This window comes from Agrobacterium genomosp. 13 str. CFBP 6927, from assembly GCA_900012615.1.
Lineage (GTDB): Bacteria > Pseudomonadota > Alphaproteobacteria > Rhizobiales > Rhizobiaceae > Agrobacterium.
The window spans coordinates 2,193,452-2,248,138 of the sequence record LT009756.1 but is presented as its reverse complement, the minus strand read 5'-3'; the positions used below and the strand labels follow the sequence as shown (position 1 = coordinate 2,248,138).

The following is a 54,687-nucleotide window of genomic DNA, read 5'->3' as shown; positions in this document are numbered from 1 at the left end:
GAGGCCGAGCCTGGCGATCTCGGCATTCAGCCGGTCGCGTGCCTTTTTCGGCAGTTTGCCATTCTTGAGGGCGTCCAGATTGGCCGGCGCGGCATCACCGACAACGACGAGCGCGACCATGCCCATGCCGAGATGCGGCGTGCATTTGATGACGTAGGCGCCTTCCTTCTCCACCGTCACCTTCACGGCCTCGTTCATTTTACCCTTGAAGTCAGCAGCACCCTCGGGGATCATTTCCTTGATAGCTGCCGCATCATGGCCCTTGTCGACGGGGACGAAGGTAATGGTGTCGCCGACGGCCGCCTTGATGCTTGCCGGTTCAAACACCATCGCCTGGCCGTCGCTGCCCTTGTTGAGCATCTTCACCTCGATGTCCGCCGAGAGGGCGGGAAAGGCAAAAAGGCCGGCTGCGATGACGAGGCCGGTTATAATGGCAGTTTTGTTGTGCATATCTTTTGCTCCTGGGAGAAGGCACATCCACGCGAATGTGTCTTTGCGGTCTTAGCGCGGGAGCGGGCGGGTCATCCTTGCGAAAAATCAAATGCGGCAACCGGACGCAGGGTCAGAGTGTTTTCGCTTTTCTTCGAATCGAGAAAACACTCTAACTCTTTGTTAGTCGCACTTCCGGGCGGAAGACCGGGGGCACTTTGCGTGGAAATACTCTATTCGCCCTTGACCGTTTCCACCCAGTGGCGGCGGCAGAAGGAGACATATTTTTCGTTGCCGCCGACATCGATCTGCGCGCCTTCCCTGACCACATTGCCTTCATTGTCGAAGCGGGCGACCATCGTCGCCTTGCGGCCGCAATGGCAGATGGTGCGGATTTCGCGAAGCTCGTCGGCAATGGCGAGCAGTTCCCTGGAGGCCGGGAAGAGCTTGCCCTGAAAATCCGTGCGCAGGCCATAGGCCATGACGGGGATGTTCAGCCGATCGGCAATGCCGGCAAGCTGCCAGACGTGGTGTTCGGACAGAAAATTGGCTTCATCGACAAAAACGCAGGCGACCGGCGCTTCGGCGTGCAGGGCCGATACTTCGGAAAAAATATCGGTGTTTTCATCGAAGGTGCGGGCGTCGGAAGACAGGCCGATGCGTGAGGCGACGCGGCCGACGCCCGCCCGGTCGTCAAAGGCGGCCGTGAAAATCAGGGTGCGCATACCGCGCTCCTGATAATTATAGGATGCCTGCAGCAGCATGGTCGATTTGCCGGCGTTCATCGCCGCATAATTGAAATAGAGTTTTGCCATTATCCACTCCCGGAGCGCCTTGCAGGGCTGCTCCAACCTCTTCAATCGGCACATCGCGTTCCGCAGAATCGATGCCAGTCTATAAGCCGATGCTGTATTGAGCGTCTTTTGACGGCGAAGAAGCGGGTTGAAAAGTGCCGAGGCAGGAAAAACACAGATTTCCGCAACCTGCCATTTCCCGCATCATCGGGCTGAAACCGCCTAATTTGCGCGTTTTGTCGCAAACGGTGCGCCAAAGCACGCAAATGCACGCGAGTTGATTGTGTCCGGCAGATATTGATAATGGCAAGGGAACGAAAAAACAGGGAGCAAGCGAATGTTTGCAAATAGAAGTCGCTGTCTGGCTTTGGCCGCAGCAATCTCCGTCATGACGTTCAGCGCGGCCGGTGCCGCGGAGCCGGCAAGTTGCGGCACGGTGCGTTTCTCCGATGTGGGCTGGACCGACATCACCGCCACGACGGCGACCGCCACGGTACTCCTGAAAAGCCTTGGTTATGAAACCGACGTCAAGCTTCTTTCGGTACCCGTGACCTACACTTCGCTGAAGAACAAGGACATCGATGTCTTCCTGGGCAACTGGATGCCGACCATGGAAGGCGACATCGCGCCTTACCGTGCCGACAAGTCGGTTGAAACGCTGCGTGAAAACCTGACGGGTGCGAAATATACGCTTGCGACCAATGCCAAGGGTGCCGAACTCGGCATCAAGGATTTCAAGGACATCGCCGCCCATAGCGCTGATCTCGGCGGCAAGATCTATGGCATCGAGCCGGGCAATGACGGCAATCGCCTGATCCTTGACATGGTGTCCAAGGACAGTTTCGGTCTGAAGTCATTCGAGGTGGTCGAGTCGTCCGAACAGGGGATGCTCTCCCAGGTGGCCCGCGCCGAAAAATCCGGTGAGCCCATCGTCTTCCTCGGCTGGGAACCGCATCCCATGAATGCGAATTTCAAGCTGACCTATCTGACCGGCGGTGACGACGTCTTCGGCCCCAATCTCGGCGGTGCGACGATCCATACCAATGTCCGCAAGGGTTACGTCGAGGAATGCCCGAATGTCGGTGCTTTCCTCAAGAACCTGCAATTTTCCCTGCCCATGGAAAACGAGATCATGGGCAAGATCCTGAATGACGGCCTTGAAGGCGAGGCGGCTGCAACCGCCTGGCTGAAGGCCAATCCGGCGGCGATCGAGCCCTGGCTCGCCAACGTCAAGACCAAGGACGGCAGCGCTGACGCCCTGCCTGCTGCCAAGAAGGCTCTCGGCCTCTAAGCTGCAAGACGATGCATGACTGTATCCGGCCTGCGCGGCGGGCCGGATCAGCGGGAAATAACGATGCCCATGCATGACCTTGCCTGTGAATTTTCAGACATTGAAGGTCATGCGCCAGCACCGCGTCCGGCAGTTCCGCTGCCGGCCGTCATTTCTGCATTGGAGCAATTCCGGTGAAACGGGATGACGATGCTCCGTTTCTTTGTTGTCTGCGCAATTCCGGACGCAAAACCGCTCTGCACTTTTGCCGGAATTGTTTTAGTTCACGAAAGGTCTTTTCTTACCGTGGAATGGCTCAGCGCTCCTGAAAACCGCCTGCCCGTCGGCCGATATGCCAAGGAGGCCATTGACTGGCTGACCGGCAATCTCGCTTTTTTCTTCGATTGGCTTTCCTTCATTTTCCAAAGCGTCATCAATGCCCTGCTTTTCGTTTTGCAGGCGCCGCATCCGCTTGTCATCGTCGCGATCCTGACGGCTCTCTCGGCCTGGACGCGCCGCTCCGTCGGCATGCCGGTCTTCACGGCGCTCGGCCTTCTGCTCATCATCAATCTCGGATACTGGAAGGCGACGACGGAAACGCTGGCGCTGGTCATTGCCGCGAGCGCCGTGTGCATGATCATCGGCATACCGCTCGGCATTTTGGCGGCGCGGCGCAAGTGGATTTATGCCGGCATGCGCCCGGTACTGGACCTGATGCAGACGATCCCAACCTTCGTTTATCTCATTCCGGCGCTGGTGCTGTTCGGTCTTGGCATGGTTCCGGGTCTCATTGCCACCGTCATCTTCGCCATTCCGGCACCCGTGCGGCTCACCCGTCTCGGCATCGTCTCGACGCCGCCGGCGCTGGTGGAGGCGGCCGTCGCCTTCGGTGCCACGCCATCGCAGGTGCTGCGCAAGGTGGAGCTTCCCTTCGCCGCGCCACAGATCATGGCCGGCCTTACCCAGACGATCATGCTTTCGCTGTCGATGGTGGTGATTTCCGCCCTCGTCGGCGCCAATGGTCTCGGCGTACCCGTGGTGCGCGCCCTGAATACCGTCAACATCGCCATGGGCTTCGAAGCGGGACTGTGCATCGTCATACTGGCGATCGTTCTGGACCGGCTTTTCCGTCTTCCCGGCGCGGAGGATGATCTATGAGCGACGCCATCATCTTCGGAAATGTCGATATCGTCTTCGGCGACCGGCCCGACGCGGCGCTGCCGCTGATCGACAAGGGCAGCACGCGTGACGAGATCAATACCGAAACCGGACTGGTTCTCGGTGTCGCCAATGCTTCGCTCTCGGTCAGCGAGGGCGAGATACTCGTGCTGATGGGGCTTTCCGGCTCGGGCAAGTCGACCCTGCTCAGGGCCGTCAACGGGCTTGCGCCGGTGGTGCGCGGCAATGTCGGCGTGAAGACCAAGTCAGGCTATGTCGATCCCTATCGCTCGACGGCGAAAGCGCTACGCGACCTGCGCATGCACACGGTCTCCATGGTCTTCCAGCAATTCGGCCTTCTGCCCTGGCGCAATGTGGCCGACAATGTCGGTTTCGGGCTCGAGCTTTCCGGCGTGCCGGAAGCCGAGCGCAAGCGCATGGTGGCCGAGCAGCTGGAACTGGTGAACCTGTCCGCTTGGGCCGACCGCAAGGTGGGAGAGCTCTCCGGCGGCATGCAGCAACGTGTGGGGCTGGCGAGAGCCTTTGCCACCGGCGCGCCCATTCTTTTGATGGACGAGCCGTTCTCCGCGCTCGACCCGCTCATCAGAAGCCGCCTGCAGGACGAGCTTCTGGAGTTTCAAAGCCGGCTGAAGAAGACCATTCTCTTCGTCAGCCACGATCTGGACGAGGCATTCCGCATCGGCAACCGCATCGCCATGATGGAAGGCGGGCGCATCATCCAGTGCGGCACACCGCAGCAGATCGTCAGGCAGCCCGCCACGCAATATGTCGCGGATTTCGTGCAGAACATGAACCCGATCTCGATGCTGACCGCGGCTGACGTGATGAAGCCGGGTGTGGATGAGCGAAACGGCCGGCTGAATGTGGCTGCCACTGCCCGCCCATCATCGCCGCTGATCGACATTCTCGATGCACTTGCGAAACATTCCGGCGCAATCGGCATCGTCGACAACGGTGCTATCGTCGGCACGATTTCAGCCGATGAAGTTGTGGCCGGACTGACCCGTCACCGCAAAAAATAATATTGCATCCAGCCTGAAACACAAAAAGGGGCCTTCCATAACGGAAGGCCCCTTTTTGTGTTTCAGGTGTTTCTTGCTGCGCAAGCTATACCTTCCCACAGTAGCAAAGAATATTTTTATCGGCATAAGTTATGCATTAAAATAATTGCTAATAAAAATCATATTGCAAACTTAGAGAAAATTGCGCAAAGTTAATCTAGATTCTGTTGCTCGCTGCTAAATTTAAGGTGGTAAAAGATTGTGGCCTTAAAATCCGGCATTGGGAATCAGATTTCGACGCTCAACTTTTGATCGTTTGTTGCTTATAAATACTGCCGCTAATACATATCTTTATTGCTGAATTGACAAAAAACAGGCAAAAAGCTGATAATTTGGTCACAGTGTCTTAAGTAAATAACCAGTGAAGAATAGTCTTTGAAAGGGACACGATATAAGCAAGATTTAGGTATATACAACGTATCAACCGAATTATAAAAACATCTTTTGGAACACCTATAATAGCCACCATGACCGTCTTTTTGACTGTCATCAGGAGACTTGAGCGTATGGATAACCAATCTCTGTCGGAACATAGCATCGCCGCTGCAGACTTGCTCTCAGCGATGGCGAATCCCAAGCGCCTGATGATCTTATGTACGCTGGTGGATACGGAAGTGCCGGTCGGTGTTCTCGCCTCACAGGTTGGTCTCAGCCAGTCCGCTCTCTCGCAGCATCTTTCGAAATTGCGTGCGCAGCGGCTGGTAAAGACACGACGGGACGCGCAGACCATTTATTATTCCAGCAATTCCGAATCCGTCAAAAAGATCCTCGCTTCACTCGAGGAAATTTATTGCCAGGCGCAGAAGAGCAGCAAGACTGCCGCCTGATCCCACGGCCATCATTAAAGGCCCGGCGGCCCTAATCCGTTGAAACCGGCGCACGACGCCGGTTTTTCGTTTTCTGGCCCATCGTCCATTTTGATTGGTAAAAACGACCGGGTGAACAGATCACGCCAAGGACGGTCTTCAGGGTTGTGACGCCGCCAATATCTGCTGCTTGAGCCGGCTTGCCGCGGCTGCATAACCGCCGTCTGCGCCGTCCACGAAATGCATGTGGTCCTTCGACAGCGGGGAAGGCACGATACAGGTCATCAAGGCGGCGTCCTGCTCGTGCAGGCCGAAATAACAGGTTCCGGAGATACGTCCCGATTCCAGCCGCGCGCGGATTTTTTCGAGCCTGATGGCGTCTATATCCACCGTCATCTTCAGGCCGTCGTCGAATTTCCTGAAATCGGTGTTGCTGGCAACCGAGCGCCTGTAACGATCCGCATTAAATCGTCCGAGCGACAGTCCCGTCAAACCGAGGAGATTGACGAGAAAGCTTTCGCCGAGGATGCGGAGCGAACGGCGTATCTTGCCCCAGCTATCGTGATATGCCGCCCCGGCCCGGGCTTCGAGGCCGAGCCCCTCCCGCACGAAGCCGAGTTTCGGCCCATCCTCCGGCACAGGGTGGCCATGTCTTGGATCCTGTTCGGCCAGATCGACAAGATCGATGACGAGCTGGCGGAATGCCGGCATATCCCGTGAGGGGCCGGGCACGGCGATGACAGACACCACCTTGCCATGGGTTGCTGGAATGGGGTTCCAGCGGCATGAGAGCCCGGTCAGGTCTGGCCGCCCGCCTGTCGTTGCTGCGGGGAGAGCATATTGCCCCTCCTTCATCCGCGCTTCCGCCCAGCTGTTGCCGCCGCCCGAAAACATCGCATAGGACACATCCTCGCTCGCCTGGAAGCGGGCGACCCTGATATCGAAGCCGTTGTCGCGGATATCCTCTATGGGAACCAGCGCCACCCGCATTGCGAGGCTGAGGTCGTCCTTGACCCAGCGCTGCACGTTGGAAAGCGCGATGCCCGCAATAGATAGCCCGTCTGGCGGCACTGCGACGGCGGCGCCATCGCCGCCGAAAACGAAGGGCAGGTCGTGGCGCCCGAGGCTGTTGGAGATGCTGGAAATGACGGCGGCGCCCGCCATGTTGACGGCCTTGTATCTGCCGGTGCCGATTGCCGAGGTCGAATCGATGATGTCGGCAATGGCCAGCCCCCATCCCGGCGGCAGGGCGCGATAAAGCGCCGGGTCGGCCACGTCCTCAAAATGCTGGAAGACGGGCAGGCCCGTCAGAAATTCGTCGTCTGCTGCGATCATGGCGTATTATCCCTGAGCCGCGGCCAAACGCAAAGGATTTACGCTGTCCCTCATTCGTTTCGATGACGCGATCTTGGCCAGCTTCGCGATTGATTTACCGCGAATAGACCTTATCCAGCAAAGGTGACTTGCATAAATCATCAAACCTTCCGTATGAGTTGAGTTGAAGGCTCGGAATTCAAACATGGAACGGGTTTTCGCCGGGAGGCGTCCGATAAGTTTCACTCGGTCGACGCCCAAGGCGCTCATCGGGTCCGCGACCCCCTATCCAAGGAGACACCAGGATGAAACTGAAGACATTGACCAGCGTGACGCTCGCAGCGTCCTTCGCATTCGCACCACTTGCCCATGCCGAAATCGTCATCGGCCTGATTGCGCCCCTGACCGGTCCTGTCGCCGCCTATGGCGACCAGGTCAAGAACGGCGCTCAGACGGCAGTCAATGAAATCAACAAGAAGGGCGGCATTCTCGGAGAACAGGTTGTTCTGAAGCTCGCCGATGACGGCGGTGAGCCGAAGCAGGGCGTTTCCGCTGCCAACCAGCTCGTTGCCGAAGGCATCCACTTCGTGGTCGGTCCGGTCACATCCGGCGTCGCCATTCCTGCATCGGATGTCTTTGCTGAAAACGGCGTCCTGATGATCACGCCGACGGCGACCGCGCCGGGCCTGACGAACCGTGGCCTTGCCAATGTTTTCCGTACCTGCGGCCGTGACGACCAGCAGGCAGAGGTTGCAGCGAAATACGTGCTTGGCAACCTCAAGGACAAGAAGATCGCCATCATTCACGACAAGGGCGCTTACGGCAAGGGTCTGGCGGATGCCTTCAAGACGACGCTGAATGCCGGCGGCGTTACCGAAGTTCTCTACGATGCCCTGACGCCCGGCGAAAAGGACCTCGGCGCGCTGACGGCCCGCCTGAAGTCTGAAAATGTCGACATCGTCTATTTCGGCGGTTACCACCCGGAAGCCGGTCTTCTTGTGCGCCAGCTGAACGATATCGGCGCCAAGGCTGCCGTTATCGGCGGTGACGGCCTCTCGAACAGCGAGTTCTGGAACATCGGCTCGAAGGCCGGCGAAGGCACGATCTTCACCAATGCTTCCGACGCGCTGAAGAATGACGATTCCAAGGCCGCCGCCGAGGCGCTGAAGGCCGCCAATATTCCCGCGGAAGCCTTCACGCTTAACGCCTATGCCGCCGTCGAAGTGCTCAAAGCAGGCATCGAGAAGGCTGGCAGCGCCAAGGATTCCGAAGCGGTCGCCACTGCTCTGAAAAGCGGCGATGCTTTCGCAACCGCAATCGGCAAGGTCACCTATGGCGAAAACGGCGACCTGACGTCGCAGGCCTTCTCGCTCTACAAGTGGCAGGACGGCAAGATCGTCGCCGCCGAATAAGGCGATAAGTACCGGCCGCACCCGCTGCGGCCGGTACCGTTTCCAAACGTCTGGAAAAGGGAATGCAGAATGGGCAACGATCTTAATGCCCCGGATGTGAGCGCCGCAGGCGCGGAGGACCTTCCGGACATCGGCTTCCGCCAGATATTCCCGATCATCAGAATTTTCGATGAAGCCAAGGCGCGGGAATTCTACGTCGATTTTCTCGGCTTCCAGATCGACTGGGAACATCGTTTCGGCGAAAACTTTCCGCTCTATATGCAGGTTTCCCGGGCCGGAATGGCGCTTCACCTCAGCGGTCATCACGGCGATGCGACGCCGGGCTCCAACGTCTTCGTCACCATGCGGGGCGTCCAAGCCTTTCAGCAGGAACTGGCGGGCAAGGATTATCGCTTCCTGAAGCCGGGGGTTGAGGCATTGCCCTGGGGCGAGATGATGGAAGTCATCGACCCGTTCGGCAACCGAATCCGTTTTTGCGAACAGAAAAGCGAGGCGTGACAGCCTTGGCGCGGCCTTGAGGGTCTTGACCTCGGCTGCGGTTTGAACGATAGAAAACGCAAATAGCGAACCGCGCGCACGGAAAACCCGTGCGCGCGGTTCGTGCGTTTTGGCAGTCGGTTCTGCAATTCGTTCGCATCCGCACGGGGGCAAAAAATGAACAGTGAAGGCAATGCACTGGTAAGGAAGCTCGCATTCTGGGGCATTCCGCTTTCTTTCGGCGTGCTGGGTCTCAAGCTCGTGGCCTGGTGGGTCACGGGGTCGGTTGCGCTGCTGTCCGACGGTCTGGAATCGACCGTTAATGTGGTCGCGGCCTTCATTGCCTATTTCGTCATTCGTTATGCGCAGAAGCCTGCCGATGACGATCACCAGTTCGGCCACCACAAGGCGGAGTATATCTCCGCCGTGGTGGAAGGCGTGCTGATTGTCGTTGCCGCACTGCTGATCGTGCAGGAGGCCTGGGGCGGTCTGTTCAACCCGCGGCTGCCGGAAGCGCCGGTTCTGGGTCTTGCCATCAACGCGTTTGCAGCTGTCATCAATGCGGTATGGGCAACGACCCTGATCCGCGTCGGCAGAAAATATGCCTCGCCGGCGCTTGCCGCTGATGGCCACCACATCATGTCCGACGTCGTGACCTCGGCGGGTGTTCTCGTCGGCCTCATTCTGGCTCTCGTGACGGGTTACGCCATTCTCGATCCGCTGCTCGCCATTCTGGTGGCTATCAATATCCTGTTTCAGGGATCGAAGGTCATTCTGCATTCGCTTGGCGGGCTGATGGACCGGGCCGTGGAGCCGGAAGAGGACGAGGCGATCAAGAAGGCCATCGCCGAACATTCCGGCGGCGTCATTGGCGTACATGACCTCAGGACGCGCCGCGCCGGCGCGGCCGCCTTCATCGATTTTCACGTCGTTGTCCCCGCAACGATGACGGTGCGGGCGGCGCATGATATTTGCGACCGCCTTGAAGATGCCATAAGGGACGTCATACCGGGCGCAAGCCTTGCCATTCACGTCGAGCCGGAAGGCGAAAAGGCGCATGGCGTCAAAGTGATTGTTTGAATAGTCAGGAGTTTTCCATGTCCGTGACGGATGTTTCCGGCCTGTCGCAGCTGGGCACGAAGGTCGATACGCCAGAGAGCCCGGAAAAGGCCATTCTCGAAAAAGTGCCGAACGGCAATGCCGGCACCGATTACGTGGTGCGTTTCACCGCGCCCGAATTCACCTCGCTTTGCCCGATGACCGGCCAGCCGGATTTCGCCCATATCGTCATCGACTATATTCCGGGTGACTTTCTGGTGGAATCCAAGTCGCTGAAGCTGTTCCTGCAATCCTTCCGCAATCACGGCGCTTTCCACGAGGATTGCTCCGTCTATATCGCCAAGCGGCTTGTGGACCTGTTGCAGCCGAAATGGCTGAGGATCGGCGCTTATTGGTATCCGCGCGGCGGCATTCCGATCGATGTTTTCTGGCAGACCGGAGCGGTGCCCGAAGGCGTGTGGCTGCCGGATCAGGGTGTTGCGCCCTATCGCGGTCGCGGCTGATCCGGCTGTTTAAAGTCACGAAGATTCAGGCGAACGAACCGTCGTCGCCTGAATCGGAATCCGCATCGTCAGCGCTGTCATCGTAGTCGGCCTGCTGGATATCGTCATCGTCGTTATTCTGCGGGTTGTTGCTGTCGCCGTAGTAATTGTTGATGACGGTTTCCTCGACGGGGGCGTTGCCGGCGGCAGTCCCGCCGCCGAAGGGCGACCCCAGGCCGAGTGACGACATGTGGCTGCCGAAAATTCCGCTCAGCGAATTGGCAAGCAGCATGCCGCCAGCGACGCCGGCGGCGGTGCCGAGCGCCCCCTGCAAAAAGCCGCCACCTGAACGGCCGACTGCGCCGGGCTGCTGGCTCCAGGGGCCGCCGGGTTGCTGTTGACCGGCTGGCGATCCCCAGGGACCGGCTGTCTGGCCGGCGGTATCGTTACGCCAGGATGTCTGTGGGGCAGGGGCGGGCGTCGGGGCAGGCGGCTGTGGCTGGCCGGTGCCGAAGATGGAACTCAGAAAACCACCCTGAGCGGCCGCCTGCGGGGCGGCATTGCCGCTTTCCAGCGCGTGGATGCGGTCTTCGAGCTGTTTGATATGGGCTGCCGCCGCTTCGAGACCCTTTTCCTGAACGATCACCGCCTGGGCGAGATAATAGGGGGCTGCGGGCTGATCGCGCACGGCGTCTGCGATCAATGTTTCCGCCTCGCGGTCACGCGGGGTGGCGGATGCGGTTCTGGTCCTGTCGAACAGGGCCTTGAGAAGCTGGCTTTCTTCCGGTGACATATGATGCCTCCTTACCGTGAAGCGAAAATCCACGATAAGGAGGTAGGCCTCAATTCCGGCTTTTCAAAGCGGTCCGAATTTTAAATTTCGGTAATGATCGTCAGCCGCCGAAGGCGAGCGACAGGCCCGCTATCGCCGTCAGCGCGCCGACGGTGCGGCTTGCGACTGTGCCGAAACGCGCAATGCCGAGGCCGAGTGCAATACCGGCCGCATGCAGGATGGCTGTCGCGATCATGAAGCCGATGCCGAATTGCCATGCGCCTGCGCTGCCGAGTTCACCGCCATGGGCGTGGCCGTGGAAAAGGGCGAAAGCGCCGACCACCGCAGCGGCGGCGGCCGTCGGAAGCCTTGCCGCCATGGCAACCAGCAGGCCGAGGCCGATGACGGAAGCGAGAATGGCAGGTTCGACGAAGGGAAGCCCGATGCCGTAGACCGCCATCACGAACCCGGCGGCCATGGTGCCGACAAAGGCGGAAGGCACGATCCACAATGCCTTGCGGTCGTTCTGCGCCACGGCGATCTGCGAGGCCCAGATGCCGACGGCCACCATCGCCAGAATGTGGTCCGCACCGAAGAAGGGATGGGAAACACCGGCCATGAAGGAACCGTGTTCTTCCGGGTTCAGATGGGCGAAAGCGGGCAGGGTGGTAATGCCCAGTGCGACGGCAGTGAGGCTTAGTCTTTTCAGCATGGTTCCCTCTTTTGATTGTCGCCGCCGGCATGGGAATCTTGGGGTTTCCCGCAACAGCGGCACTGCAATGAGGGGCCGACGATATCGCGAATGGCGAGAGGCTGTCCATGCGTCATCTGCCGGGGGTAATGTTTATTGTTCAGGCGCAAACCTTGCCTTTTTCTCTCATTGCCTTACGTAACAAGTCGCACTATGTCCGAAGGGCATGCACGAATTACGCTGGAGAGAGCCGTTGATGAACGAAGACGAAGACGACAAGAGCAAGGAACTGCCGATCGGCAAGGAAACGGAAGCGAATCTTTTCAAGTCGCGTTCGATCTTCATCTATGGTGGCATCACGCAGGAACTGGCGCAGAAGGTCTGCACGCAGCTCGTGGCCCTTGCCGCCGCCAGCGACGACGACATTCGCGTTTACGTCAATTCGCCGGGCGGCCATGTCGAATCGGGTGATTCCATCCATGACATGATCAAGTTCATCAAGCCGAAGGTCTATATCATCGGCACGGGCTGGGTCGCCTCCGCCGGCGCGCTGATATATGTATCGGTGCCGAAGGAACGCCGCCTTTGCCTGCCGAACACCCGCTTCCTGCTGCACCAACCCTCCGGCGGTACGCGCGGCATGGCATCCGACATCGAAATCCAGGCTCGCGAAATCATCAAGATGAACCAGCGCCTGATCAAGATCTTCTCCAAGGCTACCGGCCAGAGCGAAGAAAAGATCGCCAAGGATATCGACCGCGACTACTGGCTGAGCGCGGAAGAAGCCAAGGATTACGGCCTCGTCGGCAAGATCGTCGAAAGCCAGTCGGAACTTTAAGTTTCTGACTTTCCGTTGAAAAAGCCCGTGCCGGTGAGAACCGGCGCGGGCTTTTTCCATTCAGGCTAGAGCATTTCCAGTAAAAGCGGGATCGCCTTTACGTCAGGACAATGCGTAAAAACAAAGAGACAGAGTGTTTTCGCGTTTCGGAGAAAAGCGGAAATGCTCTGGTGTCATTTCATGGTGTCACAGGCCTTCATCATGTCGGCCTTTTTCATCTTGTCCATTTCCATGCCGGCCTTGTGCATGCAGTCCTTCTTGCTGGCCATGGACATGCCGTCCTTTTTCATCGTCTCCGTCTTCATGGTGTCGCTGTGCATGGTATCCTTCTTCATCGCATCGGTTTTCATGCTGTCGGCTTGGGCAATGCCTGCGAAAGACAGTGCTGACAGCATCGAGGCGGTGGCGATGGCGGCAAAAATGCGGGTCATGAAGGGTCTCCTCTGGACGTCGTTTTATGTCCGCCGGCATTGTGCCGGGGGCTCACTCTTGTCCATTCGGTCGGGAGTGGCCCATCGTTACAGCTTCACGCGCTTGTGACGAGATATTCGGGCGAGATTTTTTTCAGACCATTATGTAACAATATCCTGCGGACTGCGAATAACCTGATAGTGACGATGACAGGCAGCCTTTCGGAAGAAACATTAAAAATGCTGATGCTGCGTTCCCTTGACGGGGACGAAGGCGCCTATAGGCATTTGCTTCATGCCCTGCGCAGGCTGCTGATCGCCTATTACGGACGCCGCATGGCGTCCTCCTCCAGAGGTGATCTGGAGGATCTTGTGCAGGAGACGCTGTTATCGCTCCACGCCAAGCGGGAGACCTATGACCGTGCGCGACCCTTTACGGCGTGGTTTTTTTCGATAGCGCGCTACAAGCTCATCGACCACTATCGGGGCAGGGGCGCGCGCAGGCTGGCGGAAGTCGAGCTGGATGAGACGCTGGAGGCGGAATCGTCCGTCGACGCGGTCACGGCGCGCATGGATGTCGAGCGGTTGCTCGATGATTTGCCGGAGCGGCAACGCGACCTCATTCGACGGGTAAAACTCGAAGGTCAGTCAATCGCCGAAGCGGCAGAAAAATCCGGCCAGACCGAGCTTGCAGCGAGGGTCGGCATTCACAGGACATTGAAAATCCTGGCGGCAAAGTTGCGGGGAGACACGTGAGAAAGACGGATGACATCATTGACCGACTGGCAGGCGATCTGAAGCCTGTCCCCGCTTTTGCGCTGGAGCGCAGGCTGGCGCTTGCCGTCCTGGCGGGGATTGTTGTTTCGCTGCTGCTGCTGCTCTTCATTCTCGGGCTGCGCGGCGATATGGGCGATGCGATGACCGAAGTGGGTTTCTGGATCAAGTCCGCCTATAATGCCTTGCTGGCCGTGGCTGCTTTTTTTGCTGTCAGACGCCTTGCCCGGCCCGATGGCGAGAGCGGCCGTCTTTTCGTGTGGCTCGCGGTGATTTTCGTTGCAATGGCGGCGATAGCGCTCGTTCAACTGGGGTTCGCCTTGCCGGGCAATTACGGTGCCCTGATCATGGGATCTTCGGCGCTGCATTGCCCGTTTCTGATCGTTGCTTTTGCGCTTCCCATCTTTCTGGCGAATTTTTCGGTTCTCAAGCGTTCCGCCCCCGCCGATCCGACACTTGCGGGTTTTGCCGCAGGCATCGCGGCAGGTGCGGCGGGAGCCTGGGTCTATTCGTGGTTCTGCACCGAAAACGGCATGGCATTCGTGCTGATCTGGTATTCGCTCGGCATTCTCTTGACCGGCTTTATCGGCGCTTTTGCCGGCGCACGTCTTCTGCGCTGGTAAAGGGCGCATCCATTGCCTGCAGCGCCTCTATTAGCCGATGCCGGCCCGGACGTCGTCCGGCCGGCATTTTGCTTTGGTCGATGTTACTCACTGACCCAGATTGGCGGGAATTGCGAAAGCCGCGAATTGGGTGAACTGTTTGCCCGCATTAAAATTGTCGTCCGAGGCGATGACGAATATCTGCTTGCCATCCACGACCGGCCCAAAGGCGAAGCTTTCGATATTGTCGATATCGAGGCCGAAATCGCCTTCGTTGATTTCGAACCACGGCGTTTTCGATACGGGACGCAGATTTGCCACGTCGATCCTGTCTTTGCCGAGGATATTCTCCGCTTTGGAAAGGTCCACGATGAAAAAGCGGATATGATTGCCGACGCCGGACGCGAAATTACGTTCCACGGCGACGAAACGGCCATCCGGCATGGCCGCCAGCGCTGAGAGACCGTTATCGTTATATTTCGGTTCGGCGGAAGTCGGGGTCTTGGAGATCGCTTCCGTGACGTAGACATGTTCCGCGACAGGTTTCAGCGTTGCAGTATCGATCACGAGGAAGCGCGCGGGGCTGCCGGCCTGCGGGGTGGCCTTCTGACCGTCCTGTGTCAGCGCATTTTCCGTGGCGGCGATGAGCTTTCCGGATGCCAGTGTCAGCCCCTCGAAGCCGAGATTGTTCTGCACGCCCCTGGTCTTCGCGTCATCGACGAGATAGGCGTTGGGCAGTTCCAGCCGCTTCACATTGCTGCCATCGAGGTCCGAGACATAAAGCGCTGGCTGGTTCTTCAGGTCGCGCTCCGAGGACCAGTAGAGCTTGCCGCCCTTGCGGTCGAGCGCGATGCCTTCGGCATCGATGCCCTTCGCGGCGAAAGCGGCGCCGGTCTCGTCCTTCAATTCCCGCGTGGCGGCGATGTTCAGCGTGACGACGCCTTCCGTGACTGCCAGTTCCAGTTCGTAATACCGGGCCGGGCCTTTTTCGACACGGTCATCGGAGATGGCGAGATAACGTCCGGTTTGGCTGTCGAAGCTCAGATCGGAAATGCCACCGAAGGTGACGCCATTGATGGAGAGGCCCGAAGGCACGACGATCTGGCCGAGAAAGGCCGGTGCTGGCGGGGTTTGCGCTGCGGCTGGAAGGGCAGCGAAACAGAAAGCGGCGATGGTGACGATGCGAAGCATGGAGACGACCCCTTTTGTGGCGGATGCCCTGTAATGACAACTGCCGAGAGGATTAGCGCCCTGCCGCTAAACTTTGATGACGTTTTCCATGCCGCCGTACCTGAAGTCCGGTGCTTCATCTTGCCAAGCCGCTTCTTTTTTGATTCTGAATAGATCAGTGCTTCATCCAAAGCGTGTCGCCATCCCCGGATGCACGCAAGCATGCTTCAAGTTTTGTTTTCCGCCTGTCGCCAGTGCAGCCGCTGTGCGTCTTCCGCGACGGGCAGCAGGCCGCAGAGTGCTTTTATGCTGAGAGATTTTTCCGTCCAGAGCCTGTTCATGGGGTGCCTGACCGCCTTTGTCGGCTTCGCCAGTTCCTTTGCCGTCGTGTTGCAGGGCCTGAAGGCTGTCGGCGCGACGGATTTCGAGGCGGCATCCGGGCTGATGGCCCTTTCGGTGGCGATGGGGGTTTGCGCCATCGCTCTTTCCGTCGCCACCCGGCTTCCCATCAGCATCGCATGGTCGACGCCGGGCGCCGCGCTGCTTGCGACCACCGGCGTCATTGAGGGCGGCTTTCCGGCGGCCGTCGGCGGGTTCATCATCTGCGCCATTTTGATCATCGTCGCCGGCCTGTTCAGGCCGCTTGGGAAGGCGGTCGCCTCCATTCCAGCGCCGCTTGCCAATGCCATGCTCTCCGGCGTCATCATCGGCCTGTGTTTTGCACCGATCAAGGCGATCGGCTTCAACCCGGCGCTCGGATTGCCCATCATCCTCGCCTGGATCGTGGTGGGAGCCTTCAAACGACTGTTCGCCGTGCCCGCTGCCCTTGCCGCCTTCGTGCTGGTGATGATTTTCGGCGTCGAAATTCCGGCGGGTGCACTTGATAGCGTGGCGCAATCGCTGACGCCGCCGATGGAGTGGGTAACGCCCGTCTTCAGTCTCCACGCGGTTGTTTCCATCGCGCTACCACTCTTCATCGTCACCATGGCCTCGCAGAATATTCCCGGTATCGCGGTGTTGAAGGTCAATCACTACGATCCGCAGCCCGGACCGCTTTTCGCCTCGACCGGCTTCTTCTCGCTGCTTTCCGCACCGTTTGGCGGCCATGCGGTCAATCTCGCGGCGATTACGGCGGCCATGTGTGCTGGCGAGGATGCTCATCCTGATCCAAAGCGGCGTTACTGGGCGGCGATCATCGGCGGTGTCGGCTATATTATTTTCGGCCTGCTGGCGGGCGTGGTCACCGCCTTCGTGGCGCTGGCGCCGCCCATCCTCATTCAGGCGGTGGCGGGGCTGGCACTGGTTGGCGCCTTTTCCGGCTCCGCAGTTGCAGCGTTCAAGGAGCCGGAAACCCGCGAGGCGGCGGCCATCACCTTTCTCATCACGGCATCCGGCCTTTCCTTCGGTGGTATTTCCGGGTCCTTCTGGGGCCTGATCGGCGGCGGGCTGATGATGGCGTTGCAGCGGGTGGTGAAGCGTGGTTAGATAGGGAGCTTATTGTTTTAAAGAAATATTATTTATGGATTTCGAATTCGATCCTGCCAAAAGTGAAAGTAACAAAGACAAACACGGAATAGATTTCGTCGAGGCAAGAGCGCTTTGGCTGGACGAGAAAAGACTCGTCGTTCCTCTCGAAACCACCTCCGAAGAGCGGTATATTATGATCGCTCAGTTGCGCGGAAAGTGCTGGAGCGCCGTCTATACCTATAGAAATGACCGGTTGCGGATCATTTCCGTCAGGCGTTCCAGAGACAAGGAGAAGCAGCGTTATGAAGACGATCAGCGCTGAAGATTTCGACAAAAAATTCGATGATGGCGAAGATCTGGATGACTATGTCGACTGGTCCAAGGCAACTCGTCCCGGGCTGGAGTTGGTGCATGTCGATGTTGATCTTCCTGAAGAAGTTTTGCGGAGAGTGGATGCGGAAGCGGCGCGCCTTGGCAGGACACGTCAATCCCTGATGGCTGAATGGATCGCCGAAAGGCTGGAGAGCGGCAGGCCGGGAAAATAACCGGCGCACGGCACAAGATCACTTGTCAGACCGCCAGCCGCTGTTTATACACATCGCCATGAGCAACAGCATCGCAACCATTTCCGGCATGAGCGCGCAGATTTCTGCGATGGCCTCGCTGTGCGGTGCACTCTCGCTTCTTAGCCTCGACCTTACACGCGGTTGCCGGGTCCAGTGAGGAGCGCCCGGCGGCCGAAAGCCCGCTGGCGCTAACGCTCCTCATCTCGAAATCTCATTTTATACTGGATTTAGGCTCTCAAGGGCCGCGCATCCGCCGATGGCTTGAAGAAGCCCGCGGACTGCGCAAGGAGGAAGCGAAATGGACGGCAAGATCACCAATATTTCCAAGGGCATGGCTGACGCGAGCGTGAAGTATCGCCCTTATCCGACCATCAATATCCCCGACCGCACTTGGCCGGGCAAGACCATCGACAAGGCGCCGATCTGGTGTTCGGTGGACCTGCGCGACGGCAACCAGTCGCTGGTCAACCCAATGGGCCACGACCGCAAGGCCCGGATGTTCAAGCTGCTGCTCGAAATGGGTTTCAAGGAAATCGAGATCGGGTTCCCTTCCGCCTCGCAGACGGATTTCGATTTCGCCCGCTGGTGCGTGGAAGAAGGCAATGTGCCTGATGATGTTTCCCTGCAGGTGCTGGTGCAATGCCGCCCGGAGCTGATCACCCGCACGTTTGAAGCGCTGGAAGGCGCCAACAAGCCGATCATCCACTTCTACAATTCCACTTCCGAATTGCAGCGCCGCGTGGTGTTCGGCAAGGATGTGCACGGGATCAAGCAGATTGCCGTCGATGCCGCCAAGATGATCACCGATATGGCGGCGAAGGCCGGCGGCGGCTACCGCTTCGAATATTCGCCCGAGAGCTTTACCGGCACAGAGCTGGAAGTGGCGCTGGAAATCTGCAACGCCGTGGTCGAGGTGGTGAAGCCGACGGCCGACAACAAGCTGATCCTGAATCTGCCGTCGACGGTGGAAATGGCGACGCCAAACATCTATGCCGACCAGATCGAATGGATGTGCCGCAACATCGACAATCGTGAAAACGTCATCATCTCGCTGCATCCGCATAATGACCGCGGCACAGGCATCGCCGCGACCGAGCTGGGCCTGATGGCCGGTGCTGACCGCGTGGAAGGCACGTTGTTCGGCAATGGTGAACGCACGGGTAACGTCGATGTCGTGACGCTGGCGCTGAACATGTATACGCAGGGTGTGGACCCTGAGCTGGATTGCCGCGATATCGAGCGCATCAAGGACGTCTACGAATATTCCAACGAGATGACGATCCCCGAGCGCCATCCTTATGTCGGCGAACTGGTCTATACCGCCTTTTCCGGCTCGCATCAGGATGCGATCAACAAGGGCATGAAGGCGATCAAGGTCGCCAATCATCCCGTCTGGGAAGTGCCCTATCTGCCGATCGATCCGAAGGATGTCGGTCGCTCCTATGAGGCGATCATCCGCATCAACTCGCAATCCGGCAAGGGCGGCATCGCCTATATTCTCCAGCAGGATTACGGCATCAACCTGCCGCGCAACCTGCAGGTGGAATTCCGCGAGGATATCCAGCGCATCACCGATGAAGAGGGTGTGGAACTGCCGGCCAAGCGCATCTATGAGCGCTTTATCGAGCGTTACGTGACGCAGCCGAATGCGCGCATCAAATTCGTCGATCACCACACCTATCCGGCTGGCGATTTCAAGGGCGTGCGCATCGTGGCTGCCGAAATTACCGATAATGGCGAGGTGAAGCGTATCGAGGGCAAGGGAACCGGCCCGATCGACGGGTTCATCAATGCGCTGTCGGTTTATCTCGGGATTGACCTGTCGGTGAATGATTACTCCGAGCATTCGCTGCAGCATGGCTCGAATGCTTCGGCCATCGCCTATGTCGAGATGGAGCATCCGGGCGGCAAGCTGTTCGGGGCAGGCGTCAATACGAATATCGTGGCGGCGTCGCTGGAGGCGATTGTTTCGGCGGCCAATCGGGTGCTGGAAGAGCGGGCGAGGTAAGCTTGCCTTGAGGGTGGGGCTTTACCCCCCTCTGCCCTGCCGGGCATCTCCCCCTCAAGGGGGGAGATCGACTCGTGGTTGGGTCTCGCCCATCTCAACATTTGCAAATGAAGTGGCGGTAGCGCCTCCTGCCGATCTCCCCCTTGAGGGGGAGATGCCCGGCAGGGCAGAGGGGGGTAAAGCCCCACCCACCGACACAACCGCTCCGGACGCTATTCCTTCGGCAGCGAAAACCCCAGTGGCCGCCCGTTTTCATAAAACACCCGCACATCCTCCAGCGCCACACCCGTCCCCGTCTCATTGAGGCTGTGGCGCTCACAGGCGACATTCCAGGTGCCGGGGCCACCGGAAATATGGAAGAGATTATAGGCCGCGCGCGGTTTTTCACCGCCCGGTCCCTGGCTGGCGGAGGAAATGCCGACGACCGGGATGTGGTCTTCCCCATGGTGGGTGTTCAGCCAGTAGACCGTATTCAAATGGGTATGACCGTGCAGCACCAGTTCCGCGCCACCGACGCCGAGAGCGGCGGCAAAGCGACGAACGCCGAACATGCGTTTATGGGCGGCAGTGGCACCCCGGATCGGCGGATGATGGATCATCACAACGCGGAAAAGGCCCTGTTCATCGGCTTTTTTCAAAAGCTCGGCGGTGGCGCGGGCCTGCCGGTTGCCGAAGTAGCCGGTTGCCGAAAAGGGCGGCGTCGCAATCGAGGTGGAGCAGCCGATGAGTGCGACGGGACCGCGCACGCGCATATAGGGAAAAATCTTGCGGTCGTCGTCCCATTCCAGCGGGTCGCCATCGCCGCGCACGTAAGGATACCAGGCCTGCATGGCCTTGTCGTGCGCGCCGGAAACATAGGCGTCATGATTGCCGGGAACGACGGAGGTTTTTTCGGGATCGCCCACCTCCTCCAGCCAGTCAGCAGCGGCGCGGATTTCAATGCCGGTCGCAAGATTGACGAGATCGCCGGTAATAGCCAGATGATCCGGTGACTTTGTCTCCAGATCGTCGAGCAGTTTTTCCAGCGTATCGGTGAAGAGATGCTTGCGGCGGTTGCGGTGCCAGTTGACAAAACCGGTGATACGCTTGGATGCAAGTTCCCGGAAAGTGAGTTTTGGCAGTGGCCCCAAATGGACGTCTGAAATATGCGCAAGTTTGAACATGGCGGCAGAGATAACCTATGATATGCCGCGCGTCCAATAAAAGCCGGCAGGCGGGGAGAAACCAGGGTGAATGACGAAACAACCGGGCGGCAGGCCCGTCCGTTCCATATGCGCGTCCTCATTCGCCTGTTGCATTTCGTTTTTCTGTTCACGCGCGGCGCAACTCTTGGTGTGCGTGCGGCCTGTTTCGATGAAAAAGGCAGGATTTTTCTGGTGCGGCACACCTATCTGCCGGGCTGGTATCTGCCGGGCGGAGGGGTGGAACGTGGCGAAACCCTGCTGATGGCGCTTCACAAGGAAATCCGCGAAGAAGGCAATCTCGAAGCTGCCTCCAAACCGGAGCTGATCCATGTCTATCTCAATCTGGAAGGCAGCAATCGCGATCATGTGGCGCTGTACCGGCTTGACGTCACTCAGACCAAACCGAAAAAGCCGGATCATGAAATTGCCGAAAGCGGCTTTTTCGATCTGTCGGAGCTGCCGGAAGGGGTGACGGCCGCAACCCGCCGCCGCCTTGCCGAGCTTGCCGGCGAAGCGGCGCTCGCCGATCACTGGTAACGGCGGCTGCTCTCCGTCAGGAGAACGCCTCGCGGCCATGGGCCATGGTCAGATCCAGTTCCGGGCCGACGGGCACGATGCCGGTCGGGTTGATGGTGCGGTGGCTGCGGTAATAATGCTCCTTGATGTGGCGCATATCCACCGTGTCAGGCACGCCGGGCGTCTGGTAAAGATCGCGCAGGTAATCCGTCAGGTGCGGATAGTCGTGGATGCGGCGGATATTGCATTTGAAATGGCCGACATAGACGGGGTCGAACCGCACCATCGTCGTGAACAGGCGCCAATCCGCTTCCGTCTGTTCTGAACCGAACAGGAAACGCCGGTCCTTCAGGCGATCCTCCAGCATATCGAGCGCTTCGAACACCTTCACGGCATTCTGTTGATAAGCATCTTGCGTGGTGGCGAAACCGGCCTTGTAGACGCCGTTATTGACGGTGTCGTAGATCACGTCGTTCAGCGCATCGATCTCGGCGCGCAGCGCTTCGGGATAATAATCGGCCTGCGAGCCGGTGAGATCGTTGAAGGCGGAATTGAACATGCGGATGATTTCCGCCGATTCATTGGAGACGATGGTAGCGCGTTTTTTATCCCACAGGACTGGCACGGTGACACGCCCCGAATATTTGGGGTCCGCCCTGGTGTAGACCTGCCAGAGCGTCGAGGAGCCGAAGAGGTGATCCTCGGTCGCGCCCGGCGTACGCTCGCCTTCAGGCCTGAATTCCCAGCCGTTTTCCAGCATCAGCGGGTCGACGACGGAAACGGAAATCAGGTCCTCCAGCTTTTTCAGCTTGCGGAAGATCAGGGTGCGGTGTGCCCATGGGCAGGCGAAGGAGACATAGAGGTGGTAGCGGTCCTTCTCGGCTTCGAACCCGCCTTCTCCGGAAGGGCCGGGCGCGCCATCCGCTGTGATCCAGTTGCGGAATTGCGAGGCGCTGCGCTTGAAGTGCCCCTTGGTTTCCTTGGTGTCATACCAGACGTCTTTCCATACGCCTTCCACCAGCATGCCCATGATGATCTCCTTGATTGTTTCCTTTTGAGCGATCCTAACCGTTCTGCACTCTCCCGCGAACCCGCAAGGCGTTGAACAATGCGTTTCCGGTCCTGTGGAAACTGAATGGGATAGGGCAGAGATTTGTTCTGGACGGGTGAGAATTTTCCTGATAACTGCAATTTTCACAATTCTGAGGAAATTGCTGACTATGATCGAACCACGGATGCTCCGACGACGCTGACGCTCCTGAACGCCCTTACCGGCGCAGCCGTCATCTATTGTCGCATCCGCATTCTGGAAGTTTCGGTCTCTTCATGTCCAAGCACGATCTTGTCTACCTCACCGAGGACGCGTCGCACGACGCCATCATCGACGTCATCAACGAAGAAGCATTCGGTCCCGGCCGGCACACCCGTGCGGCAGCCCGCATCCGCGAGCAGGGGCCGCATGACCGGTCGCTGTCCTTCGTCTGCGCTGACGATGGCGAGACGATCGCTTCTGTGCGCATGACGCCGGTTCTGGCGGGCGGGGTGAAGGGCCATATGCTCGGGCCGCTTGCGGTTCGGCCCTCGCACAAGAACAAGGGCATCGGCCGGGAACTTGTCCGGATCGCCATTGCCGCCGCCCGGCGGAAGGGCTCGGAAGCGGTGATCCTGATCGGCGATCCGCCCTATTACATGCCGCTCGGTTTCGAGAAGGTCGCTTATGCGGCGCTCGATTTTCCCGGCCCGGTCGACCCGAACCGGGTGCTGGTCGTGCCGATTGGCGATGACGTGCACCAGCGGCTGAAGGGCAAGATCGGCTGGCGCAAATGCGAGGCCGTGATGCCGGCCGCTACGGTGGAAGATGAGGGTTTTGAGGAGCCGCTCAGGGTTTACGGCTGAGGGGTTATCCGAAGGGGCTTTGTGTTTTTTAGCGCGACATAAACCCCGTCATTCCGGCCTTGAGCTGGAATCCAGTCAGCCCAAGTCTTTGGACTGAAAGGACTCTTCCCACGGCGCAGACGCGCCGTGACTGGATGCCGGATCAAGTCCGGCATGACGGAAGGGGCGTTGCGCGCTATGGCAAACATCGAGACTGCCGTGCACGTCTTTTTATGTGGTAAAATCTTCTTCCGATGGTCTGTCTCGAAACAACGCCTCTCCTTCCACAGAATTCAATTCCGTTTCCTCCCCCTATACGATAGCAAGTAAAAGTCGATTTCTGCAAAGGGGCGGGGCATGACGGCTATCACCATGAATGATGCGCTGGAGCGCGCGGGCGCAGGCGCCTATCAGCGGCGGCTGATGGGCATATTCGGCCTCGTCTGGGCCGCGGATGCCATGCAGGTTCTGGCCGTCGGCTTCACCGCCGCGTCTATCGCCGCAACCTTCGGCCTGACGGTGCCGCAGGCGTTGCAGACCGGCACGGCGTTCTTTTTCGGCATGCTGCTGGGTGCTGCCGGCTTCGGGCGGCTGGCGGATCGTTACGGGCGCCGTCGTGTGCTGATCGTCACCGTGGCCTGCGATGCGCTGTTCGGCGTGCTTTCGGTGTTCGCGCCCGATTTCACCATCCTGCTTATTCTGCGCTTTCTCACCGGTGCTGCCGTGGGCGGCACGCTGCCGGTGGATTATGCGATGATGGCCGAGTTCCTGCCTGCCAAAAATCGCGGCCGCTGGCTGGTCTTTCTCGAGGGCTTCTGGGCTGTCGGGACGCTGATCGTGGCGCTGGCGGCCTGGGGCGCCAGCCTCGCCGGCGTCGCCGATGCCTGGCGTTATATTTTTGCCGTGACGGCATTTCCGGCGGTTCTCGGCCTTGGCCTGCGCTTTCTGGTGCCGGAATCGCCGCTTTACCTGCTGCGCAGCGGGCGGTTGGAGGAAGCCAAGGCCGTCGTCAACCGCATGCTGGTGACGAATGGGCGTGCGCCGCTCGATGCCGGGACCGGGCTTTTCCAGCCTGACGTGGGCAAGGGGCAGGGGATATTTTCGCCGGCGCTCCGGCAGCGCAGCATCATGATCCTCGCCATCTGGTTCCTTGTTTCCGTTTCTTATTACGGCGTCTTTACGTGGATGCCGGCGAAACTGGCCGGAGACGGGTTTGGTTTCGTGCGCGGTTATGGTTTTCTGGTGCTGGTGGCGCTGGCGCAGATCCCCGGTTATGCGCTTGCCGCCTATGGCGTCGAAAAATGGGGCCGCAAGCCGACGCTGATCGGTTTCTGCCTGCTCTCCGCGCTCGGTTGCCTGCTCTTCACGCTGGCCTCGGCGGGCGCGATGATCGCCGCCTCGCTTCTCATCATGAGCTTTGCGCTGCTCGGTACCTGGGGAGCGCTTTATGCCTATACGCCGGAACTCTACCCGACGGAATCGCGGGCGACCGGCATGGGGGCCGCAGGCGCCATGGCAAGGCTCGGCGGCCTGCTGGCGCCGTCTCTGCTCGGTTATGCCATAGCGCAGGGTTTTGGCGTCGCAATCGGCATTTTCGCCGGCCTGCTGGTGCTTGCCGCCATTGCCGCGACGATGATCAATGCGGAAACGCGGCAGGTGGCGTTGAGCTGACGCGTCGTTCCCGCGCAAAGGCCTGACCCGTTGAGGATCAGGCCAGGCTGTTTCGCAGCTTACAGCGCCGTGTAGTTGACCGGCAACCAATCGTAATTGGTGCTGTCGGTGCGCACATGGCCGATGCCGGGGAAGGCGATATGGGCGCCGGCCACCAGATATCTGCCTTCTACCGCCTGCCGGAATGCCAGATCGCGCGCCACGACGGCGGCCTTCTGGTCGACGTCGAATTCGATGGCCACGTCAGGCTCATCGAACTGGAGGATATCGCCATGGGTGATATCGCCCCAGAAAACGATTTTCTGGCCGTCGCTTTCGAGAACGACAGCGCTGTGGCCGGGCGTGTGGCCGGCGTAAAGGATAGAACCGAGACCGGGAACCGGCGCAGTATTATCGCCGAATGTCTCGAACTTGCCGGCATCAATATAGGGCTGGATGCTTTCCTTCGCTTCGGCATAACCCTTCTTCAGCGCTTCGGGGGCCGCCTTGGCCTTTGCCGCATCGAGCCAGAAAGCGGCTTCGCGCGCGTTGACGTGCAGGGTCGAATTGGCAAAGACGCGTTTGCCATTGGCTGACAGTCCGCCGGAATGGTCGGTATGGATATGGGTGAGGACAACGTCATCTATATCCGCGGTTTTATAACCGGAGGCCTCGATATTGGCGACGAGCCTGCCGAGGGACGGGCCGAGATAAGCGCCGGTGCCGGCGTCGATCAGCACCAGCCTGTCGCCGGTGTTGACGAGAAAGGCGTTGACCGAGGTAGGCGTCTCTTCCGGCAGGAAGGCGTCCTGCAAGACCTTTGAGGCGTGTTCCGGCGTCGTGTTGGTGTAGATTTTGGCGAGCGGCAGCGCGATGACGCCGTCCGAAAGGGCGGTGACTTCCACCTTGCCGACCATCAGCCGATAAAAGCCGGGTGCCTGCGTGGCGGCAAGCGGCGCCTTGGCGAATGCGACGGCGGGTGCAACAAAAGGGGCGGCGAAGATGGCGCTGGCGGCGCCTTTGAGAAGTGAGCGACGGGACGGCATTGGGAGCTCCTGGGTTGAGGGAATGTCTTGAAACTTTCCGCACTCCAGCTAAGTGTAGGCAGGCCAGCAATCAAATCGATGTGACTTATGCAAACTATCGATCATTTCAATCTCCGTTCCTTCGATCTCAATCTTCTCATCGCTTTCGATGCGATGATGGAGGAGATGAACGTTACGCGCGCCGCGCGTCGGCTGAAAATCCAGCAGCCGGCCATGAGCCATAATCTCTCCACCCTGCGCACCCTGTTTCAGGATGAGCTTTTCATCCGCGTGGGGCAGGAGATGAAGCCAACGGCGCGGGCGCTTAATCTGGCCGGCCCGGTGCGGCAGGCGCTGAGGCAGGCGCAGGCGGCGGTGCTGACGGCGGATGTGTTCGATCCGGCCACCGAGCGCCGCACGTTCCGACTGGGCATGTCAAGCGAGGTGGAGCTGTTGCTTTTGCCGGATCTGACGGCGCGGCTGCGGGAGATCGCGCCCGGCATCCGCATTCTCGCCCGCAGCGGGCAGGAGCAGGAAATCACCGCGATGCTCGATACGGGCGTGATCGACATGGCTGTCGGATGCGCCTATTCGAAGGAACAACGCCACCATTGCGAGTCGCTTTATTCCTCCAGCGTGCTCTGCTGTTTCAATCCGGCCTTGCTCGATCTGCCCAATCCCGTCGGGCTGGACGCCTATATGGAGGCCAAACATGCGGTCATATCGCAAACGGACAGCCTGCATGGCTGCATCAAGGATGCGCTGGAACTGAGCGGTTTGGAAATAGACGTCGTCGCCGCCGCGCCGGATTTCCTCTCGGTGCTGGCGACGGCGCGATCCTCTGCTGTGCTGGCGACCGTATCTTCACGCATCGCGCTGCGTTATGCGCCAATGCTGGGACTGGAAATAAGCCCGGTGCCGGTGACGCTGAGTTTCCCGCCCGTCGCCATGGTCTGGACATTGCAGACAGATGCGGATGCCGGAGCCGTGTGGCTTCGCCAGCAAATCCGCGAGGCTATGGGCCGAACCGTTGATTGCGGGATATCGGGTATCGCGGCCTAGGTGGGAATTCCAAGGTTGCGAACCCATAATGCGGGATTGCCGCGTTGGGTCAAAAGCTGCCTCAGATGAGCGGTCTGGCAACAATGTGCGTGTCTTGAACGGCAACATATTGTATCGTTCCCGCAGCCTTTAACGCCTTTCCTGGGAGGAAAACATGCCTGACAAGCCAAGCATCGTACTGGTACATGGTTTTTGGGGCGGCGCAGCCCATTGGGCCAAGGTCATCAATGAGTTAAGCAAGAATGGCTATGGGGCCAAGAATATCCACGCGGTCGAGAACCCCCTCACGTCTCTCGCGGACGATGTGGCGCGCACCAGCAAGATGGTTGCTCAGATTGAAGGTCCCGTCGTTCTGGTCGGGCACTCATATGGCGGCAAGGTGATTACGCAAGCGGGCGACATGCCCAATGTGAAGGCGCTCGTTTACATCGCCGCCTTCGCACCGGACGCCGGTGAGAGCGCGGGCGGGATTTCGCAGGCCAAGCCGCCGGCGGCCTTTGCGAATATCGCGCCGGACAGCGACGGCTTCTTGTGGATCAAGCCCGAGAAGTTTCGGGAGAGCTTCTGTCAGGATTTGTCGGAAGAGGAAGCGCTAGTCATGGCCGTGACCCAAAAGGCTCCGGTCGGGAGCACTTTTGGCGATAATGTTACGGCGCCCGCCTGGCGGAAGAAGCCGAGCTATTATCAGGTCTCGACCAACGACCGGATGATTAACCCGGAAAACGAACAGATGATGGCCGATCGAATGAAGCCGATGAAGAAGATCGAACTTGAAGCCAGCCATGCATCGTTGGCTTCGCACCCGGTTGAAGTCACTGCGCTCATCCTTGAGGCGGCGCAAGGGTAACCAGCCGCCCGAATTTGCGCGTTTACCGTACGGTGGCCATGGTCCAATGCGCCTCGATGGGGCCGTAGCAGCGCGATTATGAATCGACCGCCTGGAAACGTTTCTCCAGCCATGTGATCGTCTGGCCCGTGGAAAGCGGCGCAAGCGAGCCAATCTTCGTGAAACCGAAGCGTTCGTAGGTTCTCAGGGCATCCGGGTTCATCGTGTCGATATAGGCGCCCATGCAGCCGCGCTTTCTGGCTTCCGCCTCCGCCATGGCAAGCAGCTTCGGGCCTGTGCCCTGACCGCGCATGGCCTCCGGCACGAAAAGAAGCTGGACGTAAAGCCAGCCGCGAGCGGTGTGGCCCACCAGACCGCCGGTGACGGTATTGTCGTCATCACGGATGGTAATGTTGAGTTCGCGTTTGTCGCTTTCGCCGAAACGGGCGAGATTATAGGCCACCAGCGGATCGCGAATGGCCTTTTCGGCCTCTGCATCCGCGACGTCGCTCAAAATGAAATTCATGTTCATCTTCCCGGGCTGCCGGGCGGCGGCCGTTTCCTCGTTTCCAATCCGAGACGTGAAGCGCCTTAAGCTCTTCGCTGGAAACGCCCTTATCTGCCCTCACGCCACCAGAGCGCGGAGAAGGCGAGCAGCAGGGCGGCAAGCCCGGCAAAACCGGCAAAGAGCGGCAGGGTGTTGACGCCTTTCAGCACCGTCTCGTCGGTCACGCGTATCAGCATGCGATCCTCGTCGGCAACCCTGATATCTCCGCGCACGGGCAATATATCTGGCAGCGCGATACGGCCGGAATTATCGGCGACACGGTGCACGCTGCCTTTGGTGGCGTCGGCCAGCGGTTTCAGCGTTTCGGTGGTCGAGATCATCGCCTTGAATTCCGGCGCATCCACCGCGCCGACATGGACGAGGGTAGTGAAATCGCCGTTCCTGATTTCAAACAGGCCGGTTTCGTCCATGCGGCGCTCGATCCTGTAAAGACCAGGCTCGGTGCTGGTGAAGGCCATGTTTTCCGTTTTGCCGGAAGGAAAACGCACGCTCGCCTGACCGGGATCGTCGCCGATGGTCTGGCGGGTAATCTGCAGGGTGCGGCCATTGGCGCGGGCCGTCAGCGCTTCTTCTTCAAGCTCGGGTTCCTTCATCAGCCAGTGGGCGATGCGACGGTAAAGCGCCACATGCGGGCCGCCGCCTTCAAAACCGCGCGCCCACAGCCAGCCCTGATCGGACAGCAGCATGGCGACACGGCCTTCGCCCTGCCGGTTGAGCACCAGAAGCGGGTCTTGCCCATCGCCGAGCATCACGGTCTGGCCCTGCGGCGGGTCAACGCTGATGGTGCGGAACCAGCGGCCCCATTGCGGCGGCTCGTTGCCCGAACCTTCCAGCCCACGGGTGACGGGGTGTTTCTTGCCCGCTTCCGAAAGGCGCGGATAAAAGGCGGCCTGATGCACCTGACCGGTCGGCTGCGCCGGCAACACGGAGGCGAGCGGCGTCATGGCGATCGAATCCTGACCGGCATGTTCCGGGCCTGCGGCAATCAAGAGCGCGCCGCCCTTTTCGACATATTGGGCGATGTAATCGTAATAGAGAATCGGCAGCACGCCGCGATGCTGGTAGCGGTCGAAGATGATGAGGTCGAAGTCCTCGATCTTTTCGACGAACAATTCACGGGTGGGGAAGGCGATCAGCGAGAGTTCGTTGATCGGCGTGCCATCCTGTTTTTCCGGCGGGCGCAGAATGGTGAAATGCACCAGATCGACCGAGGCGTCGGATTTCAGGAGATTGCGCCAGGCACGTTCGCCGGCATGCGGCTCGCCGGAGACCAGCAGCACGCGCAGGTTCTGGCGGATACCTTCGATCAGGTGAACGGCGCGGTTATTGGCAGGGGTCACTTCGCCCGGAAGTTCGGCGACGGAAAATTCCATGACATTGTTGCCGCCGCGCGGAACCTTGAAACTGAACGGCGTCGGCTGGCCGGGTGTGGCCTGCAGCGTGGCGATTTCTTCGCCGTTCATCTTCACGGTCACTTCCGCCGAACCGCCGCCGGCGGGGCGGCCGTCATCGAAGACACGCAGTGTCAGCTGCTGTTCCTCATTGACGATGCCGAAGCGGGGGGCGCGGACGATCTCGATGCGGCGGTCGAATTCATCGGCCTTGCCGGTGATCAGCCCATGCACGGGCGCGCGGAAGCCGAGCGCCTGTTCGGCATTGGGCAGGGCATTCGGGATATCGTGGATCTGGCCGTCGCTGAGGAAAATCGCGCCGCCGACGCGGGATGGCGAGACATCGGAAACGGCGGAGGAAAGGGCCGAGAAAAGCTGGGTCGAGGGTGAATCACTCTCGCCATTATCGCGCACTTCCACGATGCGCGGTTCGATGCGCGGGAAGCGCGACAGCCGGTCTTTCAGCGTCTCCAGCGCCGCATCGGTCATCTGCGGCCGGTCCTGCACGTCCTGGCTCTGCGAACGGTCGACGATGACGGGCACGATGGTGGAGAGCGGCTCGCGTTCCTCCTGCGTCAGAAGCGGATTGGCTATCGCCGCAAGCAAAGCGGCAAGCGCCAGCCCGCGCAGCCATGCGCCGCGCACGCCACGCCACAGGCCGATGAAGGAGAGCGCAAGAGCGGCGACGGCCAGAACGGCGATCACGATCCACGGCAGGAAGGGGGAGAAGGTCAATGTCATGTCACTGCCCCAACCGTTCGAGAAGTGCGGGAACGTGGACCTGATCGGCCTTGTAGTTGCCGGTCAGCATATACATCATGATGTTGACGCCGGAGCGGAAGGCATGCTCGCGCTGCATCTCATCCGGCGGCACTGTTGGCAGAACCGGCGCGCCCTGCGGATCGACGGCCCAGGCGCCGGCGAAATCATTGCCCGTTATCATGATCGGCGTCACGCCATCGCCGGAGGAGGAGAGGCCGGAGGTAGTCTTCGCCGCCCCCTGCCGCGATTCCACCCAGAGCGGCGAGCCGTTGTAACGGCCGGGGAAATTGGTGAGCAGGTAGAAGGAGCGCGTCAGAACGTGATCTTCCGGCACGGGCTCCAGCGGTGGGATATCGATATTGGCGAGGATCGCCTGCAGGCGTTCGCCGTTAGGGCTGGTTGCGCCGGTATCGAGCGACGAGAACTGGTCGCGTGTGTCGAACAGCACGGTGCCGCCGGCGCGCATGTAGGCGTCGATGCGTGAGATGGCGGCGCTTGAGGGCATGGGTGCCGTTGCGGAAACCGGCCAGTAGATGATGGGATAGAAGGATAGCTCATCCTTGGAGATGTCGAGGCCGACCGGCTGGCCGGGCTCCAGCGTCGTGCGCCAGGTCAGGAATTCGCTTAAACCCTGCAAACCCTGCTCGGAAATGCGGTCGACGTCGTCCTCGCCGGTGCGAACATAGGCGAGATGGGTGGTGTCCAGCCGTTCGAAGATTTGCTCGTCTCCGGGTTTGGGGTCGTCGGCGCGGGCGTCGGTTGGCGACATGGCGGCAAAGGCACCAAACGCCAGAAGCACGGCGGCGGCCGTGGCGCTGCGGGCTTTCGGCAGGCGTGCGAAGGCGCCGTTCATGAAGAGCACGATCAGGCTGTCGGCAATCAACATCAGGAAGGCGGCGATGAACAGAGCAGGGCGCAGCGATTTCGCGGTTTCGCCGATCAGGGCTTCACTGGTGGTGCTGACGCCGGCGACGGATGCGTCGAGCGGGCGCAGCGTCGCACCTGCGGGCAGGAGGTTGAGAGCCACGAAACCATCCTCTGTGCCATAGAGGCCGGGGGGATTGTCGAAACCGGTGCGCGGCGGCTGGCCGGCGCGCATTTCCAGCGGCCGGGCAGTGCCGATTTCTGCTGAAAGCGCGCCTTCCGCCGTCAGTAGCCGGAAGGGCGGAAGGGCGGCAGCCGGGGCATTGGCGTTGGCGGAAGCGCCGCCCGCCTTCGACAATTGCACGATACGGCGCAGCATATCGACGAAATGGCCCGAGATCGGCAGGTCGGACCAGCTTGCCTCAGCGCTGACATGGAAGAGCACGATGCGGCCCGCCTCGACAGTGCGGGTGGTAACGAGCGGCGTACCATCGGCAAGGCTTGCCCAGGTGCGTTCGGCCAGATCCGGTGTCGGTTCGGCCAGAACCTGACGCTTGACGAGAACGCCATCGGCCTTCGGCATGCCCGCGAAAGCGCCGAAATTCGGGAAATCGGCAAGCGGCTGCGGCTCGGCCCAGGAGAGCGCGCCGCCAAGCGCGCGTTCGCCCTGTCTGAGTGTTACAGGCACCAGCGGGTCATCTGCGGGTGCTGCGGCAAGGCGCGGTCCGGCAAAACGGATCAGCGTGCCGCCACCGGCGAGCCAACGCTGCATCGGCTCATAGGTTTCCTGCGGCAGACGGCCGATATCGGCCATGACGATGACCGAAGGATTGGATTGCAGGATTTCCGGGATCGCCTGCGCCAGATCGGCCTGCCGCTGCGGAATGAGATCGGCGAAAGGCTGAAGCGCGCGGCTGATGTAATAAAGCGGCTGCAGCAGCGGCTGGAAATCATTGCCGGTTTCGCCGGCGAGCAGGGCCACGCGGCGGCGGCGGAAACCGTCATCCAGAAGATGCACCGCACCCGCCGTCGACACGCCTTCGAGGGAGAGGCGGGCGAAATCATTGCGCAGTTCGAAAGGTGCTTCCACCGTTGCCGTGGTTTCGGCCGCGCCGGGCGCGAAGTTCGCGATGCCGTTGGCGAGGATGCGGCCCTGGCTGTCCTGCGCATTGACGGTCAGCCGGGTGGCTTCGGCGGTATCGAGGCGCGACAGTGTGACGCTCATGGCATCGGCATTGTTGGTGGCGCCGGTAATGGCGGCGATCGCCTTGCCGTCGCCCTTCACGATGCGGAATTCGGCGGGGGAGAGGCTGGCAAGCGTTCTCATCGCGCTTTCATCCTGCGCGGTTTGAACGCCATCGGCAATATAGGCGATCGTGCCGGGGGCCGTGCCATTCAGCGCCTCGGTGATGGCTTCCGCCGTGCGGATACGATCTGGAACGAGCGGCTTCGGCTTTGCTGCGGCGAGCTTTTCCAATGCAACGGCTGTCGTTCCCGGTACGGCGTCATGTTCCGCATCGGCGGTGAAGCTGATGGAGACGGGGCGGTCGGCGCGCTCCGCATCGCCGATCAGGGCCTGAGCGGTGGCCACGCGTCTTTCCCAGTCGGGCGCAGCGGCCCAGCTATTGTCGACCACCAGCACCAGCGGGCCGCTGCCGGCAATGCTGTTGTTGCGCGGGTTCACCACCGGATCGGCCAGCGCGAAAATCACGGCGGCGGCAAGCGCCATGCGCAGCAGGGTCAGCCACCATGGGCTTTTCGAGGGCGTTTCCTCGCGTTTCAACACAGTCGCCAATATTTTCAGCGGCGGAAACACTTCCGCCTTGGGGCGCGGCGGGGTGAGCCGCAGCAGCCACCAGATGGCGGGCAGCGCCAAGAGGCCGAAGAGGATATAGGGGCTGGTGAAGACGAAAGGCAATGCGCTCATCTGTGCCCACCGCCCTGTGCCGGCGCGCCGGAAAGATACATGTGCATGGCGACGAGCGCCTCGGAAGCGAGATGGTCTGTGCGGTGGAACACGAAGTTCCAGCCTAGACGGCGCAGCGACGAGGACAGCGCCTCACGCCTTGCGAGATAGGCGCGGGTGTAATCCTCGCGAATGGTTTCGGCACGGCCGGACACCAGTTTTTCTCCCGTTTCCGGGTCGGTGAACTCGGTGCGGCCGGAATAGGGGAAGGTCTCTTCCGCCGGATCGGCAATTTCCACCACATGGCCGCGCAGGCCGCGCCGCGCCAGAGGCGAAATCCGCTCCATCACGGCTTTGGCATCATCGAGAAAATCGCCGATGAGGACGATGTCGCTCGCGCCGCGGATCATGCCCGTTTCCGGCATGCCCGTGGTCAGCGGCGCGTGCATGATGGCGGCGGCCAGCCGTTCGGCGGCGTTTCTGGCCGAAACCGGCTCCATGATGCCGGGGCAGCCGATGCGCTCGCCCGAGCGCGCAAGGATTTCCGCCAGCGCCAGCATCAGCACCAGCGCCCGGCTTTCCTTGGAGACCGAGCCGAGGGTGGATTTGAACATCATCGACGGCGACATGTCCGCCCAGAGCCAGATGGTGTGGGCGGCTTCCCATTCCCGGTCGCGTACATAGGTATGGTCGTCGCGGGCCGAGCGCCGCCAGTCGATGCGCGACAGGCTTTCGCCTTCTGCATAGGGGCGGAACTGCCAGAAATTTTCACCGATGCCGCGCTTGCGGCGGCCGTGCCAGCCGGCGGTGACGGTGTTGGCGATGCGCTTTGCCTCGACCATGCAGTCCGGCACCAGTGCGGCACGCTGGCGCGCGCGCGCCAGAACTTCGCTACCCGGCGTCTTGTCTACGATCTGGCCGATGGATGCCACAGGCACTCCTTTCGCGAAAGGTTAGGCACGCGTCTTTTAATTCTTCGCCTGCTCCACGAGGGCCGCAATCACATCGCGCACCGACATGCCTTCGGCGCGGGCCGCAAAGGTCAGCGCCATGCGGTGTTCCAGCACCGGTTCGGCCAGCGCATGGACATCGTCCAGCGACGGGGCGAGCCGGCCTTCGTAAAGCGCACGGGCGCGGGCCGTCAGCATCAGCGACTGGCCGGCGCGCGGGCCCGGACCCCAGACAACGTGTTTGTCGGTCAATTTGTTGCCATGGCCGGGGCGGGCGGAGCGGACGAGCGAGAGGATCGCATCCACCACCTTGTCGCTGACCGGCATCTGGCGGATGAGGGCCTGGATTTCCATCAGGCGCCCGGCATCGATCACGCCGCGCGCTTCGCCCGAGGCGGTGCCTGTCGTGTCGAGCAGGATCTGGCGTTCGGCGGCAAGCTCGGGATAACCGACATCGACCTGAAGCAGGAAGCGGTCGAGCTGGGCTTCGGGCAGCGGATAGGTGCCTTCCTGCTCCAGCGGGTTCTGGGTGGCGAGAACGTGGAACGGCTTCGGCAGCTCATAGGTCTGGCCGGCCATGGTGATGTGATATTCCTGCATGGCCTGCAGAAGGGCGGACTGCGTGCGCGGGCTGGCGCGGTTGATTTCGTCGGCCATCAGCAGCTGGCCGAAAATCGGACCCTTGATGAAGCGGAAGGAACGGCGGCCGTTCTCGTCCTGATCCATCACTTCGGAACCGAGGATGTCCGAGGGCATCAGGTCCGGCGTGAACTGGATGCGATTGGCATCGAGGCCGAGCACGGTGCCGAGCGTGGTGACGAGCTTGGTCTTGGCGAGGCCGGGAACGCCGACGAGCAGCGCATGGCCGCCGGAGAGGATGGCGAGAAGCGTGTTCTGCACCACTTTTTCCTGGCCGAAAATGACCTTGGAGACTTCCGTGCGGATGGCCGCGATATCGGAAAGCGCCTTTTCAGCCGCGGCGACGATGGCCTTTTCATCGAGGGTTTCGCCGGTATTCATCACGCCCATGTCGCTCTCCTCATACCTTCGCCGCTGTCACAGTCACATCCCGGTTTCGCTGGCCGCTGGCCGGGACGGATTTTGCGCTGCATATAGCTTATTGCTCTCTTGGCCGCTGACAAGCGCCATTCGAATGACTATGTCGTGACTTAGTATTTCCTTATCGGCAAAGCGAGACTCGAATATGGCAGCGGAGACGATAAATTCGGCTGATGATGCGGCGGGGCTTGCGGCGATGATTTCCCGCGCCGCCGAACAGAGCGGCGACGCCAAACGCGGGCCGGCCCCGGTTGAACGCTGGAATCCGCCCTTTTGCGGCGATCTCGACATGGAAATCCGCGCCGATGGCACCTGGTTCTACCTCGGCACCCCCATCGGCAGGGCGCCGCTGGTGCGGCTGTTTTCCACGGTTCTGCGCAAGGATGAGGACGGTAAAACCTATCTCGTAACTCCTGTGGAAAAAGTCGGCATCCGCGTCGCGGACGCGCCTTTCGTCGCCGTGGAAATGAAGCTGACGGCGGGTGAGGATGATGGCGAGCCGCTGCTGACCTTTCGCACCAATGTCGGCGATGTGGTGGAGGCGGGGCCGGAGCATCCGTTGCGGTTTGAGGTTTTCGGTGAGAACCGGGAATTGAAGCCCTATCTTCTGGTGCGCGGCAGGCTGGAAGCGCTCGTGTCGCGGGCGGTGATGTATGATCTCGTCGCACTTGGCGAGGTGATCGAAGTGGAGGGCGTCGACATGTTTGCGGTGCGCTCGGGCGGGGTGACTTTTGCGGTGATGCCCGCCAAGGAACTGGAACGGCTTTCGCAATGACGACAACGGCATTCAAGACTTTTACCGCCGCCGATTTCCGCTGCCGCGTGCTGCAGGAAGGCGAGGGCGTGGCGGAACGGGAGCATGGCGACCATGTGCTTAATCCGGGCGTGGTGCTGTCTGGAAACGGCATCAGGCTGAAGGACGCCGCCGTGCTGGTGCCGGTCATTGACGATGGCAACGATGCGCGGGTGATCTTCACCCAGCGCACGGCCACCCTGCGCAAACATTCCGGCCAGATTTCATTTCCGGGCGGCGGCATCGATGCCGAGGACCGGACGCCTGAAGAGGCGGCGCTGCGCGAGACGGAAGAGGAAATCGGCCTTTCGCGATCTTTCGTGGAAACGGTCGGGCGCCTGCCGGATTATATTTCCGGGACGGGTTTCCGCATCAAGCCGGTGCTGTCCATCGTTCGGCCCGGCTTTGACCTGACGCTCAATCCGACGGAAGTGGATGAGGTTTTCGAGGTGCCGCTGTCCTTTCTGATGGACCCGGCCAATCACGGGCGCGGCAGCCGCATCTTTCAGGGGAAGGAGCGGTTTTTCTACGAAATGCCCTATGGCGAACGTTACATTTGGGGCATTACGGCGGGCATCGTCAGGACGATTTACGAGAGGTTTTATTCATGAGCAGCCTTGCCGGGCGGGACTGGTTTCAAAAACCGGCGCTCAAGCGCATCTTTACGCTTCTGAATGCCGATGGCGGCGAGGTGCGGATCGTTGGCGGCGCGGTGCGCAATGCGCTGATGGACCTGCCGGTCGTCGATGTCGACATGGCGACGACGCTCACCCCTGACGTGGTTGTTGCGCGGGCCAAGGCTGCGGGCATCAAGGCGGTGCCGACCGGCATCGAACACGGCACGGTAACGCTGGTGATCGATGGCGAAGGTTTCGAGGTGACGACGTTGCGCCGCGATGTCGAAACCAATGGCCGCCACGCACAGGTGGCTTTCGGAACCGACTGGCAGACCGACGCCGAGCGGCGCGACCTCACCATCAATGCTCTTTATGCCGATGAAAAGGGCGAGATCATCGACCTTATCGATGGTCTTGCCGATATAGAGACCGGCACGGTGCGCTTCATCGGCGATGCGGCGATGCGGATTTCGGAAGATTACCTGCGGATTCTCCGGTTTTTCCGCTTTTTCGCCCATTACGGTTCCGGCCGCCCGGATGCGGACGGCTTGCGGGCAAGCGCGCGGGCCAAGGACAAGCTGGGCACCCTTTCGGCCGAGCGGGTGTGGAGCGAACTGAAAAAGCTGCTTTCCGCCCGCGATCCTTCCCGGGCCCTTTTGTGGATGCGGCAATCGGGCGTTCTGGCGGAAATTCTTCCCGAAACGGAAAAATGGGGCATCGACGCCATTCACGGGCTGGTGGCGACGGAGCAGGCTCTGGGCTGGGCGGTAGACCCGATGCTGCGGCTTGCCGCCATCGTACCGCCGGACAGGGACAGGCTGGCTGCCCTTGCCGCGCGCCTCCGGCTGTCGAAAGCCGAAGCGGCTTATCTTGCCCATTGGGCTTCGGCTCCGGCAGCTGACCCGGAGCTGAAGGAGACGGCGCTAGACCGGCTGCTCTATCGTCAGGGCGTCGAGGGCGTGAAGACGCGGCTGAAACTGGCGCTTGCCTCGGCCCGTGCCGATCTTTCCGCTGGCGACACAGCAATGCAGAAAGTTGCGCGGCTTTCGACTTTGCTGACGAGGGCGGAAAAATTCCACAAACCCGGCTTTCCGCTGAGCGGTGCGGATGTGATGGCCGCAGGTGTTGAGGCCGGCCCGAAGGTGGGCGAAGTGCTGAAAAGCCTCGAGGAAAAGTGGATCGACGTCAATTTCTCACTCGACCGGGCAGCGTTGACCGCCCGGCTGAAGGATATGCTGGAAAATTGAGGTCAGCGACGGCGGCGTTGCGGCTCAGGCCGCATTTGCCTCGTCGCGAATGCGGGATTTGATGTTTTCGATCATGTTCTCGCGTATGACGGTTTCGCCGTGCGCCGATCGCATATGTTCCACGGTGCGACGCACAACTTCGGCGTCGTCATCTGCGCGCGTGTGCCAGGCACAGCCGGGCAGGAGCGTTCCACATTCAAACAGTCTCATGGTCTTGCCTCCCTGTTTTAGAGCGCCATGCGTCCGTTCGGACGCATAAAGGACACTCTAACATTTTGAGTCTGCACATTCTCCCTGTCGAAAACCGGAATCGATTTTCGACAGGGAGAATGTGCGAGAGTGAGGGACAGCAATTCAATTGCCTGCTGTCCCTCCGACAAGAAACGAATGTTCACCGCTTATGTTCCAGAGCGGCGTCCTTCGACCTTATTCAGGCCCCTATTCGGGCATCGCCCAGCACTGGAAAACAGAGGATGTGCCGGCTGCCGGAATTTTTGTACGAGGCATTTCGTCATTGTCCGCCCGCTTCACCGTTTTTCCGGCCAGCGTGCGTTTTACCTGTTCGACATAAAAGGAATGCGGCAGTTCGCGATCACCCGTGGCACGCATTTCCGCTGCCAGGCGATCGATCAAATCAGGGGTATCAATGGAATGCTGGGCTTCCTCGGGGGAAGCAGAGATAGGCATGCTGTTCGAAGTAATCATGACGATAGCTCCTCCAGTACGTCTGCGAGGAGGAGACTATCATTGCCTTGATTTTTCCATAAGTCCTAATTTGCGCTATTTGCGACCAAATGGCTGATGAGCGTCAAATTTACGTGAGGTTTTTTAAGGCCAGCGCACCACCGGCGGCAGTGAGGAAAGAATCGATTCGACATTGCCGCCGGTCTTGAGGCCGAAGATCGTGCCGCGATCATAAAGCAGGTTGAATTCCACATAGCGGCCGCGGCGGATGAGCTGCTCGTCACGGTCCTCTTCCGTCCAGTTCTGGTTAAAATTGGCGCGGACGATTTTCGGATAGACCAGATTAAAGGCGCGGCCGACATCCTGCACGAAGGCGAAATTGGCGTCCCAGCCGCCTTTCTCTTCTTCGGGATGCAGCCAGTCAAAGAAGATGCCGCCGGTGCCGCGCGGCTCGTTGCGGTGTTTCAGGAAGAAATAGTCGTCGCACCATGTCTTGTAGCGCGGATAATCGGCGACCGGATGGCGGTTGCAGGTGATCTGGAAGGCGCGGTGGAAAAGCTGGGTGTCCGGGTCCTGTTCGTCACGTCTGCGCCCCAGCACCGGCGTCAAATCCGCGCCGCCGCCGAACCAGTGGCTGGTGGTGACGACCATGCGGGTGTTCATGTGCACCGCCGGCACATTGGGATTGACGGGATGGGCGATCAGCGAGAGGCCGGAGGCCCAGAAACGCGGGTCTTCTTCCGCTCCCGGTATCTGCTTGCGGAATTCCGGCGAGAATTCGCCATAGACGGTGGAGGTGTGGACGCCAACCTTCTCGAAGACGCGGCCTTCCATCATCGACATCTTGCCGCCGCCGCCCTCGCCATTGTCGCGCAGCCAGTCTTTCTGGACGAAATGGCCGGGCTCCTGGTCGGAAAGAGGGCCGGTCAGGTCGTTTTCGAGGGTCTCGAAGGAGGCGACGATGGTATCGCGCAGATGCTGGAACCAGGCTTGGGCAAGGGCCTTCTTGTCCTCGATGTCGTCGGGCAAGCCCTTCGGCAAGATTGGCCGTTCCATGCGTATTCTCCTTAGGTGAAGTCGATTCCCTGTCGCGTCTAGCAGGTGCAGGCCCCGCGCACAAATTCGACTCGCCAAGTTCACATGCGGGCACTATCTTTATCGATGTAGGTGCCAGAGGTGAATATCATGACGAAATTTACCGGACCGCCGCCCCTGGACGGGCTGAAGCGCAGGATCGCCAATCACCGCAAGGCGCGTGAAGGCTCAGGCGACGACAAGACGCGCAATGGCATGTTCGTGCGGCAGACCTTCTGTCTCGGGCGCGAGGAAGCCCGCGCCAAGGCGCGCGAATGGTTCGACAGCTTTCCGAAAGCGGCCTACTGGACGGAAGTGGAAAGCTGGCGGCAACTGGAAGGCGACCGCATCGAATTCACCATGCGGCGGCTTCCTTCGGCCGATTGAAGTTTAGAGCGTTTTCGCCCTTCCGGACGGAACCGGGAACCGCTTTTCCTTGAAAATGCTTTCAGGCGCGGGGCTCAGCATAACGCAGGCGGCTTTCGATCAGCACGCCGCTTTCATCCAGAATGGGATGCGCCACCGTGACGATGTGGGCGTTGATGCGCTTCAGATCCCGCAGCATGTCGAGATGCAGCGAACTGGTCTGCATGCTTTCCGCAAGCCCGTCGCGCAGGCGCTCGAGATGGCGGTTGGAGGATTGTTTTTCGAGCCGGCGTATATCCACCTTGCTTTCCATCAGCCGGCGGGCAAGATCGAAATCGCCGGTCACCAGAATGCTCTGGGCGGCACGCAGGTTCTCGATGGTCATGTCGAACAGGGTCTTCAGCTCCTCATAACCGTCGTCGGAAAATTTGAAGCTGTTCAGCACCTTCTTGCGAATCTGCTCGCAAATGCCTTTTTCGATGATGTCGCCGATATGTTCGAGGTTGATGGCATAATCGATGATGGCGATTGAACGGCGCGCTTCCTCGTCGGTTAGCCCCTTGCGCCCCAGCTGCGACAGATAGACCTTCACCTCCTGCTGACGGCGATCGACCTTGTTTTCAAGCAGGGAAACTTCCTGAAGCGGTGCCAGATCATTGTGCTTGAAGGCGTTTTCGGCGCGGATCAGCATGCGCTCGATGCTGTCGCCGACGCTCAAGACCTCGCGGGTGGCGTTGGCGAGCGCCACGACCGGCATGTCCAGCGCCTGCTGGTCGAGGAAATTCGGGCCGTCTTCGGCTTTCGGATCGCCCGGCACAAGCTTTGTCATCAGATCGGATATCAGGCCGGAGAAGGGCCAGGCCAGCGCCGCGAGGATGACATTGAAGATCAGGTGGGCGTCGACCGGCAGTTTGGCCGGCGAAATCGGCAATTGCTGCAGAAGCGTCGCGCCATAGGAGGCGAGCGGCAGGGCGATGAGGCAGCCGATGGTGCGCACGAGGAGGTTGCCGATGGTGATGCGCCGCGCCGAGGCGGGGCCCGACAGGGTGGCGATGACGGGCGGAATGGCACCGCCGAGATTGGCGCCCAGGATGAGAACGATGATGAGGCCGGCCGACAGCGTGCCGGTGGCCGCCAGCGACAGGATCAGCACGACAACGGCGAGGCTGGAGGAGGAGACGAAGGCCAGTACGGCGGAGAAGATCAGCGCCACGGGCCATGCGCCATCCAGCAGGCCGATGAAGACGCCGAGAGCGGGCGAGGCGCGCATCGGCTCGGTCGCACCGCTCAGCAGATGCAGGGAAAGAAGCATCAGGCCGATGCCGATCAAGGCGGTTCCGCCGCCCTGTCTGGCATTGGAACTGCCCTTTTTAAAAATAATGCCCGCAAGGATCAGAAGAGGCGACAGCCATTCCACGCCGGCGGCCACGATCCAGGCGGTGACGGCGGTGCCGACATTGGCGCCAAGCAGCACCACCTGCGCCATACGCGGTTTGATGAGGTCACGCTCGGCGAAGGAGGTGACGGTCAGTGCCGTCGCCGTCGAGCTTTGCAATGCGACGGTGGCGAAGAAGCCGGAAAAGAACGAACGCGGGCCGTTCTGGGTGCCGGTCGCCAGCACGCTTCGAAGTTTCATGCCGAAGGCACGGGTGACCCCGTCCTTCACCTGGGCAAGGCCGAAGAGCAGCAGCGCGACTGCGCCGAGAAGGTTGACGATGACAATGGTGGATTGCATGCTACGTCTCCTCACACCCGCCGGCGGACGGTTCCGGCGAGGGTGATTTTTGTTGTCCGGCTAATGAGTATAGGAGCCTGAACGCCTTCGGTACAGGCCGGGTTGCGACAGTTTTGAAGCAAAAACGGTCAATTTTTGTATTTGCCCGAAAAAATGGCGTTAAAAAGGGCGCTCAGGCCCATGCGGTCTGACGCAAAGCCTCGCCGGTGATCATCGCCGCCGACATGGCCACGTTGATTGAACGCTGTCCCGCAACCATCGGTATGATGATTCGCTCCTGCGCCTTCTCATGCACATGGTCGGGTACACCCGCACTTTCACGGCCGAAAAGCAGGATATCGTCCTCGCGATAGGCAATTTGCGTATAGGGCAGGGCGGCCTTGGTCGAGGCGAGAACAAGGCGGCGGCCCGTGGTTGCGCGCCATTCCTCAAAACGGTCCCAGCTGACATGGCGTGTCAGCGCCGCCGCCGCGATATAATCCATGCCCGCCCGTTTCAGGTTGCGGTCGGAAATATCGAAGCCGGCCGGCTCGATGATGTCGACGCCAAGGCCAAGACAGGCGGCCAGCCGCAGGATAGTGCCGGTATTGCCGGGAATATCGGGCTGGTAAAGGGCGATCCTGATGCTTGGCCTGATATTGGGCCCGATTTCAGGCTTGATGTCGGACATGGTCTTCCCGTCGCAGTTGGAATGCTGGAGCGATTAGCACGGGCGGATGGCCTGTGACAGATGCAGCATGAAAAGTCGGTCTCGAAGAGCGCCGTATTCATTCGCATGACACACAGGCAGGCTACCCATTAACCAATGGGTCGTGAGGCTGTCCGAACGCCGGCATGAGTTGTGACGGCGCGCTTTCAGGCCGGATATTCCGTACCGCAAAAACAGGAAGATATCATGTCCGAACGGGTGAATTTCGTCCATTTGACCGATCTGCATGTGGGCAATCCGCAGGTGCAGGATGATGATCTTTATTCCGATACGTCGACGAGGCTCGCCGACACGCTGGCGCAGATCAAGGCGCTGGAGCCGGCGCCCGAATTCATCGTTGTCAGCGGCGATCTGACCAACAGGGGCGATGCCGGCAGCTACGAGGAATTGAAGCGTCTGCTGGACGCTGCGGAACTCGATGTGCCTTTGCTCTTCGCGCTTGGCAATCATGACCGCCGTGATGGTTTTTATCCTGTCATGCTCGGCCGTAACGAGGAGCTGGACGCGCCCTACGACCATGCCGCAGTGATTGCCGGTCTCCATGTCATCGTGATGGATACCAGCGTTCCGGGCAAGGTCGGCGGCGCTTTCGAGCCGGGCCAGATCGAATGGCTGGAAGAGGAGCTCGAAAACCATCCTGACCTGCCGAAGCTTCTGGTGATGCACCATGCACCGGCGCTCGATTTCGACCGGCTCGATGCGGAGTGGGAATCCCTGTCCTTTGACGATACCGAGGCCCTCGACGAGGTGCTGTTCGAGCATGATGTCATCGGTATTCTTGCGGGCCATATCCACTACGACCGTATCTCGCACTGGCAGGGTATTCCCGTCGTCGTCGGCATCGGCCAACATTTCGCCACCGATCCCCTGTGGCTGCATGCGGGCGTGCGCATGTTGTCGGGTGCATCCTTCGCCATCGGCACGGTGCGGGATACGGGCCTGACCGTCACTTTCGCGCCTCAGCCCAGCGACCGCCGGGAACTCAAACGTCATACGCAGGCGGATATGGCCGAGCTGGTTGCGGAATATGAAGGTGAGCAGTCACAGGATGCTGCCGAGTAAGGCGATACATTCAAGGCCGGTGATGGGTGGAAACCCCTGCGGGTAAATCCACCCATTTGGCGATGTTCGCCACAATCGGGAGTTTTCTAGCGCATCCTGGTCTTTCCGACTGGTCAACGATTAATTTTTGCGCTACAAGGCCACATCTTCAACACCAGCTCAGGGAGGTTATCATGGATATTTACGTTCGCTTTCGCCTCCCGGCCCCAGTAGTGCCGCTGCTGGCCTAGGTGTTACTCCGCGGTTCGCCCGCGTTTCCCATTTCTCGATTCGTCATGTGGCTGTCACGGCCATATCCAAAGACTTTTCCGTTCCGTCGTGAGCCATATTTGTGTCCGCTCACCATGTCACGATGGAGCGATTGATTGCCGGAGCTTGGCCTATGTTTGGCTGGTTTGAAAAACGCCTCGATCCTTTTCCCTCTTCGACGCCGTCCGTGCCGCCGAAGACGCTTTTGCCGTTCCTGTGGCACTATGTGAAACCGGCATGGCCCTGGCTGCTGCTGCTTGGCCTGATGTCCATGGGCATCGCCGTTGCGGAAGCCATGCTCTATAAATTCCTCGGCAATATCGTCGACTGGCTGTCCACGGCCAATCGCGAGACGTTTTTTGCCGATGAGGGCTGGCATCTGATTGTCATGGCCGGACTGGTGCTCTTCGTGCTGCCGCTGATGGGCGCGATCCACACCATGACGATGCACCAGACGCTTGCCGGTAATTTCGGCATGATCGCGCGCTGGAAGATGCACCGTTTCCTGCTGCGCCATTCCATGAACTTTTTCGCCAACGAGTTTGCCGGCCGCGTTTCCACGAAGGTTATGCAGACGGCGCTGGCGATCCGCGAAGTGGCGCTGAAGGTCATCGACGTCTTCGTCTATGCGATCAGCTTCGTCGTCTCGATGCTGTTCATGGTCGCGGCTGCGGACTGGCGGCTGGTTATTCCGCTGCTGGTCTGGCTCGGTATCTATATGGGCATCCTTGCCTATTTCGTTCCGAAGCTCGGCCGGCTGGCGCAGGAGCAGGCGGATGCGCGTTCTATGATGACGGGCCGCATCGTCGACAGCTACACCAATATCTCGACGATCAAGCTGTTTTCCCATGCGGGCCGCGAGGAAAGATATGCGCGTGAGGGTATGAATGTGTTTCTCGGAACCGTTCACCGCCAGATGCGCAAGATTTCCGGCTTCAACATCCTGATCGACCTTAACAATGCCGTGGTGCTGTTTTCCACGGCGACGCTCGGTCTTTATTTCTGGATGCAGGGTTCGGTGACCGCCGGTTCTGTCGCCATCGCCATCAGCCTTGCCATGCGCGTCAACGGCATGTCGCAGTGGATCATGTGGGAAGTCACCTCGCTGTTCGAAAATATCGGCACGGTTTATGACGGCATGTCGATGATGACGAAGCCGCACGATATCGTCGATGTCGCCAAGGCACCGCAGCTTGCGGCACCGCAGGGCGCCATCCGTTATGACAACGTCCGTTTCCACTATGGCAAGAACAAGGGCGTGATTGACGGGCTGACGCTTGATATCAAGCCGGGCGAGAAGGCCGGTCTGGTCGGGCGTTCGGGCGCGGGCAAGACGACGCTGATGAACCTGCTGCTGCGTTTCTACGATCTGGAAGCGGGCAGGATCACCATCGACGGGCAGGACATCTCCAAGGTGTCGCAGGATAGCCTGCGCGAGTTGATCGGCGTCGTGACGCAGGATACCTCGCTGCTGCACCGTTCGATCCGCGACAACATCGCCTATGGCCATCCCGAGGCCACGGACGAGCAGGTGATTGCGGCGGCGAAGCGGGCGAATGCCTGGGACTTCATCGAAACGCTTGTCGACATGCATGGTCGCCAGGGCCTCGATGCGCAGGTCGGCGAACGCGGCGTGAAGCTTTCCGGCGGCCAGCGTCAGCGCATCGCGATTGCCCGTGTGTTCCTCAAGAATGCGCCGATTCTGGTGCTGGACGAAGCGACCTCGGCGCTCGACAGTGAAGTCGAGGCGGCGATCCAGGAAAACCTGTTCTCGCTGATGGAAGGCAAGACCGTGATCGCGATCGCCCACCGCCTTTCGACGCTGACCGAGATGGACCGGCTCATCATCCTCGACAAGGGCCAGATCGTCGAGGCCGGCAGCCATGCGGAACTGGTGGCAATGGGCGGCATTTATGCCGATCTGTGGCGGCGCCAGTCCGGTGGCTTCATTGCTGATCACGAGGCCGATGTGGCTGCGGAGTAAGGATAATGTGAGGGCGGGGGTATTCCCCGCCCTTTTCGTTGAGGGCTTAAAGCCTCTCTCCCGTCATGCCGGCCTTGAGCCGGCATCCAGCCATGGCGCGTCTGCGCCGTGAGAAGAATCTTTTGCGATCAAAGACTTGATCACGCTGGACCCCGGATCCAGTCCGGGGTGACGGTGTGAGGATGCTGCCGATGCGTAAAATATCGATAGGTTGATTTAAGGACGGGGAACATTTCCCGCCCTTTCTCATTCCCCCAACGTTACCGAAATATAATCTCTTCCCCAAGGCTCGGCGGCTGTTCCCCCAACGGGAATCCGCCTATATCCGGATCATGGTCATTACGCGCATCTTCGAGTTCTTCGAGAACTGGATCAAGCCCTTCGCCCGAAAGGACGACCTGCGGCCGCCCGAAAACACATTCGCCTTCATCTGGTTCTATATTTCTCAAGCCAAGGCGCCGTTTTTCGCGATGCTGGTGCTGGGCGGGCTGACGGCGGCCATTGAGGCGGCGCTGTTCTGGTTCGTCGGGCGGCTGGTGGATATTCTCTCGACCGTGAAGCCCGATGAAGGCTGGGCAGGCCTGCTTGCCGCCCATGGCGGCGAACTTGTCGGCATGCTGGTGTTGATCGGCGTTGTGCGCTTCATCGTCACGATGATCACCGCGCTGGTGGACCAGCAGATCATTACACCCGGTTTTTACAATCTGGTGCGCTGGCAATCCTACATGCATGTGGCGCGGCAATCGCTGACCTTCTTCCAGAACGATTTTTCCGGCCGCATCGTCACCAAGGTCTGGTCGGGCGGGCAGGCGGCGGGCGATCTCGTCACCTCGCTGATGGAAAGCGTCTGGTTCGTCGGGATTTATTCCGTCTCGATGCTGTTTCTGATCGGCGGGCTGGACTGGCGGCTTGCGGTCGTCGTGCTTGTCTGGGTGCTAATCTTTTCGGCGCTGGCGCGTTATTTCGTGCCGCGCATTCGCTACCATTCGAAAGAGACGGCCGAAGCCGCCTCCATGCTCTCCGGCCGCATGGTGGACGCCTACAGCAATATCCAGACACTCAGGCTGTTCGGGCGCGACGACGCCAATGACCGCTACATGCGGCAGGGCTTCGATATTTTCCAGAACGCCACCATGACGTTTACGCGGTTCATCACCGGCGTGCGCGCCTCCATGGCGCTGCTGTCGGGCGTGATGATCACGTCAATGGCCGCCCTCTGCATCGACCTATGGCTGTCCGGCAGGATCAGTTCCGGTGCGGTCGCCTTTACGCTGGCTCTGGTGCTGCGCCTCAATTTCCTGCTCGGGCGGTTGATGACGCAGTTCAACGGCATCATGCGCAATTTCGGCACGGTACAGAATGCCGCGGAACTGATTTCGCAGCCGATCGGTCTCGTCGACGCGCCCGATGCAACGGTGCTGGAAGTGAAGAAGCCGAGCATTCGCTTTGAGAATGTCAGCTTCCATTACGGGCGGGCGAATGGCGTCATCGATCATCTCAATCTCGATATCAAAGCGGGGGAAAAGGTCGGCATCGTCGGTCGCTCCGGTGCTGGCAAATCCACGCTCGTCAACCTGATCCTGCGGTTTTACGATGTCGAGAAAGGCCGCATCCTGATTGACGGGCAGGATATCGCCAGGGTGACGCAGGAATCGCTACGCGCCCATATTGGCATGGTCACGCAGGATACGTCGCTGCTGCACCGTTCCATCCGCGACAACATCATGTTCGGCCGCACCGACGCCACCGAAGCGCAATTGCTGGAGGCGACGCGCCGGGCAAAGGCGGATGATTTCATCGCCAGGCTGGTGGACCAGCGCGGCCGTCTGGGCTTCGACGCGCATGTCGGCGAGCGCGGGGTGAAATTGTCCGGCGGCCAGCGGCAGCGCATCGCCATTGCCCGCGTGATGCTGAAGGACGCGCCGATTCTCGTGCTCGACGAGGCAACCTCGGCACTCGATTCGGAGGCGGAAGCGGCGATCCAGAGCAATCTCGACGAATTGATGCATGGCAAGACGGTGCTGGCCATCGCCCACCGTCTGTCGACGATCGCCGCTCTCGACCGGTTGATCGTGATGGATCAGGGTCGGATCGTGGAACAGGGCAACCATTCCGATCTGGTCTCGAAGGGCGGTCTATACTCGGAGCTTTGGGCACGGCAGTCGGGCGGTTTTCTTGCCGCCGATGAGGCCGCCCAATAGGACCGGCGATTATTTTCCGATCATGAAATCGGCCACCAGCCCATAGTGATTGGAGCCGAGGCGGTCGGGCAGGCGGGTGGTTTTCATCAGCGTCGCCGGTTCGCGGGCGAAGATGTGGTCGATGGCGATGCCGAAGAGGCCCGCCCTGGTTGGCCATGTGGCAGGTTCCCAGACCGCTTTCTTCAGATCGTTGGCGGCAAGAAAATCACGCATGTCGGGAGCGATGCTCGCTGAATTGAAGTCTCCGGCCAGAATGAGCGGCCCGGTGACGCGAAAGAGAATCTCGCTGACTTCGTCCAGCTCGTCGCGGTGATAATCGTCGAAATAGGGTTTGGTGATGTGGCCGGCGGCAAGCGTCAGTTCCGTGCCGTCAAAGTCGATGCTGGCAATGGCGAAACGGTCGCGGCGCAGATCGCTGAGGCTGTGGAAACGGCCTTCCAGCAAAGGCCGCTTTGACAGGATCAACAGGTCGCAGGTCGGCGTGCCGGAAAAGCAGCCGAGCCTGTATGGGTAGGTTTGCTGCAGGCGCGGCAGAACCGATTGCAGCGCCGTTGCCTCGAACAGATAGACCGCGTCGGCGCCCGATTCGAGAATGGTATCGGCAATCGCATCCGCATTGGCGGCATTGTCCATCAGCACGTTGAAGGACAATAGCCGGAAAGGCTTGGCCCCGGGTGCAGCGGTGGCGGAGGTGGAAAATTCCATGAGCATGGCGATGGCATGGATGGCGAGCGCAAGCGACCAGACGACCAGAACAGCGGAAATCGCGTCGCGCGTGAGCCAGAATATCAGGCATGACAGCAGGATACAGGCAATGGCGATGTGAAGCTGAAAGCTTGTGACGAAGGCTAAAAGCCAGAAATCGGTCACATAACGCAGGCTGGCGATAAAAAGAACGGCAGCCACCACGGTGGAGACCATGCAAGCGAGCTTCGCCGTCATCCGAATCCCTGCTTTCCAAGCTCTCCCTTCGCGTCTCCTAACACGGCGCCGGGGTGCGCACAATGTTGCCCGCCTGCCAAGCCTTGTGAAAAAATGAGAAACAAATCGGGCCCCTCAGGCAGAATTACGGCAGCTTTGTGTGCTTTGCTCTTGCCAAGTCAGTCAATATTTTGCGATCAAACAGAATGACGCGGTTTCTCAAACGCCGCGAGAATGACCGAGACGATGGGACGGAGTTTGTCTTGGATCAAATCATAGCGGGAGGACTCATGCGATTTACGGCAAAAACAGCGCAGAGGATGGTGTAGCGGTGAGCGAGCACGTAACCAATCACGACGCCTCGGGTGAACCGACCCGTCGCGATTTTCTATATCTAGTAACCGGAATGGCGGGCGCCGTCGGTGCCGCCGCCGTCGCATGGCCCTTTATCGACCAGATGCGCCCAGACGCATCGACGCTGGCGCTCGCCTCCATCGAGGTGGATGTGGCGGCGGTCGAGCCGGGCATGTCACTCACCGTGAAGTGGCGCGGCAAGCCGATCTTCATCCGTAACCGCACGGAAAAGGAAATCGACGAAGCCAAGGCCGTCGCTCTTGGCGATCTCAAGGATCCGGTGGCACGCAATGCCAATATCGCCGCAGACGCGCAGGCGACGGATATTGACCGTTCCGCCGGTCAGGGCAAGGAGAACTGGATCGTCATGGTCGGTTCCTGCACCCATCTCGGTTGTGTTCCGCTCGGCCAGGCCGGCGATTTCGGCGGGTGGTTCTGTCCCTGCCATGGCTCGCACTACGATACGGCGGGCCGCATACGTAAGGGTCCGGCGCCGCAGAACCTCGCCATCCCGACATTTGCATTCACATCCGATACCGTGATCAAGATCGGATAAGGGGACAGATATTCATGAGTGGCCATTCCAGTTATCAGCCGTCCACCGGCATCGAGAGGTGGATCGATTCGCGGCTTCCCTTGCCGCGCTTGATCTATGACAGCTTCGTTGCCTATCCTGTCCCGCGTAACCTGAACTACGCCTATACCTTCGGTGCGATGCTTTCGGTGATGCTGATCGTGCAGATCCTCACCGGCGTCGTGCTTGCCATGCATTATGCCGCGGAAACGACGGTTGCCTTCAATTCCGTCGAAAAGATCATGCGTGACGTCAACCATGGCTGGCTGCTGCGCTACATGCATGCCAACGGTGCGTCCTTCTTCTTCATCGCGGTTTACCTGCACATCGCCCGTGGCCTCTATTATGGCTCCTACAAGGCGCCGCGCGAAATCCTCTGGATTCTCGGCTGCGTGATCTATCTTTTGATGATGGCGACGGGTTTCATGGGCTACGTTCTGCCCTGGGGTCAGATGTCCTTCTGGGGCGCCACCGTCATCACCGGCTTCTTCACGGCTTTCCCGCTCGTGGGTGAATGGATCCAGCAGTTCCTGCTCGGTGGCTTTGCGGTGGACAATCCGACGCTCAACCGCTTCTTTGCGCTGCATTACCTGCTGCCCTTCATGATCGCGGGTGTCGTCATCCTGCATATCTGGGCGCTGCATGTGACCGGCCAGACCAACCCGACCGGTGTGGAAGTGAAGAGCAAGACCGACACGGTTCCCTTCACGCCCTATGCGACGCTGAAGGATGCGCTCGGCGTTTCGGTGTTCCTGATCGCCTATGCGTGGTTCATCTTCTACATGCCGAACTTCCTCGGCCACCCTGATAACTACATCATGGCGGACCCGCTGAAGACGCCGGCGCATATCGTGCCGGAATGGTATTACCTGCCGTTCTACGCGATGCTGCGCGCCATCACCTTCAATATCGGGCCGATCGATTCCAAGCTCGGTGGCGTTCTCGTGATGTTCGGCGCGATCATCGTGCTGTTCTTCCTGCCCTGGCTCGATACGTCGAAGGTTCGCTCCGCCGTCTATCGTCCCTGGTACAAGATGTTCTTCTGGCTGTTCGTGGTCAACGCCATCCTGCTCGGCTGGCTGGGTTCGCGCCCTGCGGAAGGCCTCTATGTCGTCATGTCGCAGATCGGCACGCTCTACTATTTCGGCTTCTTCCTCGTCATCATGCCGATCCTCGGTCTGGTCGAAACGCCGCGGCGTATTCCGAATTCGATTACCGAGGCCGTTCTTGAAAAGAACGCCGCCAAGAAGGGTGCCGCGCCAGCGGCTGCCCAGATCTGAGCGCGAAGGAAGGATGACGACAATGAAGACGCTTCTCACGAGCATCGCGCTTATCGCCGCCATTGGCTGTTCCGCCGCCGCTTTTGCGGCGGAGGAGAGCCATGATCTCGCCACCAAGACGGAACACGCGATCGCCGGCGGTCACTTCCCGGTCATCAAGCCCGAGGAGCAGAGCTGGTCCTTTGCCGGACCTTTCGGCAAATACGACAAGGGCCAGCTGCAGCGAGGCCTCAAGGTCTACAAGGAAGTCTGCTCCGCCTGCCATTCGATGAGTCTTGTTTCTTTCCGCACGCTCGGGGATCTCGGCTATTCGGAAGAGCAGGTAAAGGCTTTCGCCGCTGAATATGAAGTGCAGGACGGGCCGAATGCCGAAGGCGAAATGTATAATCGCAAGGCCGTGCCTTCCGATCATTTCCCCTCGCCGTTCCCGAACCATGAGGCGGCAGCCGCCGCCAATGGCGGAGCCGCCCCGCCCGACATGTCGCTGCTTGCCAAGGCACGCGGTGTTGAACGCGGGTTCCCGCAATTCATCATCGACATGATCCCCATTATCGGCGGTTATCAGGAAGGCGGCCCGGATTACATCCATGCGCTGCTGACCGGATATCAGGATGCACCTGCCGGCGTTGAAGTGTCGGAAGGCACGCATTTCAACCCGTATTTCGTCAGCGCCGTGGCGCTGAAGATGGCGCCGCCGATCAGTGCCGATCAGGTCACCTATGATGACGGTGCGCCGCAGACCGTGGATCAATATTCCAAGGACGTGTCGGCATTCCTGATGTGGGCCGCAGAGCCGCATCTGGAACAGCGCAAGCGCACCGGCTTCATGGTCATGGTGTTCCTGTTCATCTTCACGGCGCTGATCTATCTCACCAAGAAATCGGTCTACGCCCGCAAGGAACATTGAGCCGGTTTTAAATGGCTGCAATCACTGGCCCCCATGGTCTTACCCTGGGGGCCTTTTCATGTGTTGAGGGATGTCATGACGGTGATCCGCATCTCGATATCTGCCAGTGGCTTCGCTCGCTGACGGTTTCGCCGGTCCTTTTTTGTTGGTCCGCAGCCGCCAAGTTGATAGGGTGCCCCGAACCTTCTGATCCATTTCCCATTGTAACTGGAAATACCATGACCGTTATCGCTTCGGAGCTTTCCGCTGCCATCCGCTCCATTCCCGACTATCCGAAGCCGGGCATCATCTTCCGGGACATCACGACGCTGCTCGGCAATCCGCGCGCTTTCCGCCGTGCCGTGGACGAGCTTGTGCAGCCCTATGCGGGCACGAAGATCGACAAAATCGCCGGCATGGAAGCACGCGGCTTCATTCTGGGCGGAGCGGTGGCGCATCAGCTTTCGGCCGGTTTCGTGCCGATCCGCAAGAAAGGCAAGCTGCCACACACCACCGTGCGCGTCGCCTACAGCCTCGAATACGGCGTCGATGAAATGGAAATGCATGTGGATGCCGTGCAGCCCGGCGAGAAGGTCATTCTTGTCGATGACCTGATTGCGACCGGCGGCACCGCCGAAGGCGCGGTGAAGCTGTTGCGGCAGATGGGGGCGGAAATCGTTTCCGCCTGCTTCGTCATCGATCTGCCCGATCTCGGTGGGCGCAAGAAGCTGGAAGACCTCGGCGTCGAGGTGCGGACGCTGGTGGAATTTTCAGGCCATTGAGGCCGAAAGAACGGGTCGGGGCTGCTGCGGCAGCCCGCTCTTTTAACTGGTCTTTCCCAGAGCGATCCATGTCCAGCGAACGCCGAGGGCGCGGTTTCCCGCCTGAATAGAGCCAACATCCACCTGTCGGATCAGGGTGAAGCCGAGGCGGGTGGCGTGGTCTATGGTTTCGGCCGGTGAAATGGTGAAGGCGCGGCGGCCTGCGGGTGCGGGGCCGTGACGCAGCGACATGATCAGCAATCCGCCCATCGTCGTCATTTCCGAGAGGCTTTGCATTGCCGTCTGCCTCGCCCCGTGATCGATGTGGTGCCAGACGCCGCACAGGGCAACCAGATCGAAGACGCCGTAGCGGCGAGCCTTCGCCAATTCGGGCACAGCGTCATCCAGCCACGTTATTCTGTCCGATGGGTGTAATTGAATGCCGGGTTCACGAAGCTCTTCAACCGGCTCCACGGCCAGAACATCATGGCCCTGCGCGGCAAACCAGGCGGCGTCGCGCCCGGTGCCGCTGCCGATATCCGCGATCCGGCACGGTGTCGCTGGCAGGAGATCGATGACGGGTGCGTAAATCTCCCCGCAGTCCAGATTGTCGAATCTGGAAATCAGCTCCGGTGTCGCTGCCGCAGCATACCCTTCGAGAATATCATCCATATTGACCTGCCCACCGCGATTCCTGTTTCGAAGGTATCGCGGCGGAGTGATGTCGGCCAGCACCTATTCGAATTCCAGAACCCCGCTGCGGAAAGTCAGCACAGTTTCACCTGACTGGTTCACACCCTCATTGAAAGTGGTGTTGAGCCAGATGCCGGCGCGGGTTTCCAGCGGGCGGGTCTCAAGCAGGGTGACGAAATAGGTTACATCGTCGCCGGCAAATACCGGTTTCTTCCATTTGAGTTCACGAAAGCCGGGGGAGGGGCCAAGTTTCGGCGGTTCAAGACCCTGTTGTTTCAGTCTTTTGACCTCTTTCGCCCAATGGGAAAGAAAACATTTCATCCAGCCCGCGCCGGTGTGCCAGCCGGAGGCGCATAGCGCGCCGAAAACGCTTTCCTTTGCTGCTTCGGCATCGAGATGAAAGGGCTGTGGGTCGAAATCGCGGGCGAAACGGACGATGTCTTCAGCGGAAAAATGCAGCGTGTCGAGGGTGACGCGTTCGCCGATGGGAGAGAGTTCTGCCAGTCTCATGCTGTAACGCCTCCATCCGCGCGCATGCGGAACATCACGGTGTTTTCTCCATGCGATACCAGAACGCCGCGCTGATTATAGAGTTCGTGACGGAATCTCACGAGGCCGATACCGGGGCGGGAGCCAGAGGTGCGCTGTTCCAGCACTATGGATTTTCCAGAGAGCGTATCTCCCGCTAGAACCGGTTTCTTCCAGTCGACATAATCAATGCCGGGGCTGCCCTGCGAGGTGGAATCGGAGATGTAGCTGTCCGCCATCATCCGCATCAGCAGGCTGCAGGTGTGCCAGCCGGAAGCCGCCAGTCCGCCGAGAATGCTCTGCCGGCCCGCCTCTTCTGAAAGATGCATGGGCTGGGGGTCAAACTCACTGGCAAAAGCGATGATTTGTTCCGCGGAAATCGATTGCGGTCCAAGTGGAAATTCCCGCCCGGCGGAAAAATCTTCGTAGGCATATGTCGCGACCGGCGCCATGGTTTCCTCCCTTCGCACAGTCAATATCGCCGGCATCTAAAATGATTTTTCCCTTTACGTAAAGGTCAAATCTAGGATGCGACGCGGAGCAGGGATATGTTGTGGCGCGAGTGGGCGCGTCTTTCGCCTTCTCCCCGCCGGGGAGAAGGTCGCGGCAGCGGGATGAGGGGGCGAGCGTCGAGATATTCGGGGGAGGGTGTTTTTTTTTTTTTTCTCTCTCTCTCTCGCTCTCTCTCTCGCGCGCGCGCGCGCGCGCGCGCGCGCGCGCGCGCGCGACGCGCGCGCGCGCGCGCGACGC

General features: G+C 60.1%; 55 protein-coding genes (1 of these 55 running past the window's edge). 31 read left to right on the top strand and 24 right to left on the bottom strand.

Annotated elements, in window-relative coordinates; all coding sequences use genetic code 11:
• Both AGR13A_RS11230 and AGR13A_RS11225 read right to left on the bottom strand, forming a co-directional pair.
• Positions 1 to 450: the 5' portion of a pseudoazurin gene (locus AGR13A_RS11230; RefSeq protein ID WP_080835520.1), read on the bottom strand. Its footprint begins 3 nt before the window's first position; 450 of the gene's 453 nt are visible here — the first part of the coding sequence; its start codon is at positions 448 to 450; its stop codon lies off the left edge, out of view.
• A 212-nt stretch (positions 451 to 662) separates the two neighbouring features.
• Positions 663 to 1,244, bottom strand: a complete 582-nt coding sequence (locus tag AGR13A_RS11225) for a thymidine kinase (protein ID WP_035220701.1) — start codon at positions 1,242 to 1,244, stop codon at positions 663 to 665.
• 367 nt (positions 1,245 to 1,611) lie between these two features.
• Here AGR13A_RS11225 and AGR13A_RS11220 point away from each other — a divergent pair, with 367 nt between their 5' ends.
• The 4 genes from AGR13A_RS11220 to AGR13A_RS11200 all read left to right on the top strand — a co-directional run bounded on the left by AGR13A_RS11220 (position 1,612) and on the right by AGR13A_RS11200 (position 5,560).
• Positions 1,612 to 2,514, top strand: a complete 903-nt coding sequence (locus AGR13A_RS11220; protein WP_374701174.1) for a choline ABC transporter substrate-binding protein — start codon at positions 1,612 to 1,614, stop codon at positions 2,512 to 2,514.
• 285 nt (positions 2,515 to 2,799) lie between these two features.
• Entirely contained in the window at positions 2,800 to 3,651 is an 852-nt protein-coding gene (gene choW / locus AGR13A_RS11215) for a choline ABC transporter permease subunit (RefSeq protein ID WP_003494524.1), read from the top strand.
• Positions 3,648 to 4,694, top strand: coding sequence for a choline ABC transporter ATP-binding protein (gene choV, locus AGR13A_RS11210; protein ID WP_035220141.1), 1,047 nt, complete (start codon positions 3,648 to 3,650; stop codon positions 4,692 to 4,694). The genes choW and choV overlap by 4 nt, the downstream gene beginning before the upstream one ends.
• A 545-nt stretch (positions 4,695 to 5,239) precedes the next feature.
• Entirely contained in the window at positions 5,240 to 5,560 is a 321-nt protein-coding gene (locus AGR13A_RS11200) for an ArsR/SmtB family transcription factor (protein WP_003524068.1), read from the top strand.
• 138 nt (positions 5,561 to 5,698) lie between these two features.
• On the opposite strand, the gene AGR13A_RS11195 is transcribed toward AGR13A_RS11200, so the two are convergent.
• A complete protein-coding gene (locus tag AGR13A_RS11195) occupies positions 5,699 to 6,874 on the bottom strand; it encodes a DUF3095 domain-containing protein (RefSeq protein WP_080835517.1) in 1,176 nt (391 codons plus the stop codon).
• Positions 6,875 to 7,158: 284 nt separating this feature from the next.
• Here AGR13A_RS11195 and AGR13A_RS11190 point away from each other — a divergent pair, with 284 nt between their 5' ends.
• From AGR13A_RS11190 to queF, 4 genes are all read left to right on the top strand, one after another.
• A complete protein-coding gene (locus AGR13A_RS11190; protein WP_035220144.1) occupies positions 7,159 to 8,265 on the top strand; it encodes a branched-chain amino acid ABC transporter substrate-binding protein in 1,107 nt (368 codons plus the stop codon).
• A 69-nt stretch (positions 8,266 to 8,334) separates the two neighbouring features.
• Entirely contained in the window at positions 8,335 to 8,763 is a 429-nt protein-coding gene (locus tag AGR13A_RS11185) for a glyoxalase superfamily protein (protein ID WP_080835515.1), read from the top strand.
• Between the two features lie 156 nt (positions 8,764 to 8,919).
• Entirely contained in the window at positions 8,920 to 9,822 is a 903-nt protein-coding gene (locus tag AGR13A_RS11180; protein WP_080835512.1) for a cation diffusion facilitator family transporter, read from the top strand.
• Between the two features lie 17 nt (positions 9,823 to 9,839).
• Positions 9,840 to 10,304, top strand: a complete 465-nt coding sequence (queF, locus tag AGR13A_RS11175) for a preQ(1) synthase (RefSeq protein WP_080835508.1) — start codon at positions 9,840 to 9,842, stop codon at positions 10,302 to 10,304.
• Positions 10,305 to 10,329: 25 nt separating this feature from the next.
• On the opposite strand, the gene AGR13A_RS11170 is transcribed toward queF, so the two are convergent.
• A complete protein-coding gene (locus AGR13A_RS11170) occupies positions 10,330 to 11,076 on the bottom strand; it encodes a DUF2076 domain-containing protein (RefSeq protein ID WP_080835504.1) in 747 nt (248 codons plus the stop codon).
• 100 nt (positions 11,077 to 11,176) lie between these two features.
• On the bottom strand, positions 11,177 to 11,767 hold the full coding sequence (locus tag AGR13A_RS11165; RefSeq protein ID WP_080835501.1) for a HupE/UreJ family protein: 591 nt from the start codon (positions 11,765 to 11,767) through the stop codon (positions 11,177 to 11,179).
• Positions 11,768 to 12,002: 235 nt separating this feature from the next.
• On the opposite strand from AGR13A_RS11165, the gene AGR13A_RS11160 reads away from it, so the two are divergent.
• Positions 12,003 to 12,584: an ATP-dependent Clp protease proteolytic subunit gene (locus tag AGR13A_RS11160; protein ID WP_080835498.1), complete on the top strand. Its 582-nt coding sequence runs from the start codon at positions 12,003 to 12,005 to the stop codon at positions 12,582 to 12,584.
• Between the two features lie 173 nt (positions 12,585 to 12,757).
• Here the strand turns inward: AGR13A_RS11160 and AGR13A_RS11155 are convergent, their stop codons facing one another.
• On the bottom strand, positions 12,758 to 13,015 hold the full coding sequence (locus AGR13A_RS11155; RefSeq protein ID WP_080835494.1) for a pentapeptide MXKDX repeat protein: 258 nt from the start codon (positions 13,013 to 13,015) through the stop codon (positions 12,758 to 12,760).
• Positions 13,016 to 13,234: 219 nt separating this feature from the next.
• Here AGR13A_RS11155 and AGR13A_RS11150 point away from each other — a divergent pair, with 219 nt between their 5' ends.
• Both AGR13A_RS11150 and AGR13A_RS11145 read left to right on the top strand, forming a co-directional pair.
• Positions 13,235 to 13,750 carry a sigma-70 family RNA polymerase sigma factor gene (locus AGR13A_RS11150; protein ID WP_035220149.1) on the top strand — a complete coding sequence of 172 codons (516 nt, stop codon included), beginning with the start codon at positions 13,235 to 13,237 and terminating at the stop codon, positions 13,748 to 13,750.
• Positions 13,747 to 14,391, top strand: a complete 645-nt coding sequence (locus AGR13A_RS11145) for an NrsF family protein (RefSeq protein WP_080835491.1) — start codon at positions 13,747 to 13,749, stop codon at positions 14,389 to 14,391. Before AGR13A_RS11150 ends, AGR13A_RS11145 begins: the two co-directional genes overlap by 4 nt.
• A gap of 87 nt (positions 14,392 to 14,478) precedes the next feature.
• Here AGR13A_RS11145 and AGR13A_RS11140 read toward each other — a convergent pair whose 3' ends face one another.
• A complete protein-coding gene (locus AGR13A_RS11140; protein ID WP_080835487.1) occupies positions 14,479 to 15,561 on the bottom strand; it encodes an esterase-like activity of phytase family protein in 1,083 nt (360 codons plus the stop codon).
• Positions 15,562 to 15,846: 285 nt separating this feature from the next.
• Here AGR13A_RS11140 and AGR13A_RS11135 point away from each other — a divergent pair, with 285 nt between their 5' ends.
• From AGR13A_RS11135 to leuA, 4 genes are all read left to right on the top strand, one after another.
• Positions 15,847 to 17,025 carry a benzoate/H(+) symporter BenE family transporter gene (locus AGR13A_RS11135; RefSeq protein WP_080835485.1) on the top strand — a complete coding sequence of 393 codons (1,179 nt, stop codon included), beginning with the start codon at positions 15,847 to 15,849 and terminating at the stop codon, positions 17,023 to 17,025.
• A gap of 34 nt (positions 17,026 to 17,059) precedes the next feature.
• Positions 17,060 to 17,329 (top strand): BrnT family toxin, encoded by a 270-nt coding sequence (locus AGR13A_RS11130; protein ID WP_035220155.1) that lies wholly within the window; start codon positions 17,060 to 17,062, stop codon positions 17,327 to 17,329.
• A complete protein-coding gene (gene brnA / locus AGR13A_RS11125) occupies positions 17,310 to 17,552 on the top strand; it encodes a type II toxin-antitoxin system BrnA family antitoxin (protein ID WP_003523072.1) in 243 nt (80 codons plus the stop codon). Before AGR13A_RS11130 ends, brnA begins: the two co-directional genes overlap by 20 nt.
• Positions 17,553 to 17,871: 319 nt before the next feature.
• A complete protein-coding gene (leuA, locus tag AGR13A_RS11120; protein ID WP_080835482.1) occupies positions 17,872 to 19,581 on the top strand; it encodes a 2-isopropylmalate synthase in 1,710 nt (569 codons plus the stop codon).
• 212 nt (positions 19,582 to 19,793) lie between these two features.
• On the opposite strand, the gene AGR13A_RS11115 is transcribed toward leuA, so the two are convergent.
• Positions 19,794 to 20,744, bottom strand: coding sequence for a metallophosphoesterase family protein (locus tag AGR13A_RS11115; protein ID WP_080835479.1), 951 nt, complete (start codon positions 20,742 to 20,744; stop codon positions 19,794 to 19,796).
• 66 nt (positions 20,745 to 20,810) lie between these two features.
• Here AGR13A_RS11115 and AGR13A_RS11110 point away from each other — a divergent pair, with 66 nt between their 5' ends.
• Complete coding sequence (locus AGR13A_RS11110; RefSeq protein ID WP_080835476.1) at positions 20,811 to 21,302, top strand: NUDIX domain-containing protein; 492 nt, start codon at positions 20,811 to 20,813, stop codon at positions 21,300 to 21,302.
• A 16-nt stretch (positions 21,303 to 21,318) separates the two neighbouring features.
• On the opposite strand, the gene AGR13A_RS11105 is transcribed toward AGR13A_RS11110, so the two are convergent.
• Positions 21,319 to 22,311 carry a glutathione S-transferase family protein gene (locus AGR13A_RS11105; protein ID WP_080835473.1) on the bottom strand — a complete coding sequence of 331 codons (993 nt, stop codon included), beginning with the start codon at positions 22,309 to 22,311 and terminating at the stop codon, positions 21,319 to 21,321.
• 296 nt (positions 22,312 to 22,607) lie between these two features.
• Here AGR13A_RS11105 and AGR13A_RS11100 point away from each other — a divergent pair, with 296 nt between their 5' ends.
• Positions 22,608 to 23,177, top strand: coding sequence for a GNAT family N-acetyltransferase (locus AGR13A_RS11100; RefSeq protein ID WP_080835470.1), 570 nt, complete (start codon positions 22,608 to 22,610; stop codon positions 23,175 to 23,177).
• Between the two features lie 336 nt (positions 23,178 to 23,513).
• Positions 23,514 to 24,827: an MFS transporter gene (locus AGR13A_RS11095; protein WP_080835467.1), complete on the top strand. Its 1,314-nt coding sequence runs from the start codon at positions 23,514 to 23,516 to the stop codon at positions 24,825 to 24,827.
• A gap of 59 nt (positions 24,828 to 24,886) precedes the next feature.
• On the opposite strand, the gene AGR13A_RS11090 is transcribed toward AGR13A_RS11095, so the two are convergent.
• The gene (locus AGR13A_RS11090) at positions 24,887 to 25,852 is read right to left on the bottom strand and encodes an MBL fold metallo-hydrolase (protein ID WP_080835462.1); all 966 of its coding nucleotides are present in this window, start codon (positions 25,850 to 25,852) and stop codon (positions 24,887 to 24,889) included.
• An 87-nt stretch (positions 25,853 to 25,939) separates the two neighbouring features.
• On the opposite strand from AGR13A_RS11090, the gene AGR13A_RS11085 reads away from it, so the two are divergent.
• Entirely contained in the window at positions 25,940 to 26,893 is a 954-nt protein-coding gene (locus tag AGR13A_RS11085; protein ID WP_080835459.1) for a LysR substrate-binding domain-containing protein, read from the top strand.
• Between the two features lie 154 nt (positions 26,894 to 27,047).
• Positions 27,048 to 27,740, top strand: coding sequence for an alpha/beta hydrolase (locus tag AGR13A_RS11080; protein ID WP_080835457.1), 693 nt, complete (start codon positions 27,048 to 27,050; stop codon positions 27,738 to 27,740).
• 76 nt (positions 27,741 to 27,816) lie between these two features.
• Here AGR13A_RS11080 and AGR13A_RS11075 read toward each other — a convergent pair whose 3' ends face one another.
• From AGR13A_RS11075 to AGR13A_RS11055, 5 genes are all read right to left on the bottom strand, one after another.
• The gene (locus AGR13A_RS11075) at positions 27,817 to 28,245 is read right to left on the bottom strand and encodes a GNAT family N-acetyltransferase (RefSeq protein WP_080835454.1); all 429 of its coding nucleotides are present in this window, start codon (positions 28,243 to 28,245) and stop codon (positions 27,817 to 27,819) included.
• 89 nt (positions 28,246 to 28,334) lie between these two features.
• Positions 28,335 to 30,419 carry a hypothetical protein gene (locus AGR13A_RS11070; RefSeq protein WP_080835451.1) on the bottom strand — a complete coding sequence of 695 codons (2,085 nt, stop codon included), beginning with the start codon at positions 30,417 to 30,419 and terminating at the stop codon, positions 28,335 to 28,337.
• Position 30,420: 1 nt separating this feature from the next.
• Positions 30,421 to 33,231, bottom strand: a complete 2,811-nt coding sequence (locus tag AGR13A_RS11065; RefSeq protein WP_080835448.1) for a DUF4159 domain-containing protein — start codon at positions 33,229 to 33,231, stop codon at positions 30,421 to 30,423.
• Positions 33,228 to 34,142: a DUF58 domain-containing protein gene (locus AGR13A_RS11060; RefSeq protein WP_020808613.1), complete on the bottom strand. Its 915-nt coding sequence runs from the start codon at positions 34,140 to 34,142 to the stop codon at positions 33,228 to 33,230. Before AGR13A_RS11060 ends, AGR13A_RS11065 begins: the two co-directional genes overlap by 4 nt.
• Before the next feature lie 36 nt (positions 34,143 to 34,178).
• Positions 34,179 to 35,189: an AAA family ATPase gene (locus AGR13A_RS11055; protein ID WP_003523087.1), complete on the bottom strand. Its 1,011-nt coding sequence runs from the start codon at positions 35,187 to 35,189 to the stop codon at positions 34,179 to 34,181.
• Positions 35,190 to 35,364: 175 nt separating this feature from the next.
• Between AGR13A_RS11055 and AGR13A_RS11050 the strand changes: the two genes are divergently transcribed.
• From AGR13A_RS11050 to AGR13A_RS11040, 3 genes are read left to right on the top strand one after another with little or no spacing between them, the layout of a single operon-like run.
• The gene (locus AGR13A_RS11050; protein ID WP_035220174.1) at positions 35,365 to 35,994 is read left to right on the top strand and encodes a DUF1285 domain-containing protein; all 630 of its coding nucleotides are present in this window, start codon (positions 35,365 to 35,367) and stop codon (positions 35,992 to 35,994) included.
• A complete protein-coding gene (locus AGR13A_RS11045; RefSeq protein ID WP_003523089.1) occupies positions 35,991 to 36,623 on the top strand; it encodes an NUDIX hydrolase in 633 nt (210 codons plus the stop codon). The genes AGR13A_RS11050 and AGR13A_RS11045 overlap by 4 nt, the downstream gene beginning before the upstream one ends.
• On the top strand, positions 36,620 to 37,876 hold the full coding sequence (locus AGR13A_RS11040) for a CCA tRNA nucleotidyltransferase (protein WP_080835446.1): 1,257 nt from the start codon (positions 36,620 to 36,622) through the stop codon (positions 37,874 to 37,876). The genes AGR13A_RS11045 and AGR13A_RS11040 overlap by 4 nt, the downstream gene beginning before the upstream one ends.
• Positions 37,877 to 37,900: 24 nt before the next feature.
• Here AGR13A_RS11040 and AGR13A_RS11035 read toward each other — a convergent pair whose 3' ends face one another.
• The 3 genes from AGR13A_RS11035 to hemF form a co-directional block, all read right to left on the bottom strand.
• The gene (locus AGR13A_RS11035) at positions 37,901 to 38,086 is read right to left on the bottom strand and encodes a DUF1059 domain-containing protein (protein WP_080835442.1); all 186 of its coding nucleotides are present in this window, start codon (positions 38,084 to 38,086) and stop codon (positions 37,901 to 37,903) included.
• A 228-nt stretch (positions 38,087 to 38,314) separates the two neighbouring features.
• Positions 38,315 to 38,581: a hypothetical protein gene (locus AGR13A_RS11030; RefSeq protein ID WP_003523092.1), complete on the bottom strand. Its 267-nt coding sequence runs from the start codon at positions 38,579 to 38,581 to the stop codon at positions 38,315 to 38,317.
• Positions 38,582 to 38,704: 123 nt separating this feature from the next.
• Positions 38,705 to 39,616, bottom strand: a complete 912-nt coding sequence (hemF, locus tag AGR13A_RS11025) for an oxygen-dependent coproporphyrinogen oxidase (protein WP_080835439.1) — start codon at positions 39,614 to 39,616, stop codon at positions 38,705 to 38,707.
• Between the two features lie 129 nt (positions 39,617 to 39,745).
• Here hemF and AGR13A_RS11020 point away from each other — a divergent pair, with 129 nt between their 5' ends.
• Entirely contained in the window at positions 39,746 to 40,021 is a 276-nt protein-coding gene (locus tag AGR13A_RS11020) for a hypothetical protein (RefSeq protein ID WP_003523094.1), read from the top strand.
• Positions 40,022 to 40,082: 61 nt separating this feature from the next.
• On the opposite strand, the gene AGR13A_RS11015 is transcribed toward AGR13A_RS11020, so the two are convergent.
• Positions 40,083 to 41,735: a Na/Pi cotransporter family protein gene (locus tag AGR13A_RS11015; protein ID WP_035220186.1), complete on the bottom strand. Its 1,653-nt coding sequence runs from the start codon at positions 41,733 to 41,735 to the stop codon at positions 40,083 to 40,085.
• 172 nt (positions 41,736 to 41,907) lie between these two features.
• On the bottom strand, positions 41,908 to 42,405 hold the full coding sequence (locus AGR13A_RS11010) for a tRNA (cytidine(34)-2'-O)-methyltransferase (protein WP_080835436.1): 498 nt from the start codon (positions 42,403 to 42,405) through the stop codon (positions 41,908 to 41,910).
• Between the two features lie 225 nt (positions 42,406 to 42,630).
• Between AGR13A_RS11010 and AGR13A_RS11005 the strand changes: the two genes are divergently transcribed.
• From AGR13A_RS11005 to AGR13A_RS10995, 3 genes are all read left to right on the top strand, one after another.
• Positions 42,631 to 43,506: a phosphodiesterase gene (locus AGR13A_RS11005; RefSeq protein ID WP_080835433.1), complete on the top strand. Its 876-nt coding sequence runs from the start codon at positions 42,631 to 42,633 to the stop codon at positions 43,504 to 43,506.
• 382 nt (positions 43,507 to 43,888) lie between these two features.
• Positions 43,889 to 45,739, top strand: a complete 1,851-nt coding sequence (locus tag AGR13A_RS11000) for an ABC transporter ATP-binding protein (RefSeq protein ID WP_080835430.1) — start codon at positions 43,889 to 43,891, stop codon at positions 45,737 to 45,739.
• Positions 45,740 to 46,071: 332 nt separating this feature from the next.
• Positions 46,072 to 47,940, top strand: a complete 1,869-nt coding sequence (locus AGR13A_RS10995; RefSeq protein ID WP_080835428.1) for an ABC transporter ATP-binding protein — start codon at positions 46,072 to 46,074, stop codon at positions 47,938 to 47,940.
• A 9-nt stretch (positions 47,941 to 47,949) separates the two neighbouring features.
• On the opposite strand, the gene AGR13A_RS10990 is transcribed toward AGR13A_RS10995, so the two are convergent.
• Positions 47,950 to 48,882, bottom strand: coding sequence for an endonuclease/exonuclease/phosphatase family protein (locus AGR13A_RS10990; protein ID WP_080835427.1), 933 nt, complete (start codon positions 48,880 to 48,882; stop codon positions 47,950 to 47,952).
• 310 nt (positions 48,883 to 49,192) lie between these two features.
• Here AGR13A_RS10990 and petA point away from each other — a divergent pair, with 310 nt between their 5' ends.
• The 4 genes from petA to AGR13A_RS10970 all read left to right on the top strand — a co-directional run bounded on the left by petA (position 49,193) and on the right by AGR13A_RS10970 (position 52,737).
• The gene (gene petA / locus AGR13A_RS10985; RefSeq protein WP_080835425.1) at positions 49,193 to 49,771 is read left to right on the top strand and encodes a ubiquinol-cytochrome c reductase iron-sulfur subunit; all 579 of its coding nucleotides are present in this window, start codon (positions 49,193 to 49,195) and stop codon (positions 49,769 to 49,771) included.
• 14 nt (positions 49,772 to 49,785) lie between these two features.
• Complete coding sequence (locus tag AGR13A_RS10980; protein ID WP_035220197.1) at positions 49,786 to 51,069, top strand: cytochrome b; 1,284 nt, start codon at positions 49,786 to 49,788, stop codon at positions 51,067 to 51,069.
• Between the two features lie 22 nt (positions 51,070 to 51,091).
• Entirely contained in the window at positions 51,092 to 51,976 is an 885-nt protein-coding gene (locus AGR13A_RS10975) for a cytochrome c1 (RefSeq protein WP_035220199.1), read from the top strand.
• Positions 51,977 to 52,194: 218 nt separating this feature from the next.
• Positions 52,195 to 52,737, top strand: a complete 543-nt coding sequence (locus AGR13A_RS10970) for an adenine phosphoribosyltransferase (protein WP_003494623.1) — start codon at positions 52,195 to 52,197, stop codon at positions 52,735 to 52,737.
• A 42-nt stretch (positions 52,738 to 52,779) separates the two neighbouring features.
• Here AGR13A_RS10970 and AGR13A_RS10965 read toward each other — a convergent pair whose 3' ends face one another.
• From AGR13A_RS10965 to AGR13A_RS10955, 3 genes are all read right to left on the bottom strand, one after another.
• Positions 52,780 to 53,388: a class I SAM-dependent methyltransferase gene (locus AGR13A_RS10965; protein WP_080835424.1), complete on the bottom strand. Its 609-nt coding sequence runs from the start codon at positions 53,386 to 53,388 to the stop codon at positions 52,780 to 52,782.
• Between the two features lie 63 nt (positions 53,389 to 53,451).
• Complete coding sequence (locus tag AGR13A_RS10960) at positions 53,452 to 53,919, bottom strand: MaoC family dehydratase (protein ID WP_035220202.1); 468 nt, start codon at positions 53,917 to 53,919, stop codon at positions 53,452 to 53,454.
• Positions 53,916 to 54,389, bottom strand: coding sequence for a MaoC family dehydratase (locus AGR13A_RS10955; protein WP_035220203.1), 474 nt, complete (start codon positions 54,387 to 54,389; stop codon positions 53,916 to 53,918). Before AGR13A_RS10955 ends, AGR13A_RS10960 begins: the two co-directional genes overlap by 4 nt.
• Positions 54,390 to 54,687: the final 298 nt, after the last annotated feature.

What these genes read in the sequence shown, in the direction of transcription:
- AGR13A_RS11225 (WP_035220701.1), bottom strand. Translation starts at nt 1,244, where the DNA reads ATGGCAAAACTCTATTTCAATTATGCGGCGATGAACGCCGGCAAATCG.
- AGR13A_RS11220 (WP_374701174.1), top strand. Translation starts at nt 1,612, where the DNA reads ATGACGTTCAGCGCGGCCGGTGCCGCGGAGCCGGCAAGTTGCGGCACG.
- choV (WP_035220141.1), top strand. Translation starts at nt 3,648, where the DNA reads ATGAGCGACGCCATCATCTTCGGAAATGTCGATATCGTCTTCGGCGAC.
- AGR13A_RS11200 (WP_003524068.1), top strand. Translation starts at nt 5,240, where the DNA reads ATGGATAACCAATCTCTGTCGGAACATAGCATCGCCGCTGCAGACTTG.
- AGR13A_RS11195 (WP_080835517.1), bottom strand. Translation starts at nt 6,874, where the DNA reads ATGATCGCAGCAGACGACGAATTTCTGACGGGCCTGCCCGTCTTCCAG.
- AGR13A_RS11190 (WP_035220144.1), top strand. Translation starts at nt 7,159, where the DNA reads ATGAAACTGAAGACATTGACCAGCGTGACGCTCGCAGCGTCCTTCGCA.
- AGR13A_RS11185 (WP_080835515.1), top strand. Translation starts at nt 8,335, where the DNA reads ATGGGCAACGATCTTAATGCCCCGGATGTGAGCGCCGCAGGCGCGGAG.
- AGR13A_RS11180 (WP_080835512.1), top strand. Translation starts at nt 8,920, where the DNA reads ATGAACAGTGAAGGCAATGCACTGGTAAGGAAGCTCGCATTCTGGGGC.
- queF (WP_080835508.1), top strand. Translation starts at nt 9,840, where the DNA reads ATGTCCGTGACGGATGTTTCCGGCCTGTCGCAGCTGGGCACGAAGGTC.
- AGR13A_RS11170 (WP_080835504.1), bottom strand. Translation starts at nt 11,076, where the DNA reads ATGTCACCGGAAGAAAGCCAGCTTCTCAAGGCCCTGTTCGACAGGACC.
- AGR13A_RS11165 (WP_080835501.1), bottom strand. Translation starts at nt 11,767, where the DNA reads ATGCTGAAAAGACTAAGCCTCACTGCCGTCGCACTGGGCATTACCACC.
- AGR13A_RS11160 (WP_080835498.1), top strand. Translation starts at nt 12,003, where the DNA reads ATGAACGAAGACGAAGACGACAAGAGCAAGGAACTGCCGATCGGCAAG.
- AGR13A_RS11155 (WP_080835494.1), bottom strand. Translation starts at nt 13,015, where the DNA reads ATGACCCGCATTTTTGCCGCCATCGCCACCGCCTCGATGCTGTCAGCA.
- AGR13A_RS11150 (WP_035220149.1), top strand. Translation starts at nt 13,235, where the DNA reads ATGCTGATGCTGCGTTCCCTTGACGGGGACGAAGGCGCCTATAGGCAT.
- AGR13A_RS11140 (WP_080835487.1), bottom strand. Translation starts at nt 15,561, where the DNA reads ATGCTTCGCATCGTCACCATCGCCGCTTTCTGTTTCGCTGCCCTTCCA.
- AGR13A_RS11135 (WP_080835485.1), top strand. Translation starts at nt 15,847, where the DNA reads ATGCTGAGAGATTTTTCCGTCCAGAGCCTGTTCATGGGGTGCCTGACC.
- AGR13A_RS11130 (WP_035220155.1), top strand. Translation starts at nt 17,060, where the DNA reads ATGGATTTCGAATTCGATCCTGCCAAAAGTGAAAGTAACAAAGACAAA.
- brnA (WP_003523072.1), top strand. Translation starts at nt 17,310, where the DNA reads ATGAAGACGATCAGCGCTGAAGATTTCGACAAAAAATTCGATGATGGC.
- leuA (WP_080835482.1), top strand. Translation starts at nt 17,872, where the DNA reads ATGGACGGCAAGATCACCAATATTTCCAAGGGCATGGCTGACGCGAGC.
- AGR13A_RS11115 (WP_080835479.1), bottom strand. Translation starts at nt 20,744, where the DNA reads ATGTTCAAACTTGCGCATATTTCAGACGTCCATTTGGGGCCACTGCCA.
- AGR13A_RS11105 (WP_080835473.1), bottom strand. Translation starts at nt 22,311, where the DNA reads ATGGGCATGCTGGTGGAAGGCGTATGGAAAGACGTCTGGTATGACACC.
- AGR13A_RS11100 (WP_080835470.1), top strand. Translation starts at nt 22,608, where the DNA reads ATGTCCAAGCACGATCTTGTCTACCTCACCGAGGACGCGTCGCACGAC.
- AGR13A_RS11095 (WP_080835467.1), top strand. Translation starts at nt 23,514, where the DNA reads ATGACGGCTATCACCATGAATGATGCGCTGGAGCGCGCGGGCGCAGGC.
- AGR13A_RS11090 (WP_080835462.1), bottom strand. Translation starts at nt 25,852, where the DNA reads ATGCCGTCCCGTCGCTCACTTCTCAAAGGCGCCGCCAGCGCCATCTTC.
- AGR13A_RS11085 (WP_080835459.1), top strand. Translation starts at nt 25,940, where the DNA reads ATGCAAACTATCGATCATTTCAATCTCCGTTCCTTCGATCTCAATCTT.
- AGR13A_RS11080 (WP_080835457.1), top strand. Translation starts at nt 27,048, where the DNA reads ATGCCTGACAAGCCAAGCATCGTACTGGTACATGGTTTTTGGGGCGGC.
- AGR13A_RS11075 (WP_080835454.1), bottom strand. Translation starts at nt 28,245, where the DNA reads ATGAATTTCATTTTGAGCGACGTCGCGGATGCAGAGGCCGAAAAGGCC.
- AGR13A_RS11070 (WP_080835451.1), bottom strand. Translation starts at nt 30,419, where the DNA reads ATGACATTGACCTTCTCCCCCTTCCTGCCGTGGATCGTGATCGCCGTT.
- AGR13A_RS11065 (WP_080835448.1), bottom strand. Translation starts at nt 33,231, where the DNA reads ATGAGCGCATTGCCTTTCGTCTTCACCAGCCCCTATATCCTCTTCGGC.
- AGR13A_RS11055 (WP_003523087.1), bottom strand. Translation starts at nt 35,189, where the DNA reads ATGGGCGTGATGAATACCGGCGAAACCCTCGATGAAAAGGCCATCGTC.
- AGR13A_RS11050 (WP_035220174.1), top strand. Translation starts at nt 35,365, where the DNA reads ATGGCAGCGGAGACGATAAATTCGGCTGATGATGCGGCGGGGCTTGCG.
- AGR13A_RS11045 (WP_003523089.1), top strand. Translation starts at nt 35,991, where the DNA reads ATGACGACAACGGCATTCAAGACTTTTACCGCCGCCGATTTCCGCTGC.
- AGR13A_RS11040 (WP_080835446.1), top strand. Translation starts at nt 36,620, where the DNA reads ATGAGCAGCCTTGCCGGGCGGGACTGGTTTCAAAAACCGGCGCTCAAG.
- AGR13A_RS11035 (WP_080835442.1), bottom strand. Translation starts at nt 38,086, where the DNA reads ATGAGACTGTTTGAATGTGGAACGCTCCTGCCCGGCTGTGCCTGGCAC.
- AGR13A_RS11030 (WP_003523092.1), bottom strand. Translation starts at nt 38,581, where the DNA reads ATGATTACTTCGAACAGCATGCCTATCTCTGCTTCCCCCGAGGAAGCC.
- hemF (WP_080835439.1), bottom strand. Translation starts at nt 39,616, where the DNA reads ATGGAACGGCCAATCTTGCCGAAGGGCTTGCCCGACGACATCGAGGAC.
- AGR13A_RS11020 (WP_003523094.1), top strand. Translation starts at nt 39,746, where the DNA reads ATGACGAAATTTACCGGACCGCCGCCCCTGGACGGGCTGAAGCGCAGG.
- AGR13A_RS11015 (WP_035220186.1), bottom strand. Translation starts at nt 41,735, where the DNA reads ATGCAATCCACCATTGTCATCGTCAACCTTCTCGGCGCAGTCGCGCTG.
- AGR13A_RS11010 (WP_080835436.1), bottom strand. Translation starts at nt 42,405, where the DNA reads ATGTCCGACATCAAGCCTGAAATCGGGCCCAATATCAGGCCAAGCATC.
- AGR13A_RS11005 (WP_080835433.1), top strand. Translation starts at nt 42,631, where the DNA reads ATGTCCGAACGGGTGAATTTCGTCCATTTGACCGATCTGCATGTGGGC.
- AGR13A_RS11000 (WP_080835430.1), top strand. Translation starts at nt 43,889, where the DNA reads ATGTTTGGCTGGTTTGAAAAACGCCTCGATCCTTTTCCCTCTTCGACG.
- AGR13A_RS10995 (WP_080835428.1), top strand. Translation starts at nt 46,072, where the DNA reads ATGGTCATTACGCGCATCTTCGAGTTCTTCGAGAACTGGATCAAGCCC.
- AGR13A_RS10990 (WP_080835427.1), bottom strand. Translation starts at nt 48,882, where the DNA reads ATGACGGCGAAGCTCGCTTGCATGGTCTCCACCGTGGTGGCTGCCGTT.
- AGR13A_RS10980 (WP_035220197.1), top strand. Translation starts at nt 49,786, where the DNA reads ATGAGTGGCCATTCCAGTTATCAGCCGTCCACCGGCATCGAGAGGTGG.
- AGR13A_RS10975 (WP_035220199.1), top strand. Translation starts at nt 51,092, where the DNA reads ATGAAGACGCTTCTCACGAGCATCGCGCTTATCGCCGCCATTGGCTGT.
- AGR13A_RS10970 (WP_003494623.1), top strand. Translation starts at nt 52,195, where the DNA reads ATGACCGTTATCGCTTCGGAGCTTTCCGCTGCCATCCGCTCCATTCCC.
- AGR13A_RS10965 (WP_080835424.1), bottom strand. Translation starts at nt 53,388, where the DNA reads ATGGATGATATTCTCGAAGGGTATGCTGCGGCAGCGACACCGGAGCTG.
- AGR13A_RS10960 (WP_035220202.1), bottom strand. Translation starts at nt 53,919, where the DNA reads ATGAGACTGGCAGAACTCTCTCCCATCGGCGAACGCGTCACCCTCGAC.
- AGR13A_RS10955 (WP_035220203.1), bottom strand. Translation starts at nt 54,389, where the DNA reads ATGGCGCCGGTCGCGACATATGCCTACGAAGATTTTTCCGCCGGGCGG.